Here is a 53,487-nt window from a genome sequence, read left to right as displayed (position 1 = left end):
GGATAAGATTGAACTTAAATGGAATGAGCCCGGTTGAATACCGGGCACAAGTCTTAAATAATTAATAAGTTTGTCCAACTTTTTGGGGGCAGTCCAGTGCTGCGGGCTCCCACTTCAATCGGGTTTAGAAATATCGGTCCGGTACCTTTAGCGTGGTGCAGGAAGCAGGCTGTTCATCTTAAATCTACCATTTGCAATGAACTATTGTACGTTTGTTTTCAATAAAAAAATACAAATATGATTAATTTGGTGTTACTAAAGCATAAGTGATGTTCCGAATACTTTTAAATCTTTAACTTAAAAATTAGCATTAATAATAGTAATTGAAATTCATAGAGATGGAAAAAGGAGAACGCAAGGACGTTTACAAGGTATACAATAAGATAGGCCATTGGTTTGCCAAAAACCGTTATGCTGATGCAGTCGAACAGGCCTATCTTCAGGATATCCTCCAATGCCTTCCAACAGATGCAAAGGTTTTAGACCTCGGCTGCGGTAACGGAAAACCCATATTGGAATACTTTATTAAACATAATATAGATGTTTTAGGAGTTGATGCCAGCGAACAAATGATCGAGCTGGCAAAAATCAATTTCCCATCTACCAGGTTTCTGTTAAAGGATATGCGTGAACTGGCCCTCGATGAAAAATTTGAGGTAATTATTGCCTGGCACAGTTTTTTTCATCTTCCGGCTGATGATCAACCTAATATGTTTGCTGTTTTTAAACGTCACATGAAACCCAATGGCATTTTACTATTTACCTCCGGAACAGAAAGGGGAGAAGTATGGGGTATGAATGGCGGCGAAAACCTTTTTCATGCTTCACTGGCTACTGCTGAATATCAGGCTTTGCTTCAGGCCAATCAATTTGAAGTACTCAGGCACAAAATAAATGATCCAGAATGTGGCGGAGCAAATGTTTGGATGGCTCAGTACAAACCCTGATCATTTTACCTTAACTTTGTTCCATGGCCGAACAGCAAAAAAACAATCCCTTACACGGTATCACCCTCGAAAAAATTGTAACCGATCTTCAAACGCATTATGGTTGGGAAAAGCTGGGGTCGTTAATCAGGATCGATTGTTTCAACAATAACCAAACCATAAAATCGAGCTTAAAGTTCTTAAGAAGAATGCCCTGGGCGCGTAAGAAAGTAGAAGAGTTATATCTCGGTACTTTTCATAAAAAATGACGGAAGAATAAAGGAATTGAATTATTAGGCTTTTGTATAAGTGACCAGGGCTACAGCCAAGTCCTTCATCCAGCCTTTCTCTGATTAATTTCTTGTCCTTGCAACCTTTGTGCGATAACGTTCGTCATCTTTATCTAAACCGAACAAAATGAAAAATATTCTCACTTGCTTTTTGCTGATTACTATTTTGAGCAGTTGCTCTTTAAGTATGAATTATTCAAAAAGAGGAAAAATTAATGTTCCTCAAAAGGAAAGTTACCAGGTAAACTATGAAGTTTTGTTGAATGAAAACACAACGGCAAAGATTTCTTATGTTGATGAAAATGGAAAGCGGCAAAAATTAAAAGGAATTAAAGGAAAATGGGAAAAAGCACTTACCTTAAAACCAGGAAGCAATGGGCATATAAAAGTTACCGCCAAAGGTGATAAGGCCAGGGGTGAATTTAAGGTTTTAGTTGATGGAAAGGTAATTAGTGAATACATTCTGACCAATAAAAAAGTACTGTACGGTCTAGATTTCTATCTGCCCTGATAGTTGGAATATTTTTTAATTTTAAGGCAGTATAAAGCCAAAATTATTCACTAAATCTTCATATTGATTTTTGAGATTTAATAAACAAAATAACAAGGTTTATTCATCATTAAATCAATGTAAAATGAAAGCAATTAAAGTTTTAGTAATCGCCCTAGTAGCAGCTTTTACCATTAATACCGTAAGCGCTCAAACCTCTACTCCAGCAAAAGCAGGAACAGAAAAAACCCAGACCAAAAAAGGCCATAAAAAACACCACCATAAAAAGCACGCTAAAAAAGTGGCTAAAGTTTAAAAAGAAAGTCTTTCAGGTAAACTGAAAGACTTTTTTGTTTTGCCTAACTTTCTGATTTTCAATTTTTATGTAAATAGGAAAACTTCAGATAGTTCCAACTGCTCCAGGAAAAAACGTTTTTCTGTCACACTTTCCAATTTTTGGTGTCTTATAGCTGAAACCTTCAAAAAACAGGTTAACCAAACAAATTAAAAAACAGAATTAGCTATGAGAACCTATTTATGCATGTTGTTGTGCGTATTATCTACGAAAGTCTTCGCACAGCAGGTGGGCAATATGCAAGGAAAAATTGTGGATGGGAAAACAAATCAGCCCATTGAATATGTGGGGATTATCTTGTCAGGTAAAACCGATTCTACCAAAAAAATTGGCGTGGTAAGCAATAAAGCCGGTGAATTTTCTTTTAATACCGTTGCTAATGGTGATTATAAAATCAGGATTTCGGCAATGGGCTATAACCCGATCACTAAGAACATCAGCATAAATGGTAAAAACATTAATTTGGGTACCCTAAAATTAGAAGAAGATGCCATTGCCCTGAAAGATGTTGCGGTAAGTGGCCGCTATGCTACCGCTACGGTGAAAAAAGATACCGTAGAATTTAATGCCGACGCTTATAAAACCAGGCCAAATGCCGCAGTAGAAGATTTATTGAAGAAACTACCTGGTGTAACCGTTGATAAAGATGGCAGTATTATGGTGCAGGGGCAAAAAGTTACGCGCTTAACGGTTGACGGTAAAGATTTTTTTGGTACTGACCCAAAAACAGCTACAAAAAACCTTCCTGCCGATGCTATTGCAAAAGTACAGTTGATCGATAGTAAAACACAAGAGGCAAAGGCAACAGGTATTGATGACGGCCAGCGCGAAAAAGTATTGAACCTAACCATTAAGGAAGACAAGAAAAAAGGCTGGTTCGGAAATGCCAACCTTGCAGGAGGAACTACAGATAAATACGGAAGTTATTTAAGTGCCAACCACTTCAATAAAAACCTGCAGTTTGCCATTTTGGGGATGAGCAACAATACTAACGATGCCAGTTTCGGTACAGATGATTTAAGCAGTTTCAGCGGTGGTAACATCGGGAATATTTTTGCACCGCCAGGTGGTGGAAGTTTTTCAATAAACAGCAATAACGGCAAAACTACCATTGGAGGCAGCGGTGTTTTTGATAACAATGCCATTGGCTTGTATACCACGCATAGCGGTGGGGTAAATTATAGCAACTCTTGGGGCAAAAACAACAAGCTGACCATAAGTGGAAGCTATTTTACCTATTTTTCTTCTGGTTTGGGCAATAAAATATCAAACATCCAGGATTTAAGCTCTGGCGATATATTGCGTACACTTGATAATACCAACCGCAATAGCAACAACCAGGCACACCGTTTTAATTTTAAGGCAGAATACCATCCCGATTCGTTAACCGATATGGTATTCCGTCCTAATGTAATCCTGAATAATACCACCAACATCAATAACCGAACGTTTAACGCTAATTTTGATGCTGCAGGAAAAGCCAACGACGGAACTCAATATTATAACCAGCATAATTTTACGCCTTCTCTATTTGGAGAGTTTACGGTGCTGAGGAGGTTGGGGAATAAAAAAGGTTCTGTTTCGCTACGCTTAAACGGTACGCAGAATACTTTTAATTCTGATTGGTTAAATCAATCTTTGCTCAACCAATATGCCAGCACTGGTACCGTTGTTGCGAATATTAATCAGCAGGCCAATCAGGAAAATGCTTCCAAAACCTATACCATCAACGGCAATTATGCCAGGCAGTTAAATCAAAAATGGAGTGCCAACCTTGCCTACAGTTATACAAGGAACATTGTTGATGCTCAGCAGATCACCTTTGATTATAATCCGACTACCGACCGCTACGAAACTATTGTTCCATCTTTAACCAACACCTTTAATAACCATAACAGTTTGCAAACCGCCGGGCTGGGCTTTATATACGCCGGAAAAGACTGGACCTATAACTTTGGGTTAAACGCGCAGGAGAGTTTGCTAAATGCCAATGTTTTTAATAATGTAGGCGCAAACATTGGGAATATTGAAAAATCATATTACAATTTATTGCCACGATTAATGGTTAATTTTAAAAATAAGACCAATCAAACCATTGCTATCAATTACCGGGCAAGTGTTAACCTGCCTTCGGTAACCGATCTGCAGCCTGTACAGAACAATACCAACCCATTGTATCAGCGGATCGGGAACCCTGACCTTGAAGCCAGGAAAAATCATCGCCTTTCGGTCAACTTCAATACTTTTAGCCCTGATAATAACCGCTATTGGAATGGCTATTTTCTTTACAACTTATCATTTGACGATACTGGGAACGATATTAACTATAACAATGGTATCCAAACCGTTAAACCTATAAATGTAGATGGAAATTATTACCTGCGTACCGGAACATTTTTTGGAATGCCGTCAAAACTTAAAGGTTTAAGAATGAATTATGGTGCAAGCTTTTTTACCGAGCACAGAACAAACTATATCAGCGGCACCAAAAACATTACAAACAGGTTCGAAATTGGTCCAAATATCAACTGGAGCTATGATATCGATGATAAATTTAATGCGGGTATTTATGCTTATATAGGTTATACAAAGGTAAATAACACTTCAGAATCGGCCATTAACAATAAATTTTTCAGCCTCGAAAATACCCTTAACCTCAGTTATGAGTTTATAAAAGATTTAAGGGTAGAGGCCGATATTAACCACATTGGCTCTGCAGGCCGTGCGGATGGTTTTAACAACAATTATTTCTTGTTTAACGCCGGAATCAACAAATACCTGATGAAACGGAGGGTAACATTAAGTTTGAAAGGTTTTGATATTCTGAACCAGAATACCAGTATCGATAGGATTGTAAACAGTAGCCGCATAGAGGATGTGCGGTACAACAACATTACCCGTTATTTTTACCTGTCGTTAAACTATAAGTTAACCCGGGCTGGGACAAGTAATGAAAGAAGTAACCCGCGCAGCACGGTTAATTAAGATCATTAAAAACAATATGTTTTAAGGGAAAATGTTGTCTTAAGTAAAAAAAATAGAATTCATTTTTATAATAACTACGATTATAACATTTTGGCAAGATGAACCTGTGGTGGGATTTTTGTGGACGGGCTGTAAATAACTCCTTAAGTCTCAACCAAAAACTGACAATGGCCAGCTGAAAACTTTTTGCGCTAACCCCTTGATTTTTAAAAAGAATTGTTCTACTTTTGCAGTCCGTTTTATGGGCTATCTGTAAAGAGGCCGGGGGAGCGGTAAATTTTTTAATAAAAAAACATAAAAAAGCACAATGCCAACCATTCAACAATTAGTTAGAAAAGGTAGAGTAGCACTGGAGTTCAAGAGTAAGTCTCCAGCGTTGGACAGCTGTCCACAGCGAAGAGGTGTATGTACACGTGTGTACACCACTACCCCTAAAAAACCAAACTCAGCAATGCGTAAAGTAGCCCGTGTTCGTTTAACGAACGGTAAAGAGGTGAATGCTTACATTCCTGGAGAGGGTCACAACTTACAGGAGCACTCAATCGTATTGATCCGTGGTGGTCGTGTTAAAGATTTACCAGGTGTACGTTACCACATTATCCGTGGTGCATTAGATACATCAGGTGTAGCTGGTCGTAACCAACGTCGTTCTAAATATGGTACTAAACGTCCTAAACCAGGACAAGTAGCTGCGGCGCCAACAAAAGGTAAAAAGAAATAATCGGGAGGAAATAAGAAATGAGAAAGTCAAAACCAAAAAAGAGAATTATTCTTCCTGATCCAAAATTCAATGATGTTCAGGTAACTCGTTTTGTAAACAACATGATGTACGATGGAAAAAAATCTATCGCTTACTCAATTTTTTACGATGCTGTTGAAATTGCTGAGAAAAAAGCAGGTGAAAACGGTTTAGAGGTATTCAAACGTGCATTAACTAACATTATGCCAGCTGTAGAGGTTAAATCTCGTCGTGTTGGTGGTGCTAACTTCCAGGTTCCAACTGAGGTTAGACCAGAGCGTAAAACAGCTTTAGGTATGAAATGGTTAATTTTATACGCTCGTCGTCGTGGTGAAAAAACCATGAAAGAGAAATTAGCTGGTGAAATCGTAGCTGCAGCAAAAGGTGAAGGTGCTGCTGTTAAGAAGAAAGAAGATACGCACAAAATGGCTGAGGCTAACAAAGCGTTCTCTCACTTCAGGTTCTAATTTTAGGATTAACAGACTAGTAAGATTACACAGATTTAATTAGAAGATTATACTGATTAGATAATTTGCACCGATTTGTTTTCACATAATCGGTGCAATCATTTAAAATCAGATAAATCAAAAACATAACATGGCAAGAGATTTAAAATTTACAAGAAATATTGGAATTGCAGCTCACATTGATGCTGGTAAAACTACCACTACTGAGCGTATCCTTTATTATGCTGGTGTAAGTCATAAAATTGGTGAAGTGCACGAAGGTGCTGCAACAATGGACTGGATGGCACAAGAGCAAGAGCGTGGTATTACCATTACTTCTGCTGCTACAACAGTAAACTGGAACTACCGTGGTAGCAAATACCACATTAACATTATCGATACACCTGGACACGTGGATTTTACCGTAGAGGTAAACCGTTCGTTACGTGTATTAGATGGTTTAGTGTTCTTGTTTTCTGCAGTTGATGGTGTTGAGCCTCAGTCAGAAACCAACTGGCGTTTAGCCAACAACTACAATGTTGCCCGTATCGGTTTCGTTAATAAAATGGACCGTTCTGGTGCCGACTTCTTAAAAGTTGTTAAACAGGTTAAAGATATGTTAGGTAGTAATGCAGTTCCATTGCAGTTACCTATCGGTTCTGAAGATAACTTTAAAGGTGTGGTTGATTTGATCAACAACCGTGGTATCGTTTGGAATGAGCACGATAAAGGTATGACCTTTACCGAAGTGCCAATTCCTGATGATATGTTAGATGAGGTTGCAGAGTGGAGAGAGAAATTATTAGAATCAGTTGCTGATTATGATGAGACTTTGATGGAGAAATTCTTCGAAGATCCGAACTCAATCACTGAGCGTGAAATTTTAGACGCTTTACGTGCGGCTGTATTAGACGCTAAAATTGTTCCTATGGTTTGTGGTTCATCTTTCAAAAACAAAGGTGTTCAAACCATGTTGGATTACGTAATGGAATTATTGCCTTCACCTCTTGATTCAGAAGGTGTTGTAGGTACTAATCCTGATACTAACGAAGAAGTTTTATTAAAGCCATCTGAAAAAGAGCCGTTTGCAGCATTAGCATTCAAAATTGCTACCGATCCGTTCGTGGGTCGTTTATGCTTCATCCGTGTTTATTCAGGTAACCTAGAAGCTGGTTCTTACGTATACAATACCCGTTCTGAAAGTAAAGAGCGTATTTCACGTATCTTCCAGATGCACGCTAACAAGCAAAATCCAATCCCTAACGTAAGTGCAGGTGATATTGCTGCGGTAGTAGGTTTCAAAGATATTAAAACTGGTGATACGCTTTGTGAAGAGAAAAACCCTGTTGTTCTTGAATCAATGGTATTCCCTGATCCGGTTATCGGTTTAGCTATTGAGCCTAAAACTCAGGCTGACGTTGATAAATTAGGTTTAGCTTTAGGTAAATTAGCTGAAGAAGATCCTACCTTTAAAGTAGAAACCGATCAGGAAACTGGTCAAACGGTTATCTCTGGTATGGGTGAGCTTCACTTAGATATCTTAATTGACCGTTTAAAACGCGAATTTAAAGTAGAAGTTAACCAGGGTGCGCCACAGGTAGCTTACAAAGAGGCTATTTTCGGTACTGCAGAACACCGCGAAGTTTACAAAAAACAATCAGGTGGTCGTGGTAAATTTGCCGATATTAAAGTGGTAATCTCTCCAATTGATGCTGATTTTGAAAAAGGTGGTTTGCAATTCGTTAACGAGATTGTGGGTGGTGCTATTCCTCGTGAGTTCATCCCTTCAGTTGAGAAAGGTTTTGCATCTGCAATGGCAAATGGTGTATTAGCTGGTTATCCGCTTCCTGATATGAAAGTACGTTTGATTGATGGTTCATTCCACGCAGTCGATTCAGATGCTTTATCATTCGAGCTTGCAGCCCGTATGGCATATCGTGAGGCTTTACCTAAATGTAAACCTGCTTTGATGGAGCCAATCATGAAAATCGAGATCTTAACCCCTGAAGAAAACATGGGTGATGTTATCGGTGACATGAACCGTCGTCGTGGTCAGTTACAAGGTATGGATACCCGTAACGGTGCCCAGGTAATCAAAGCATTGGTACCACTTTCAGAAATGTTCGGTTATGTAACGCAGTTACGTACCATCACTTCGGGCCGTGCAACTTCTACAATGGAATTCGACCACTACGAACCAGCGCCTAAAAACGTTCAGGACGAAGTAGTAGCGAAATCTAAAGGAAGAATTAAATCTGAAGAGTAATTAAGGTATGAGGTAAAAGGCGTAAGGTACAAGGGTTTAGCCCCTAAACCTTACACCTTAAACCATTCGCCTTCTTAAAGATAAATCCGGTTTCTGTTGTTAATAGCTCTAACAGGAAACCATAATTAAAAACAAGATGAGCCAAAGAATCAGAATTAAATTAAAATCTTACGATTACAACTTAGTAGATAAATCTGCTGAGAAAATCGTAAAAACTGTTAAACCTACGGGTGCAGTTGTAAGTGGTCCGATTCCACTTCCTACAGAGAAAAAAATCTTTACTGTATTACGTTCTCCACACGTAAACAAAAAAGCTAGAGAGCAATTCCAATTATGCGCTTACAAACGCTTATTAGATATTTATAGCTCTAACTCTAAAACAGTTGATGCTTTAATGAAACTTGAATTACCTAGTGGTGTTGAAGTTGAAATCAAAGTTTAATTGATTTTAAAAAAGAATAAAAGGCCGTAATGCAAATTGCGGCCTTTTTTATGCGATGGTATTTTCAAACAAAAGCAGATAAGTTCGGTTATAGCTAGTATGAACGAAGATGAAAATCAACAAGGAAAACTGCCTGTAAAAGGACATGATTTTGCCAGGCACGAAGAAGAGGGGCAAAAGAAAAAGTCAGCCTTAAAGAGCGAAGCAGCGAGTCAGAAAGACGGAGATTTTTCTGAACTGGAAAAAAGCCGGATGGAAAATCCGCCTGATCATCGGGAAGAAAATGGATCGGACAAGGATGATGTAAACAGCGATACCAGAATCAATCAGAGTAAGGGCATTAAATAATATTGAACGGCTAAACTTTTCATCCTATAAATTGTTGTTAAAGGTAGAAGCGCCTGAAAATAATAGCATTATGGAAATGAATGATGAGAATAAAAAGAAAGGGTCAGATCCGCAACTGGATATTGATCACGACGAAGAGATTGATTGGGATAATGGAGAAGCTACCTATGGGCACAAACGAACCGAATTTAAGCGCAAGGACCAGCCTGATGAAGCACATCTGGCAAGTACAGAAAGCCATTCGGAGCACGATGTGAATAAAAACCTGAAAAATGCCATCTTAAGTAAAGATGAAGATATTGCCAACAGAAATAAAGACCTGGATAAAGGTATTAGCGGGAAAGAACAATAGCCTGGAATTTAGAAGGGAATACCCATATAGAATAATCCCCTAATAAAATAAATGCATTTTCCGGTAGATGGAAATTAATTAGGATTCCACAACTGAAATGCGTTAATCTAGGAGCTATGCCCTCAAATCGTTTTAGTCTCTGATCTTTGGTTAATCTTTGTCGCGAATCCTACAGCTATACAAATTTCATCCATTTATTATAATTTCCAAAAGGCGTATAGATATACCTATTGATAAATGTCAATCTAAAAAGTCTTATCTGACTGTGGGAAAATTTCAATATAATTGGCAGGTCTGTAAATAATCCTGTTTAATTCTTTCTCCGTACTGTTTCACTTTATCAATATAGCCAGGTGCTTTTTCTTTTAAATCATCCAACAATGATTTTCCATCAGTGGCTCTTTTCTTCCCAATATATTTGAAGGCGTAAACTGTTGCAACACTTAAAATTGCATATTTTAATAGTCCCATAACCTGTTAAATTATATTCCCGTATTTAATGCATGGTCTTCATCTGTTTCATCAATACCAGTTTTGGTTTTAAAATCATCTGAAGAACTTCCGGTATGGCTCTCTGCACTTTTTATGCTGGGGTGCTTATCAGGACTGTTATAGGCATCATCGCTAAGTGAATCTTTACCTTGCGTACCCGTGTTATCGAAGCCATCTCTTGCTAAAGGATTGCCTTTAATCATTTCACTTGGCTCTTTGCCATAGGCAGTAACCTCATTCACATCATTACCGGCTTCGTACGCTTTTTGCACGTCAGATTTTTCTTCTTTTCTATCGTCTGGTCCAACATAACCTTCGGTGTGTTCTGCTTTGTTATAGATACTCGTTTTCATAAGACTGCTTTTGTTTATTAAACAGATTGAGTCATAAATAGTTTGGGGGATAACAAATGCACGCGAACAAAAAAGGCAGATATTTCTATCTGCCTTTGATTTAACTTTTGTAAGGAAAGTTTCGCGATATTTTCCTCATCATCCGCTCAACCATATCATCGGTAGAGCTTAGGATATTATCGTCCATCGTTTTGAAGAAACGCCATAGTAATTCTCCATCCGCTCCATTGTTAATAGTTAAGAACATGGTTCCGGTTCCTGATTTTCCACCGAAACCACCGAACAAAACTGCTGAAGCTATAGCACCTGCTTCTGATTTGGTCTGCTCGGTTTCGAAACGGCCACCAATTACAGCATCAACACCCAGAATTTTTGCCAATTCATCTTTAGTTGTTTCATCCAGTTTGCCCAACACACCTGCTTTCTTTAATAAGATGTTAGTTTTATCAACATCCTGAAAAGTTACTGTGTAATCAGAAGCTTTCCTTAGCAGGAAAGTATACATGCTAGCCTGAATAGATCTGGCCATTGATTCTTCCTGACTTTTGTTAGCTTCTGCACTGAAATTTTTGGGTTGTTTCCGGTAAGAGATTTTTACTTCGAAAGGTAAAATGGCAACGATTTTTTGGGTTTTGATTGCCTCCTTTAGTTTCGGACTTTCAAAAATTTGCTTCGAGCCCTCAAATTGCGCTTTTGTTAAAATTGTAAAGCAGCACAAGAGAGCGAGCGTTAAAAAGATCTTCTTCATTGTTTTGTTTGTTTGGTTATTTGCAGCTAATATAAATAATCTTCAAATAAATGTAATATAAATTTACCTTGAACTTTATGCTTTACCATTTTCTTGTTTTGTTTAACTTGCGCCAAATTTTAAAGGCTTAACGGTATTAAATGGAGTGGAAATACTTACTTTCGAATAAACGATATGGTCAGGAGAAATACGGTGCCAGTACCGATCGTGCACGTTCTGACTTTCAGCGCGATTATGACCGTTTGATTTTTTCATCCCCGTTTAGAAGGTTGCAGAACAAAACCCAGGTTTTCCCCCTACCAGGGAGTGTTTTTGTGCACAATCGTCTTACCCATAGTTTGGAAGTGGCCAGTGTGGCCCGCTCTATGGCCAATATTTTCCTCAATAGTGTTCATACGCATCATCCCGAACTGATTAAAGAAGTACCCTTAATCAATGAGGTGGGGAACATTGTTGCTGCCGCGGCGCTGGCGCACGATTTGGGTAACCCTGCTTTTGGTCATTCTGGCGAGGCAGCCATTTCAAGATACTTTACTGATGGCGACGGCCGTGTCTATGAAAAAGACATGAACGAATCGCAATGGCACGATCTGATCAACTTTGAAGGAAATGCAAATGCCATCAGGATTCTTACCCACCCGCTTAAAGGAAAAGGCAATGACGCCTATGCCTTAACTTATTCAACCCTGGCCTCGATTGCAAAGTACCCGTGTGCATCTATTGCAGGTAAACAAAAAGGCCTTTTGCACCGCAAAAAATATGGCTTCTTCCAATCAGAAGAAGAAACATTTAAAAAAATAGCAGCCGAACTCCATTTGGAGCAGGAAGAGAATAAGTACCTGGTTTATAAACGCCATCCATTGGTATACCTGGTAGAAGCAGCTGACGATATCTGTTACAGTATTATCGACCTAGAAGATGCTCACCGCTTAAAGATTCTATCTTATGGAGAGGTAAAAAATTATTTATTGCCATTTGCAAACTCAAGTACCATTGAAGACCGTTTAAAAAACGATTATGAAGATGATGATGCTAAAATCGGTTTATTAAGGGCAAAAGCCATCAATACCTTAACCAATGAATGCGCTGGGATTTTTTTCAGGGAACAGGAAAAACTGTTAAAAGGAGAGCTTAACCAAAGTTTGACCGACTTACTTCCTGAACCTTATATTTCGGCCTGGAAAGCGGTAGAAAAGATTTCGGTTGAACGCATTTATAATTTCTCGTCGGTAATACAAAAAGAAGTTGCCGGTTATAAGATCATGGCTGGTTTACTGGAAGAATTTGTGCCGGCATTAATTCATAATAATACACACTATTATAAAAAACTCGTTAAACTGATTCCTAAACAATATCACACAGACTTAACCGATATTTATTCTATCATTCAAAGTGTATTGGACTTTGTGTCGGGAATGACCGATCTGTATGCAGTTGACTTATACCGTAACATTAAGGGAATCTCTTTCCCTTCAGAAACGTAGCCGTTTTAACACATCTTTTTTAAAACTGTTATTTCTTTAAGTGGAATAAACAGCCAGTAGTGAAAATTCTTTTTGTTGCTCATTCGATAAAATACAGGAAAACAGGTGCAAAAAGATCGTGGTTAATGGCGGGGCTAATAGAACCGAAGCGCTACCAGCCCTGCTTTTCTAAAAAAATCAGAGTTGTCATTTTATGCCCATTCGAACCTTCTAAAAGGTGGTGCCAGAAACGAGAAAATTTCTGCGCGTTAACCTGTGGCTGAATCTCTTTTAACTTGATTTATCTTCCTCTGCCTTCGTCCCACTTATTCCTTTCGTCCTGCAGTTCGCGCGCAAGCTTCATTTCTTTATCTTTTGCCTTTACTTTGTGTGCCTGAAACTCATCTGCCACTTCCTGGTAAAGCTGGGTACGGTATTTTGCCTCATGTTTTAGTTTTCCTGATTGAAAAATAACAATTGCCAAACCTATTGCCAATACTATAATAATGGCCCAGACAATGGTATTGTAGGTTCCCTTGTCAAAAGCAATCCCTAAAAATTTAATTTCGTTTACAGCAGCATTTGCATTGGCCAGCGAACTTTCTTTTCCGCTAACTTCACCTTTTAAGCTCGAAATATTGCCGGCCTGTGCTTTAATTTCCTGCCTGGCCTGCTGCAATTGCTTGCGCTCCTTTCTTAGCGTATCGTTAACACTTTTCCATAAAGCCGACAACCGGCTTGGGTTGATCAGCCTTGCGCCATATAAACTCTTTGATTTTCTTAACATGAACTCATACTGACCATTTAATGATGGGTCGGTGTTTTTTAAGGTGTCTTGCTGAGCCTGGCCAAAGGCAACATTGAAAAACAGGATGGCTACTAAAAACAATAGGATGTGTTTAATTTTCTGCATAGTTTAATATAGGTATTAGATTGTAAAGCTACATTTTCATCCGCTTCTATCAGAATCTATTCTTAATTGGGCAAATGAAAAATAGATAAAAATGTTTTCGTTTTTACCTCTAAATAACAATTTTATCTAAGTTTTATTATAAAATAATTTACGATAGGTTACATTTGTTGCATGCAAATAGGAATTATTGGTTTAGGCGATATGGGCAAATTATATGCTGTATCGTTTGTAAACGCTGGTTATAAAGTATGTGGAGCAGATATGCCCTTACGTTTTACAGATTTAAAAAACGAGCTGGAACCTAAAGGGATCGAAGTTTTGATTGATGGACATGAGGTAGCCCGCAAATCTGATTTTATAATTTATTGCGTTGAAGCCGAAAAAATTGATGAAGTGGTGGCTACTTTTGCACGCTCTACCAAGTATGGTGCAATTGTATCGGGCCAAACATCGGTTAAACATCCCGAAATTGCTGCTTTTGAAAAGCACCTTCCAAACGATACCCAGATTGTAACCTGCCACTCTTTGCATGGCCCTGCTTTTAGTCCGGAGGGACAAACACTGGTAGTGGTGCGTTACCGTGCTACCGACGAGGTTTACGCGAAAGCACTGGAAATTTATAAATCTTTAAAATCGAATATTATTGAAATGGACGATTACCGGGAGCACGATCGCATTGTGGCCGATACCCAGGCGGTAACGCATATGGGTTTCGAAAGCATGGGCTCTGCCTGGAAAAATGCAGGTTTTTTCCCCTGGGATAACCCTGCTTATGCGGGCGGGATTGATAATGTAAAGATTTTAACCACCCTCCGGATTTTTAGTTACAAATCGCACATTTATGCCGGTTTGGCTATTTTAAATCCTTATGCGCAAAAACAGGTAAAATATTATGCCCAGGCAGAATCTGAGCTGTTTAAGCTGATGATCTGTGAAAATGAAGCTGAGTTTAGGGAAAAGATCTATGCGGCCCGCGATTTCGTTTTTCATGAAAGCCGTTCGCTGCTGCTTTTGGATGATAACATCATGAAAGAATTCAGCTTATCTGATGCAGATCATAAACAAAAACCCAATTCGCATTTAAGTTTATTAAGCATGGTTTATGCCTGGTATAAAATGGGTGTAAATCCTTACGATAACCTGATCTGCCAAACGCCGCCATTTAAATTGAGGCTGGGCATTGCCGAATATCTTTTCAAAAATGAAGCAATGCTGGAAGAATCGATTAACACTGCTTTGTATGATAAATCGATACGCGGGGATGATTTGGAGTTTCATACCGCTGTACATGAATGGGCTTCTATTATCGGATATGGTGATTTAAAAGGTTATAAAGAACATTTCGAAGCAGCGAAATCATTTTTTGCCAACCGGCTGAACGATGGCAGGGATCTGAGTGCGGAGATGATTAAGAGACTGGGAAAGTAATGTAAAATGGTAAAAGGTAAGATGGATGATGTTTTTACCTCTTCCATAACTCATTTTTCTTCCTCCATTTTACATATTCCATATAACATATAGACTTTATTTTATTCCCCAAATTCTTCGTTTAGGCAAAAACAGTACATTATATTTGCCCGCATGTCGGTATTGTTGTTTACCATTATCGTTTTAACAGGGGCTTTTTTAGCTGGTTTATTGGGTTCGCTAACCGGTTTAGGCGGAGGTGTAATTATTATTCCTTTACTTACGCTGGCTTTGGGTGTAGATATCCACTATGCCATTGGAGCATCTATTGTTTCGGTTATTGCAACCTCTTCAGGCTCAGCGGCGGCTTATGTAAAAGAGGGGATAACCAATATCCGAATTGGGATGTTTTTAGAAATCGCAACCACAATAGGGGCGGTATGTGGTGCCATAGTAGCAGTTTATTTAAATGCCAACTATATTGCCATTCTGTTTGGCTGTATCCTTATATTTTCGGCCATCATGACTTTAAAGAAAAAGGTAGACCATACCACTTTGGATGATACTGATAAATGGGCTAAATTTTTTAAACTCAACGGATCTTATCCCGACAGGGGCGTAACTCATTCCTATGCGGTAAAGCATATTCCAGGTGGTTTCTTTATGATGCTTTTTGCCGGAACCTTATCCGGTTTGCTGGGCATTGGTAGCGGGGCTTTAAAAGTAATTGCCATGGATAATATTATGCGCCTGCCATTCAAGGTATCAACTACCACCAGTAATTTTATGATGGGGGTTACAGCTGCCGCAAGTGCTGTGGTTTACCTGCACCGTGGGCAGATTGATCCGGGTATTGCCATGCCGGTGTGCATTGGTGTGTTAACGGGGGCATCTTTGGGCTCAAAGGTTTTACTGAAAACGAAAACCGATAAGCTTAAAGCTGTATTTGCTGTTGTAGTGGTGTTTTTGGCCCTGCAGATGATTTATAAAGGAATTAGCGGATTATAATGGACAGCGCAAAGAAAGAAAACCTGAACGATAAAGATATTCAGTTAATTTTAGGTACACTGTTGCGTGCAGGTGTAATCATCTCGATGGGCATAGTGCTAATCGGAGGGGCAATCTTTTTGGTGCACCATAACGGCTCAATTACCGATTATAAAGTTTTTAAACCCGAGCTTAACAAATTTTCTTCAATAGAAGGGATATTCAGGGGGGTATTAACCCTTCAAGGCGATGCTATTATCCAATTTGGCATCCTGATGCTCATTTTTACACCTATCGCGCGGATTGTTTTTGCTATTTTCAGCTTTTTAATAGAACGCGATTACCTTTACGTGCTGATCGGGTTTATCATTTTGGCTATCATAACCATCAGTTTAAATGGTGGTTTAGCACATTAGCATTACATTTAAGGTTAAATCGCATCATATCAGCAATTTATTTGAAAAAATATTTTGCTAACTATTTGAAAATTAATAATTCTTGTCTATCTTTGCCGTCCCTTTCGGGGGATGTACAACCACCTTGAACGAAGCCCTACTGCTTCGATGGGTGTTAAAAAGAAAAGATAAAATGTCAGGAATTATTGGAAAAAAAGTAGGAATGACCAGTATTTTCGATGCAGAAGGAAGAAACATTCCTTGTACTGTAATCGAAGCTGGGCCTTGTGTAGTTACACAAGTTAAGACCGAAGAAAAAGACGGGTATTCAGCTGTTCAGCTAGGATACGATGAGAAAAAAGAGAAAAACACAACTCAACCGTTAAAAGGCCATTTCGCGAAAGCAAACACAACTCCAAAACGCAAGCTGGTAGAATTCAACTCATTTACAACTGAACTTAATTTAGGTGATGTGGTAACTGTAGATGCATTTGCAGAAGGCGATTTTGTTGATGTTGTAGGTACCTCAAAAGGTAAAGGTTTTCAAGGTGTTGTAAAACGCCACGGATTTGGCGGTGTTGGTATGCAGACTCACGGTCAGCATAACCGTTTACGTGCCCCAGGTTCATTGGGAGCATCATCATTCCCATCACGTGTATTCAAAGGAATGCGCATGGCAGGAAGAACAGGTGGAGACAGGGTAAAAATTCAGAACTTACAGGTTTTGAAAGTTTATGCTGAGCAAAACTTATTAGTAGTTAGTGGTTCCATTCCAGGAGCTAAAGGTTCTTACGTAATCTTAGACAAATAATCAGATGGAAGTTAAAGTATTAAACATTTCAGGTAAAGAAACAGGTGCCAAGGTGCAACTTCCTGAATCGGTATTTGGTATCGAGCCTAACGACCACGCGATTTATTTAGATGTAAAACAGTATTTGGCTAACCAACGTCAGGGTACTCACAAATCTAAACAACGTAACGAGATTGCTGGTTCGACCCGTAAACTATACAAACAAAAAGGTACAGGTGGTGCCCGTGCTGGTAGCATTAAATCTCCGTTATTTAACGGTGGTGGTCGTGTTTTCGGTCCTCAGCCACGTGATTACAGTTTTAAATTGAACAAGAAATTGAAATCATTAGCACGTAAATCGGCTTTAGCATATAAAGCAAAAGATAACAACGTGGTGGTTTTAGAAGATTTCAGCTTCGATACCATTAAAACTAAAAACTTTACAAGTTTATTGGCTGCTTTAAAAGTAGATACCCAAAAAACTTTAGTGGTTTTACCTGCACAAAATAATAATATCTATTTATCAAGCAGAAATATTCAGAAAACTAAAGTGATTGCTGCTTCAGATTTGAATACTTATGATGTATTAAACGCTGGAGTACTTGTGTTAACTGCTGATTCTGTTAAAACTTTGGAGGAGGCATTTGCCAAGTAATATGGAAATTTTAAAAAAACCAATACTAACCGAAAAAGCTTCAGCTTTATCTGAGAAATCTAACCGTTTCACTTTTAGCGTTAACCACAAGGCTAACAAAATCCAGATCAAGGCAGCTATTGAGAAATTGTACGGTGTAACCATCGTTGCAGTTAACACCATGGTTGTTGATGGAAAAGCTAAATCTCGTTACACAAAAGCAGGTTTTGTATCAGGCCGTAGCCCTAAATACAAAAAAGCAATCGTAACGTTAAAAGACGGCGAAACAATAGATTATTACGCAACTCTTTAATTTAATAATTCATTATAACTATGGGCTTAAGAAAATTTAAACCAGTTACTCCAGGTACCCGCTTCAGAGTAGGTGCTAGTTTTACGGAGATTACAGCAACCAAGCCCGAAAAATCATTGGTTGTATCATCAAAAAAGTCTGGTGGACGTAACAATACAGGTAAGATGACTATGCGCTATATTGGTGGTGGTCACAAAAAATCGTATCGTATTATCGACTTCAAACGCGATAAATTCGATATTCCTGCAACAGTAGCTACTGTTGAATACGATCCAAACCGTACTGCCCGCATCGCATTGTTACACTATGCAGATGGCGAGAAGCGTTATATCATTGCTCCAGAAGGATTGCAAGTTGGTTCGGTATTATTATCGGGCGATAAAGCAGCACCTGAAGTAGGTAACACTTTAACTTTATCGAAGATTCCATTAGGTTCTATTATCCACAACGTGGAGATTCACCCTGGAAAAGGAGCACAATTAGCTCGTAGCGCAGGTGCTTATGCACAATTAGCTGCCCGCGATGGTAAATATGCTACTTTAAAAATGCCTTCAGGCGAAACCCGTTTAATCTTGACTACTTGTCTTGCTACTATCGGTGCAGTATCTAACTCAGATCATGCAAACGAAGTATTAGGTAAAGCTGGTCGTAAACGTTGGTTGGGCCGTCGTCCGAGAACTAGACCGGTAGCGATGAACCCAGTAGATCACCCAATGGGTGGTGGTGAAGGTAGATCATCAGGTGGTCACCCACGTTCAAGAAAAGGTGTTTTAGCTAAAGGCTACAAAACCAGAGAACTTAAAAAATATTCTAATCGTTACATCATAGAGAGAAGGAAGAAATAATGGCTCGTTCGATAAAAAAAGGACCTTATATTGACCATAACGTAGAGAAAAAAGTAAACTCTATGAATGATTCAGGCAAAAAGTCTGTAATCAAAACTTGGTCTCGCAGATCAATGATTTCACCAGATTTTGTGAATCATACATTTGCAGTACACAACGGAAATAAATTTATCCCTGTGTACGTAACAGAAAACATGGTTGGTCACAAGTTGGGAGAATTTGCTCCAACCAGAACATTCAGAGGACACGCTGAAAAGAAAAAATAATTAGACAATGGAAGCAGTAGCAAAATTAAACAATTGTCCAACCTCACCGCGTAAGATGCGTTTGGTTGTAGATCTTATCAGAGGTGAACGTGTAGAGAAAGCATTAAGCATTTTAAAGTTTACCAATAAAGAAGCAGCAATAAAAGTTGAGAAATTATTATTATCTGCTATCAAAAACTGGGAAGCAAAAAATGAAGGTGCTCGCCCTGAAGAAAGTCAACTTTTTGTTAAAACAATTATGGTTGATGGTGGCCGTCAGTTAAAACGCTTACGTCCGGCTCCTCAAGGCCGTGGATATAGAATTCGTAAACGTTCTAACCACGTAACGCTGATTGTAGATAGTAAAAACACAGAAACAACTCAAAACTAATTAGGAAATGGGACAAAAAGCAAATCCAATAGGTGCCAGATTAGGAATTATCAAAGGATGGGATTCTAACTGGTTCGGTGGCAACAACTACTCCGATAAATTAGTTGAAGATGAGAAAATAAGAAAATACCTTTCTGCCCGTATTGCTAAAGGTGGTGTTGCGAAAGTGGTTATTGAGCGTACGTTAAAACGTATCACTGTAACTATCCATACAGCGCGTCCAGGTATTGTAATCGGTAAAGCAGGTGCTGAGGTTGATAAAATCAAAGAAGAGTTAAAGAAATTGACTAAAAAGGAAATTCAGATTAACATCTTTGAAATTAAACGCCCGGAACTTGATGCACAATTAGTTGCTGAAGGTGTTGCAAAACAATTAGAAGCAAGGATCTCATTCCGTAGAGCAATGAAATCTTCTATCGCATCAACCATGCGTATGGGTGCTGAAGGTATCAAAATCATGACTTCTGGCCGTTTAGGTGGTGCTGAGATGGCACGTACCGAGCAGTACAAAGAAGGAAGAGTGCCTTTGCATACATTCCGTGCTGATATCGACTATGCTTTAGCTGAAGCCTTAACTACTTATGGTAAAATAGGTGTTAAAGTGTGGATCTGTAAAGGTGAGGTTTATGGAAAACGTGATTTGTCTCCAAACATTGGTGCGGCAAACAACGGTCCTAAAGGCCAATCAGAGAAACCAGCTTTCGGTGGAAGAGATAACAGAGGTGGTGGAAGAGAGAACCGTGGCGGCGGTAACGACAGACGTGGTGGAAACCAAGGCGGTCGTGGTCCGGGCCAAGGTGGTGCGAACAGAGGTGGTGGCGCAGGCGCTAACAGAGGTCCTCGTAAATAATTGATTTATTAACATCGTTTAACGATTAGAACAAAATAAAATGTTACAGCCAAAAAGAACGAAGTTCAGGAAGATGCAAAAAGGCAGAATGAAGGGTTTAGCTTCTCGTGGAGCTGAATTGGCATTCGGATCTTTCGGTATCAAATCTCTAGAAGCTACTTGGATCACAAGTCGTCAGATAGAGGCTGCCCGTATCGCCGTAACACGTTTCATGAAACGTGAGGGGCAAGTATGGATCAGGATTTTCCCGGACAAACCAGTAACTAAAAAACCTGCTGAGGTACGTATGGGTAAAGGTAAAGGTGCTCCTGAGTATTGGGTAGCAGTTGTAAGACCTGGACGTGTAATTTTCGAAGCTGAAGGTGTGCCTTTAGAAATTGCTAAAGAAGCATTGCGTTTAGCTGCCCAGAAATTACCAATCCAAACCAAATTCGTAGTACGTAGAGATTACGTAGAAGCATAGTAAAGTGTTGAGATGAATGTTGTAAATACTTGTTTATTATAACCGCTACACTCAACGTAAAAGAAAAAGAAAAATGAAAAATTCAGAAATCACAGGGCTTTCAAAAGAAGAATTAGTAGCTAAGATTGCGGAAGAGAAAGAGAACTTATCAAAATTGAAGTTCGCTCACACTATTTCAGCTATCGAAAATCCTTCACGTATTGCAAAAGTAAGGAAAGATATAGCCCGTTTAAACACGCAGTTAACTAAAGTGAAAAACACTGAGGCAGCTACTGAAACTAAATAATTTGAGAGTCATGGAAAGACAATTAAGAAAAACAAGAACGGGGTTAGTGGTAAGCAACAAGATGGATAAATCTGTTGTAGTGAGCGTTGAGCGTAAAGTAAAACACCCGATTTATGGTAAGTTCGTTAAGAAAACTACCAAATTTATGGCTCACGACGAGAAAAACGAATGCGGTATCGGCGATACAGTATTAATTATGGAAACTCGTCCTTTGAGTAAAAACAAGAACTGGAGATTGGTACAAATTTTAGAAAGGGCGAAATAAGATGGTACAACAGGAATCAAGATTAAACGTTGCTGACAACAGCGGCGCAAAAGAAGTATTGGTAATTCGTGTGCTAGGTGGAACCGGCAAGCGTTATGCTTCAATTGGTGATAAAATAGTTGTTACCGTAAAAAGCGCTTTACCTTCAGGTAACATTAAAAAAGGTACAGTTTCTAAAGCAGTTGTTGTAAGAACTAAAAAAGAAATCCGTCGTAAAGATGGTTCTTATATCCGTTTTGACGATAATGCAGCTGTATTATTGAACGCACAGGATGAGCCAAGAGGTACACGTATCTTTGGCCCGGTTGCGAGAGAACTACGTGAAAAACAATTCATGAAAATTGTATCATTAGCACCGGAGGTATTATAAAATGGGAAACAAAGTAAATACACCATCAAAACTTAAAATCCGCACTGGAGATTTAGTTAAAGTAATTGCTGGCGATTCAAAAGGTCAACAAGGAAAAGTACTTTCAGTACAAAAAGATAAAAACAGAGCCATTGTAGAAGGCATTAACTTAGTAGCTAAACATACTAAACCGAATGCTGCAAATCCTAACGGTGGTATTATTAAAAAAGAAGCTGCTCTTCACATTTCTAACCTGATGTTGGTTGATCCAAAATCTGGTAAAGCTACCCGTGTAGGTCGTAAACTAAACGCTGACGGCAAATTGGTTAGAGTTGCAAAAATTTCAGGGGAGGAGATTAAATAATGGCTACACCTAGATTAAAAAGCAAATACAAAGAAGAAGTTGTAAATGCATTAAAAGAGAAATTTCAGTACAAAACTGTTATGCAGGTTCCTAAATTGGAGAAAATCTGTATCAATCAGGGTGTAGGTCGTTTTTCTGTTACTGATAAAAAAGTTATGGATACTACAATTGTTGAGTTGACTACCATTACTGGTCAGCAAGCAGTTGCAGCACAATCTAAAAAAGATATCTCTAACTTTAAGTTACGTAAAGGTATGCCTGTTGGTGTACGCGTTACATTACGCGATAACAACATGTACGAGTTCCTTGATCGTTTGATCTCTGTAGCTTTACCACGTATCCGTGATTTCAAAGGTATTAGCGATAAAGGTTTCGATGGAAAAGGTAACTACACTTTAGGTGTTACTGAGCAAATCATCTTTCCTGAGATTAATATAGATAAAATCAATAAAATTTTAGGGATGGATATAACTTTCGTAACTTCGGCAAAATCTGACGTAGAAGCGCTTGAGTTATTGAAACAATTCGGATTACCATTTAAAAATCAAAAAACAGCAGAATAATGGCAAAAGAAGGTGTAAAAGCACGCGAAGTTAAGCGCCAAAAATTGGTAGCTAGATACGCTGAAAAACGTGCAGCATTAAAAGCTGCAGGAGATTATGAGGGTTTGGATAAATTACCAAAAAACTCTTCTCCGGTACGTTTACACAACCGTTGTAAATTAACTGGTCGTCCTCGTGGATATATGCGTACCTTTGGTATTTCAAGGGTAACATTCCGCGAAATGGCACTAGACGGTAAAATACCAGGTGTTAAAAAAGCATCTTGGTAATATAGCTTAGAGCTGAAAGCTTAAAGTCTAAAGCGAATAAAACCGCTTTAGGCTTTAGTCTTTTTGCTTTTCGCTTGAAAAAAGAATTTTAACCGATAGCAGGTCCCACAGCTGGGTAGCAGAAGGAAACCACTATCAAAAACAATAAAAAATGAATACAGATCCAATAGCAGATTATTTAACAAGAGTAAGGAATGCCATTAAGGCCAACCACAGAGTTGTAGAAATTCCTGCATCAAACCTTAAAAAGGAAATTACGAAAGTACTTTTTGACAAAGGTTACATCGCGAATTATAAATTTGAGGATACTACTGTACAAGGCACCATCAAAATTGCTTTAAAGTACAATCCGATCACTAAAATTCCTGCTATTCGTACGTTAGTGCGAGTAAGTAAACCAGGTTTGAGACAGTATGCAGGCGTTGAAAATATGCCAAGAGTATTAAACGGTTTAGGTATCGCAATCTTATCTACTTCTAAAGGTGTAATGACCGATAAAGAAGCAGCCAAATTAAACATTGGTGGTGAGGTATTGTGTCACGTTTATTAATATTTAGGAGAACAACACAATGTCAAGAATAGGAAAAGCCCCAATTACAATCCCTGCAGGTGTAACCATTACAGTATCTAACGATAACGTGGTAACTGTAAAAGGCCCTAAAGGTGAATTATCACAAGCAGTTGATAAAGATATCACTGTAAGTCAGGAAGATGGAATTTTAACAGTTCAACGTCCATCAGATCAAAAGAAACACAAGGCATTACACGGTTTATACCGCTCGTTGCTTAACAACATGGTTGTTGGTGTTACAGAAGGTTATACATTAACTCAAGAATTAGTGGGTGTTGGTTACCGTGCTACAAACCAGGGTAACACACTGGATTTAGTTTTAGGTTATTCTCACCACTATGTATTCCAGTTACCGGCAGAGATTAAAGTAACTACGCAATCAGAAAAAGGTCAGACTCCTAAAATCATTTTAGAGAGTATCGACAAACAATTGATTGGCCAGGTAGCAGCGAAAATCCGCTCGTTACGTGCACCAGAACCATATAAAGGTAAAGGTATCAAGTTTGTAGGTGAAGTGTTAAGAAGAAAAGCAGGTAAATCAGCATCTAAAAAATAGTAATCATGGCAGGTAAAAAATTATCAAGAAGAGATCGTATTAAAAAAGGGATCAGAAAAAGACTTACCGGTTCGGAAGAGCGTCCAAGGTTATCTGTATATAGAAGCAATAAAGGGATTTATGCGCAGGTAATTAACGATGTAACCGGTACAACAATAGCATCAGCATCATCATTATCGAAAGATTTTACTGGTACTGGAAGCAAGAGCGACCAATCGGTTGCTGTAGGTAAATTAGTTGCCGAAAAAGCAATCGCTGCAGGTGTTAAAGAAGTTGTTTTCGATAGAAACGGCTATTTATACCACGGTCGTGTGAAATCGTTGGCAGAGGGTGCCCGCGAAGCTGGTTTAGTATTTTAATCTGAAGAAAAAGTAAGATGTCAACTATTAATATAAAAAGAGTAAAAACCACCGATATCGAATTAAAGGATCGTTTGGTTAGTATACAACGTGTTGCCAAAGTAACCAAAGGTGGCCGTACTTTCAGCTTCTCAGCAATTGTTGTTGTAGGTGATGAAAACGGTGTTGTTGGTTTCGGTTTAGGTAAAGCGAAAGAGGTAACTGAAGCAATTGCAAAAGGTGTGGATGATGCTAAAAAGAACTTGGTAAAAGTTCCAATTTTAAATGGTACTGTTCCTCATGAGCAAATCGGTAAATTCTCTGGTGGTTTTGTATTGATCAAACCAGCTGCAGTAGGTACCGGAGTAATTGCTGGTGGTGCAATGCGTGCCGTATTAGAGAGTGCCGGTGTACACAACGTATTGGCAAAATCTAAAGGATCGTCTAACCCACACAACGTGGTAAAAGCAACTGTTGATGCATTAACGAAAATGCGCGATGCTTACACAGTGGCTCAAACCCGTGGTATTGATTTAAACAAAGTATTTAACGGATAATATCATGGCTAAGATCAAAATAACACAAGTAAAAAGCGTTATCGACAGAAGCGAGCGCCAAAAAAGAACCGTTCAGGCTTTGGGTTTATCTAAATTGAACCAAAGTGTTGAGGTTGAAGCTACACCACAGATTATCGGTATGGTTCGCAAAGTGAACCACTTGGTAGCAATCGAAGCAATTTAATAAAAGTTTTAAAAGGTAATACCGGATAAAAGCGGTATTACCTTTATATATGTTTAATCGTTGTACCTGTTTAGTGAAAGCGAAGGGCAACACAAATTCAAAAAAATGAATTTAAGTAATTTAAAACCTGCAGTAGGTTCTACAAAAAACAGCAAAAGAATTGGTCGTGGTACAGGTTCAGGCCGTGGCGGTACCTCTACCCGTGGTCACAAAGGCGCGGGTTCCCGTTCAGGTCACAAAACCAAAATCGGATTCGAAGGTGGTCAGATGCCTTTACAACGTCGTGTACCTAAAGTTGGTTTCAAACCAATCAACCGTACTGAATATGTAGGTGTAAACTTAGATGTTTTACAGTCTTTAGCTGAAAAACACAACTTAACAACTATCGATTTTGCTGCTTTACAAGCACATGGTTTAGCTTCTAAAAACGACTTAGTTAAAATCTTAGGTCGTGGTGAAATTAAAGCAAAGCTGGAAATTACAGCACATGCGTTCTCTGCAACCGCACAAAAAGCTATTGAAGCTGCAGGTGGTTCTATTGTAAAATTGTAATTATTAAATGAAGAAGCTATTTACTACTTTAAGTAATATCTGGAAAATTCAGGAATTAAAAGAGCGTATATTGTTTACGCTCTTAATTCTTTTGGTATACCGTTTTGTATCTCACGTGGTTTTACCAGGTGTGGATCCAACTGCTTTGGGTAATAACGAAAAATCAGGACTTTTAGGCTTACTAGATATGTTTGCCGGAGGGTCTTTCTCTCGTGTTTCTATCCTGGCATTGGGGGTAATGCCTTATATCTCCGCGTCAATCGTGGTGCAACTATTGGGTATTGCTGTTCCTTCTTTTCAAAAAATGCAGAAAGAAGGCGAAAGTGGTAGAAAGAAAATGAACCAGATTACCCGTTACCTAACGGTAGCGATAACAATCGTTCAATCTGTTGGTTACGTTAAAACGCAAGTTCCTGCAGAAGCTATTTTATTACCGAACACTTTATTTTTAGTCTTATCTACATTCGTATTAACTGCAGGTACATTATTTGTAATGTGGTTAGGTGAAAAAATTACGGATAAAGGTATAGGTAACGGTACATCACTGATCATAATGGTTGGTATCATTGCCCGCTTACCAGTTGCAATTTCTCAGGAATTCAGTGCCCGTGTAGGTTCTGCCAGTGAAGGTGGAGGCCCGGTTGCATTGGTTTTAGAGATTGTTGCATTATTTGCGGTGGTTATGTTTACCATTTTAATTGTTCAAGGTGTACGTAAGGTGCCTGTACAATACGCTAAGAAAATTGTTGGTAACCGTCAGTTTGGTGGTGTGCGTCAGTACATCCCTTTAAAAGTTAATGCTGCCGGTGTTATGCCAATCATTTTCGCCCAGGCGTTGATGTTCATTCCAGGTGCTTTAATGCAGTTTGTTCCTTCTTTGCAAGGTTCGTGGTTAATCCAGTTCAGCAACACCACTTCGTTGGCTTATAGCCTAACTTTCGCTATTTTAATTATTGCATTTACTTTCTTCTATACGGCCATTACGGTTAATCCAACTCAAATGAGTGATGATATGAAGAAAAATGGTGGTTTTATCCCAGGTATTAAACCTGGTTTTGCAACATCAACTTTTATTGATGATGTAATTTCCAAAATCACTTTCCCTGGTGCTGTATTCTTAGCGATCATTGCTATCCTTCCATCGTTGGCGGTTAAGTTTGGTATTAAACAAGAATTTGCTCACTTCTTTGGTGGTACTTCTTTATTGATTTTGGTTGGTGTTGTATTGGATACTTTACAACAGATCGAAAGTTATTTATTGATGCGTCACTATGATGGTTTGATGAAAACGGGTAGAGTTACCGGCAGAACAGGTGTTCCTGCTGCTAGTAGCAACGCAGCGTTGTAGTGTAGAGAATGTCTAAAATCTATTACAAATCTCTTGAAGAGATCGAGTTAATAAGAGAAAGTTCCATGCTTGTTTCTAAGACTTTGGCTGAAGTTGCCAAAGTAATAAAAGCAGGCATGACTACTATCCAATTAGATAAACTGGCTTACGAGTTTATTAGTGACAATGGAGCAATCCCGGCATTTTTAAACTATAATGGTTTCCCTTATTCTTTATGTATTTCACCTAATGAACAGGTTGTTCATGGTTTTCCAAGCGAGTATGTGATTAAAGAAGGAGATCTTATTTCAGTTGATTGTGGCGTAATCAAAAACAACTATTTTGGCGATTCGGCTTATACTTTCTCTATAGGAGAGGTGGATGCTGAAAAACAAAAACTGGTAGAGGTTACCAAACGTTGCCTGGAATTAGGGATAGAGAAAGCAGTTGCCGGTATGCGTATCGGTGATATTGGTTTCGCGGTTCAGCACCATGCTGAAACCAATGGATTTGGAGTAGTAAGAGAACTTGTTGGACACGGTGTTGGCGTAAAGCTTCATGAAAAACCAGAAGTCCCGAATTATGGAAAACGTGGTGCAGGACCAAAACTTGAAGAAGGAATGGTAATTGCCATAGAACCAATGATTAATGCTGGTGTTGCCGGTGTTAAATTTCATAAAGACGGGTGGACAGTAACGAGTAAAGACAACAAGCCATCGGCACATTTTGAACATACAGTGGCCATAAAAAAGGGCAAGGCAGAGGTTTTATCAACATTTTCTATTATAGAAGAAGTTTTACAACAAAAAAAATAAATAATTAAAAATTTTTATTTAATTTTGCAACCCTGTTTAGAAGCAGCTAATTAAGTAACAATCAATAAAATATGGCTAAACAAGCCTCAATTGAACAAGACGGAGTAATAAGAGAAGCATTGTCTAATGCGATGTTTAGGGTTGAACTCGAAAACGGACATGAAATTATTGCACACATTTCAGGAAAGATGAGGATGCACTACATCAAAATTCTTCCTGGGGATAAAGTTAAATTGGAAATGTCTCCTTATGATTTAACAAAAGGACGCATTACTTATAGATATAGATAAAATGAAAGTTAGATCATCAATTAAAAAACGTAGCGCTGATTGTAAGATTATTCGCCGTAAAGGTAAACTTTACGTAATCAACAAGAAAAATCCTAAATACAAGCAACGTCAAGGGTAATTAAGAATATTGTAATCAACCGTACAACGGTGGCCCGCCGTTCGGAATTACTTAAAAACATCAATAAATATGGCAAGGATTTCAGGTATTGATTTACCAAGAAACAAAAGAGGCGAGATCGGTTTAACCTATATTTACGGAATTGGCAGAACAACTGCACAACGTATTTTAACAACAGCTGGTATCGATCTTAACAAAAAAGTACAAGACTGGTCTGATGATGAGTTATCAGCAATCCGTACAATGATCAATGATGAGATTAAAGTAGAAGGTGCTTTACGCTCAGAGGTTCAGTTAAACATCAAACGTTTAATGGATATTGGTTGTTACCGTGGTTTACGTCACAGAAAAGGTTTACCTTCTCGTGGTCAGCGTACTAAAAACAACTCACGTACTCGTAAGGGTAAGAGAAAAACAGTTGCTAACAAGAAAAAAGCTACTAAATAGAAATTGATAGATATGAGATGTGAGATTTTAGATGTGAGCACCATGTCTTTAAAATCTGCTCAAATCTGGAATAAAAGAGAAAATTAGGGTACTGAGTATCGGGGTAGAGAAAGTCTCATATCTCAAGTCTCATATCTAGAATCTAAAAGATAAAATGGCTAAAAGTAAAAAAGTAACAAAAAAACGTATCGTTGTAATTGAGCCTGTTGGTCAGGCGCATATCAATGCTACCTTCAACAACATCATCGTTACCTTAACAAACAACAACGGACAGACTATTTCATGGTCTTCTGCTGGTAAAATGGGCTTTAAAGGTTCTAAAAAGAACACCCCTTATGCAGCTGGTCAAGCAGCTTCAGATTGCGGTAAAGTTGCGTTTGATTTAGGCTTACGTAAAGTTGAAGTATTTGTAAAAGGTCCGGGTTCAGGTCGTGAATCTGCAATCAGAACCTTGCAAGTAGCAGGTCTTGAAGTAACATCTATTAAAGATATTACTCCACTTCCTCACAACGGATGTCGTCCTCCTAAAAAGAGAAGAGTTTAATTAATTTTAAAGCTAAGAATCTCCAGCTATAGGTTGGATGATACTTTAAAAACAGAAAAAAATGGCAAGATATACAGGCCCAAAATCAAAAATCGCACGTAAATTCAGAGAGCCAATCTTCGGTCCTGATAAAGTGTTAGACAGAAAAAATTATCCTCCTGGACAACACGGTGTGTCAAAAAGAAGAGGAAAACAATCTGAATATGCTATCCAGTTAATGGAGAAACAAAAAGTAAAATATACTTATGGTGTATTAGAAAAGCAATTCAGTAACTTGTTTAAAAAAGCATCTTCTCGTGCTGGTATTACCGGTGATAACTTACTTCAGTTATTAGAAGCACGTTTAGATAACACAGTTTACCGTTTAGGTATTGCAACAACCCGTTCTGGTGCACGCCAGTTAGTTAGCCATAAACACGTAACCGTGAATGGTGAAGTTGTAAATATCCCTTCATATCAGTTAAAAGCTGGTGACGTGGTTGCTGTTCGTGAAAAATCTAAATCTTTAGAATCAATTACTAACTCGGTTGCAGGCAGAACAATTAACAAGTTCGGATGGTTAGAGTGGAACGCCAGTGAATTAACTGGTAAATTCTTAACTTACCCTCAACGTGATGAGATTCCTGAAAACATCAAGGAAAACTTAATTATCGAGTTATACTCAAAGTAATAAATAAGCTAGTTAATTACCTCAAAAGGGTAATTAACTTTTTTCTTATTACTATATATTCAATAACGAATTTAAAAAAATATAAATGGCAATTTTAGCATTTCAGAAACCAGACAAAGTGATCATGCAGAAATCAACTGATTTCGATGGCACATTTGAATTTCGTCCTTTAGAGCCCGGTTTCGGTGTAACAATTGGTAATGCCTTAAGAAGAATTTTACTTTCTTCATTAGAAGGTTATGCTATTACTACTATTCGTTTTTCAGGTGTTTCTCACGAGTTTTCTACCATGAAAGGCGTTGTAGAAGATCTAACTGATATTATCTTAAACTTAAAACAAGTTCGTTTTAAGAAAACAGGTGATTCAGGTGATTCTGAAAAAGTTTTCATCATCGTTAATGGTCAAGATCAGTTTAAAGCTGGTGATATCACTAAATTCTCTAACAACTTTACAGTTTTAAACCCTGAGCATGTAATCTGCAACATGGATAAATCTGTTACTTTGGAAGTGGAATTAACCATCAATAAAGGACGTGGTTATGTACCTGCTGAAGAAAATAAAGTTGCTGATGCTGTTGTTGGCGTAATCGCGATCGATTCGATTTATACTCCGATGAAAAATGTGAAATACACGATCGAAAACTTTCGTGTTGAGCAAAAAACGGATTATGAAAAATTGGTTTTAGATATCTCTACTGACGGTTCAATTCATCCTGAAGAAGCATTAAAAGAAGCGGCTAAGATCCTTATCCAACACTTTATGTTATTCTCTGATGAGAATTTAGTATTAGAATCTCAAGCTAAAGAAGAAACTAAAGAAGTTGATGAAGAAATTTTACACATGCGTAAAATCCTTAAAACTGAGTTAGTAGATATGGATCTTTCAGTTAGGGCATTAAACTGCTTAAAAGCTGCTGATATCCGTACTTTAGCTGATTTGGTTTCTTACGATGTTGCTGATATGTTAAAATTCAGAAATTTCGGTAAAAAATCTTTAACTGAGATCCAGGAGTTAGTAAAATCAAAAGGTTTATCATTTGGTATGAACCTGTCTAAATTTAAATTAGACGAAGAATAATTCAGTTTTCAGTAGACAGTTTTCAGTTTGGAATTGGATATTGAAATTTGAAAAATTAAATAATTTATAACAGTGTATAATTCCCTCTGAGACAGAGACGGTATACACTTAATCAAAGAACAATGAGACACGGTAAAAAAGTTAATCACTTAGGCAGAACCGACAGCCACAGAAAAGCGATGCTAGCTAACATGGCTACTTCACTTATTAAAGCAAAAAGAATTACTACAACTTTAGCTAAAGCTAAAGCTTTACGTACTTATGTTGAGCCATTAATCACTAAAGCGAAAAATGACACAACTCACTCACGTCGTACAGTTTTCTCTTACCTACAGGATAAAGACGTAATCACTATTTTGTTCCGCGAAGTGGCTGAGAAAGTTGCTAACCGTCCAGGTGGTTACACTCGTATCATTAAATTAAACAACCGTCAGGGTGATAACGCTGAGATGGCTTTAATTGAATTGGTAGATTATAACGAAGTTTACGGTAAAGAAGTAGAAGCTAAAGAAGAGAAGAAAACAACTCGTCGTGGTAGAAGTAAATCTGCTGCTCCTAAAAAAGCTGCTGAAGCGAAAGCTGAAGTTGCTGAAGAGGCTGCACCAGAAGCTGCTCCTGCTGAAGAAGCTCCAGCTACTGAAGAACCAAAAGGAGAATAATTTTATTCACCTGAAACATATAGAAGTCCTGTTCGAAAGAGCAGGACTTTTTTTGTTTCTCGTCATTCTGAACGCAGTGAAGAATCTTTTGCGGTGCCGTTTGATGATCCCGCCTGATTGTTGTTAGAACTTTCAATGATTATCTATACCATAATATTTGGACCAGTGATTCATCAGCGTAAGTTGGAATAACTTACACCACCAGGAAAAAGATTCTTCGCTGCGCTCAGAATGACAAGGCTCTGACCTATAAACTAATGACTATTGAACCAATGAACGAACTAACCAAATCAAGCAAACGTTTGTCTCATTTTTTCATTACATAACACTTTTTCAGTTTGGTATCTATAAATTAGCTTTAAACAAATATGAAATGAAATTTAGGCTTTTTCTATTACTCTGTCTTTTCTGGCAGGTTTCTCTTAACGCACAAATATTAAAATATAGCAACGGCAACCATGCTTGGAATTCCAATTCTTTGGGTAACCACAGGGTTGTATTGCAGTTTGCTGGTACAAGCAAAATTGCGCATGCCAAAATAGACTGGCGCAGAAGAGATGAACATCCAGAAACAAAAGGAATCATTGTTCAGGATGCAAACGGCAAAAATGTAGCTGTTTTTGGCGCCGATAAATTAAACCGCGAAAGTGCTGATATTTATTTTGAACCAAATGGAGCAGGAAAATATTATGTGTATTACCTGGCTTATAAAAACGAAGGAAGAAGCAACTATCCAAAAGGTGTTTATTTAAAACCAAAACCGGTAGATCAGAATTGGTTAAATGAAGCTAAGCGTACTGCGGTAAATACTTCCGTATTAGAGGTACAATCTGTTGATGCATTTAATAGCTTTTATCCGATGGAAGTAATTGCGACAGCTAAAGAAACAGCGGCAATAAAAAACAAATACGCAACTGAAGCTTTTGTGGTGTTTCCGGAAGACAGGATGTTCCCGATCAAAATGCAAGGTGATTTACCATACCGCTGGATCCAGAAAGGGGCTGCCAGTACTTTTGTCGGTGCGGCAAGTAAAGGCGAAAATTATGCCTTTCAGCTTGGTGTGTTTGCATTAAAAGACTTAAACAATGTAACCGTAAGCTTTGACGATTTAAAAACAGCCAATGGAAAGGTAATTTCTTCGAAATTTATCAACTGTTTAAATACAAAAGGAACAAGCTACGACAATAAACCTCTGGTAGAGGTAGTAAATGTAGCTTCGGGTAAGGTTCAGCCCATGTGGATTACCATTGATATTCCTAAAACCACCACAGCCGGGGTATATACCGGTAATTTTGTAGTTAAAGCCAATGGGAAATCGAAGATAATTGTTGCTAAAATTACGGTGGTTAACCAGGTTTTGGCCGATGCTGGTGTAGGCACACCTGATAAACAAACCCGTTTAACCTGGCTAAATTCTACTTTGGCACAAGCCAATACGGTAGTGGCTCCTTATACGCCTCTAACCGTACAAGGGAATATAATTTCACTTTTGGGACGTAAATTTGAGATCAATCCGGATGGTTTCCCTAAGCAAATCCAGACTTTCTTTAATGCTGAGATGACGGCTTATACCGATAAGCCTAACAATATTTTAGCTGAGCCCATTCACTTTCACTTTTTTAATACACCAAAAACACAAGAGAAATTTGTTGCAACCAATTTTCAGATGACCAGCAAAGAGGCTGGTACAGTAAAGTGGACGGTTACCAATACTTCCGAAAATCTGAAAATGGACCTGGAAGGTGCATTGGAATTTGATGGTTATGTGCATTATGTGGTTAAGGTTACGGCTTTAAAAGATGTAGATTTCAGTAATGTCGATTTTCATATTCCGTTTGATAAAGGCTCAACCAAATATTTAATGGGATTGGGTGAAAAAGGTGGTCTTAGGCCCGATACAGTAAAATGGAAATGGGATGTAGCCAATAAAAACCAGGATGCCGTTTGGATTGGGAATGTAAATGCAGGGTTGTACTATAACTTAAGAGATGAACGCTATGTTCGTCCATTGAATACCAATTTCTACCTCCAAAAGCCTCTATTGTTACCTAAATCGTGGGGTAATGAAGATAAAGGAGGGATCCAGATCAATGTAAAAGGCAGTTCAATGCTGGCTGATAACTTTACCGGCGCAAGAAGCATGAAAAAAGGAGATGTGTTATACTATAATTTCAACTTACTGATTACGCCTTTTCATTTACTTAATACCGATTTTCAGTGGGATAACCGCTTTTATCACAAGTATGGCGATTTAGATGCCATTAAAGCTACAGGTGCCAGTGTGGTAAATATTCATCATGCTACGCCGATCAATCCATGGATAAACTATCCGTTTATCGAATGGAAAAAAATGAAAGATTATATCGATAATGCCCATTCGAAAGGATTAAAAGTAAAAATTTATAACACCGTACGAGAATTATCCAACCATGCCTATGAGTGGCCTGCTTTACGAAGTTTAGGCACTGAAGTATATTCTCCAGGTAAAGGTGGTGGTTTCAGCTGGTTACAGGAACATTTAGATTCTAATTATATTGCAGCCTGGTTTGTACCCGAAATTAAGGATGCTGCTGTAATTAACAGTGGAATGAACCGCTGGCACAATTACTATGTTGAGGGCATGAATTGGTTGGTAAACAATGTTGGCATTGATGGTGTGTATTTAGATGATGTAGCTTTTGATCGCGTAACCATGAAACGCATAAAACGTGTGCTGACCCAGAATAACCATCCGGGCATTATCGATCTGCACTCGGCCAACCAGTATAATAAGAGCGATGGATTTAACAATAGCGCCATTCTGTACATGGAGCATTTCCCTTACCTGAACCGTTTATGGTTTGGTGAATATTTTGACTATCAAAAAAACAATCCCGATTTCTTCCTGACCGAAGTGAGTGGCATTCCATTTGGTTTAATGGGCGAAATGTTACAGGATGACGGCAATCCTTGGCGAGGCATGATTTATGGAATGACGAGTCGTTTAGGTTGGTCGGAAAAAAGCGACCCAAGACCTTTGTGGAAAGCATGGGATAATTTTGGCATAAAAGGATCTGAAATGATAGGTTACTGGAGCGAAAACTGCCCTGCTAAAACGGATAATCCAAAAGTTTTAGCCACAGTTTATAAGAAGCAGGGAAAAACCATGGTGGCCTTAGCCAGTTGGGCTGAAGGCGATACAAAAGTTAATTTAGCTATTGATTGGGCTAAACTGGGCCTGGATGCTGCTAAGGTTAAAATAACGGCTCCTGCGATTGATAAATTCCAGACAGCTGGGAGTTATACTGATGGAAAATCGATTCCGGTTGAAAAGGGTAAAGGTTTAATTTTGATAGTGGAGTAATCACCGAGCAGTGGTTCATGTCTTCACGAACCACATAATTTCACATTGTCGTCATTGCGAGGAGGAACGACGAAGCAATCTTCAAACAATCGCTTTAAGATTGCTTCGTTGGCTGAAAAAGCCTTCTCGCAATGACGACTTTTTAGTATACAATTATATTTTCACATTTTCCATGCCGTACTGTTTCAGTACATCGGCCGGTACGCCGGCCCATTGATTTGGCGCATTTCCTACATAGCCAATGTCTTTTACGCCCATTTCTGTAGTGTAAAAACCTGATGCCGTTAAATTTCTCATCCTGTTAAAAAAGGTTACACCTGGCTGCATTTCTGGCCGTGCTTTTTTAGGATAGGCAATCTCGTCTACGATCGAAATCTGCTGATCTGCCGAAGCTTCAATAAAGGGTTTTTGGAATTTGTTAAAACTATACAGATCCAGCCATTTCAGGCCGCCACGCATAGGTATTTTATGTTCAGGGATATCTTTTACGATAAATTCAATGAACTCTGGTACTTTGGCATCAGATGCGCTGCCCGAAACCTCATCCTTAGGGATAATAATATCTGCCAAAACCGTAATCGTAGCCATTTCATGTTTGGTAAAGAAGGTTTCTGATTTCAGGTTTTTATCGCGGTCTAATTCCCATTGCTCCCTACCTGCTTCCTTTGTCGTTTCTTCAGGTTTGGCGGTTTCGGTTTTTGTTTCAGGTTGTTTACATGCATCCAGCAGCACGGTTGTACTTATCGCTGTTAAACCCAATGCTTTTAGTGAATCACGTCTGTTCATGATGGTAATTCTTAAATATTCTGTTTTTTCTTTTGAGCTAAAATATATTCGGCAGTACGCATCGAAAGGGCTAAAATCGTCCAGGTGGCATTTTTGTCACCCTGTTGTACAAACGGTCCTGCATCTACCACAAATAGATTTTTACAGTCGTGTGCCTGGCAGTATTTATTTAACGCCGATTTTTTAGGGTCATCGCCCATGCGGATTGTACCTACTTCGTGGATGATTTTCCCTGGATTAAGCAGACCATAATTAGTATCTGCACCCTGAATTTCGGAGGTAACCACGGCACCCATTTCTTTCATGATCGAAAGAAAGGTATCCTGCATATGTTTAGCCTGTAGAATTTCATCCTTGTCCCACTTATAGTTAAATCTTAAAACCGGTATACCATATTTATCTACCGTATTCGGGTCGATTTCGCAATAGTTACTTTCTCTGGCAATTGCGGTACCGCGGCCGGCCATACCAACACCGGTTCCGTAAAACCGGCGGTAATCATCTTTTAACGATTTTCCATAACCTCCGGCTTCTTTCATTTTACCGTCCCTGCCAGGTACCATTCCGTTCATTTGAGCCACACCGCTACCAAAACCATAAGCAGGCATACCCATTCCGCCCCAATATTCGATGTGGTAACCACGAGGAAAATTCAATTTCCTGTTATCTAACCACCAGGGCGAATAAATGTGTACGCTGCCTACACCATCTTCATTATAACGTTTCCTGTCCATCAATTGCGGCAGAAAGCCCGAAACACTCGCACCTGTAGAATCGTGCAAGTACTTACCCACTACACCACTGCTGTTTGCCAGGCCATTTGGATGTGAACTTGATTTTGAATTCAATAAAATACGTGCAGATTCGCAGGCACTGGCACCTAAAATGACCAGTTTGCCATTTACCTGGTATTCTTGTAAATTTTTACGGTTTACATAAGAAACACCTTTTGCCGTACCATCTTTATCCGTGATGACTTCGCGTACCATTGCATCTGTAATCACCGTCAGGTTTCCTGTTTTTACAGCAGGATTTACCAGGCAAGATGATGATGAAAAGTCGCCATAAACTTTACAGCTTCTGCCGCATTGGCCGCAGTAAAAACAGGGTGCACGGTCATTGTTGTTCGGCAGGGCTTCTGTTAATACAGATCCGCGGCCCGTAATTACCTTTACTCCAGCTTTTTCTGCCCCCTTTTTGATGAAAAGTTCATTTAACCTTGGTTTAGGTGGTTTCATAAAAATTCCATCGGGTTCATTTTCTAAACCTTCAGCTGTTCCATAAATGCCGATCATGCGGTCAACTTTATCATAAAATGGTTTTACATCGGCATAGGTTATTGGCCAGGCATCAGTTAAATCATCCTTAGGTTTAAAATCATCCGGACCCATCCGCAGAGAAATTCTTCCCCAGTGATTGGTACGGCCACCGAGCATGCGCGAACGGAACCATTCGAATTCACTTTTGTTTTTCTGGGTATAAGGTTCGCCTTCTAATTCCCATCCACCGTATGAAGCATCAAAATCACCAAATGGACGAACAGTGCCTGCCCCGCGGCGCGGCGACTCCCATGGCCATTTTAACTGATGTGAATCTAATCGCGGATCGAAATTTTGACCCGCTTCGAGCATTAAAACCTTTTGGCCGGCATGTGCCAGAACATAGGCTGCCATCCCGCCACCAGCACCTGAGCCAACAATGATGGCATCGTATACGGTAGGCGATTTTTTTATCTGAAAGTCACTCATGTATTGTGGTTAACTATTTAAATACCCTAAATCTAAAGTTTAATTTTTTGAAAAAAAAGTGTTCCGCTACTTTGGAATGAATATAGATAATGATGCCATTTCGTATTTCTAAATCGTATTACCTCATTTATTTGTTTAATGTAATGCCAGTGGTTCTTCCGGTTGAAAATTATAATCGTTATTACATTTTACCTCATCCATCAATTTAATAAGTCGCTCTATTGTTACATTATCTGTTGGATGTTCTGCTCCGGATAAACTTGATTATCTTTGCATTTCAAATCAATACTTGTGTCAGAATATATCAACCAATTTATCACAGCTTTAAGAGAAAGTTTAAAAGCCGGAACTTTTGCAAAAATTTCTTTAGGAAATTACAAAGGAGAGGAAGTAGGCCTAAAGCAATTGCTGATCCGTAAGGTGTTTATCAAACGAGAAGATAAACTTGCGTTTACCTATCGTTATAAAACACGCGATGTAGTAAAAAACTATGCTATTGATGAGGCAATGGGTTTAACTGTGGATTATCTGGAAAATGGATTTAAAATAGCTACGCTTTTTACCACAGAAAACGACCTGATATTGGAAGAGCTGAACAATGGTAAAATTGTGTTGAGGAAAGGTAAAGCATCGAGTATGGCAGCTCCATCTGCCAATCATGACAAGGAAAAGACCAGGCTGATCAAACCTGATTCAAAATCATATTTAACCGAGTTAAAAATCACCGATGCAGAAGGAAAGGTTTTTAAGAATGCCCAGGATAAATTCAGGCAGATTAACCATTACATTGAAATTTTAAGCTCCCTGATTAAGGAATTACCTGAAGGAACCATTAAAAAGGTGGCTGATATGGGCTCGGGTAAAGGTTATCTAACTTTTGCACTGTACGATTACCTGCATTCGGTTTTAAAATTGGAAAGCGAGGTGACAGGAGTAGAGTACCGTGAGGATATGGTTGACTTGTGTAATCAGGTTGCTGTTAAATCTGCTTTTGATAAATTAAATTTTGTTCAGGGGACCATTGAGGATTACAATGCCGAAGATGTTAATTTATTAATTGCGTTACATGCCTGCGATACAGCAACCGATGATGCCATTTTTAAAGGAATTAAAGCAAATGCTGAACTGATTGTGGTTGCACCCTGTTGCCATAAACAGATCCGCAGGGAAATTGAGCAACACAAGGTGAAGAATGATGTTTCTTTTTTAACCAAATATGGCATTTTTTTGGAACGGCAGGCAGAGATGGTTACCGATGGCATCAGGGCTTTGATTTTAGAATATTTCGGTTATAAAACCAAGGTGTTCGAATTTATTTCTGATGCACATACACCTAAAAATGTGCTTGTAGTGGGGGTTAAAAAAAGTCCGAAGTCTTTAGTCGGAAGTCCGATGAGTGAAGAGCAGAAAGTAATTTTGGAGAAGATTAAAGCGAGTAAAGAATATTTTGGCATTGATTATCACCATTTGGAGCGGTTGTTGGAATTGTAAGTTTGATTCTTTGTTCAGATAGCTGAGAAAGATCGTCATTTCGACCGTAGCGGAGAAATCTTTTATAGTTCATTTCAATAACTTACTTCAAAGATCTCTCCATTTCGTTGCACTCCAGTCGAGATGACGATGCATTTATTGATCAAGAATTTTTTCAGAAATATTTTAGTGAGAAACGTAAGGTTTAGTTTAATTGGGATCTGTATTTCTCTCTAAAAAATGTAGAAAGGATTTACAAGTGCAATAAAATCAAGGCTACCAGGGCTGGTATCGATTGCACATATAAAATTTTCTTACTTGCTGTTGCGGCGCCATAAATACCGGCAATAATTACGCAGGTTAAAAAGAATATGGCTACATACAAGCGCCAATGATGATCGCTAATGCATAAAGACCAGATTAGACCTGCTGCTAAAAAGCCATTGTATAAGCCCTGGTTGGCGGCCAAAGTTTTAGTTGGACCAAATAAATCTTTTGGGATGGTTTTAAATACCTTGGGTGCTTTGGTTGTCCAGGCAAACATTTCTAACCAAAGGATATAAATGTGGATAAAGGCTACTAACCCGATTACGATTTGTGCTGCTGTCTGCATTATAAATTGGATTACACAGATTTAAATGATTTTGTAGATTGATTGTACCTTTAAAGGTATAAAAAATTGAGGATTATTATTGCGTGATCACACTGATTATGTTTTAACCATTGTTTTTTTGCACTAACTGTTGTTCCATAAACCCGATAATAGCGAACACGAGTGAAACGAAGTAAAGCGGTTAGCGGGGCTGATGCTCCCGAAGAATTACTGGCTTTCATTTTCTAATGGCTTTAAGAATTTAGCTTTAACGCTGATCTCTAGTCCTATGCCTTTTCTGCATTGGTCTTTTTTGCTTTTAGCTTTGGTATTTCTCCTTTTTCTGTCATGCTGTCAGTATCAAATCTGGTTATTTTTTACATTTTATCAGTCTTTCGCCTATATTATCTGCCAAAAACCAATTGGCACAAGCATTGTTTAATAGCAGTAGAAATTATAATACTTTAAAAAGAGAAATTAAAAATACAATGGGAAAAATTATTGGAATAGACTTAGGAACAACAAACTCTTGCGTGAGCGTAATGGAGGGCAATGAGCCTGTAGTTATCGCAAACAGTGAGGGTAAACGTACTACACCGTCTATTGTTGCTTTTGCAGAAAACGGTGAGCGTAAAGTTGGCGAGCCTGCTAAACGTCAGGCTATAACCAACCCAACCAAAACGATATATTCGATTAAACGCTTTATGGGTAATAGCTACGACGAAAGTGCGAAAGAAGCTAGCCGCGTACCTTATAAAGTAGTAAAAGGCGATAACAATACACCACGTGTTGAAATCGACGATAGAAAATACACTCCACAGGAGATTTCTGCAATGATTTTGCAGAAAATGAAAAAAACTGCCGAAGATTTCTTAGGCCAGGAAGTTACAGAAGCAGTAATTACTGTGCCTGCTTATTTTAATGATGCACAACGTCAGGCTACTAAAGAAGCTGGTGAAATTGCAGGTTTATCTGTAAAACGTATCATTAACGAGCCAACTGCAGCTGCTTTAGCTTATGGTTTAGATAAAGCACACAAAGACATGAAAATTGTGGTGTTCGACTGTGGTGGTGGTACACACGACGTTTCTGTATTGGAATTGGGCGATGGTGTTTTCGAAGTAAAATCTACCGATGGTGATACACACTTAGGTGGTGATGACTTTGACCACGTGATTATCGACTGGTTAACCCAGGAGTTTAAAGCAGAAAACAATATGGACCTTTCTAAAGATCCAATGGCGTTACAGCGTTTAAAAGAAGCTGCTGAGAAAGCTAAAATCGAGTTATCGAGCACAACTTCAACTGAAATTAACTTACCATACATTACTGCTGATGCTAGTGGCCCTAAACACTTGGTACGTACATTATCCCGTGCTAAATTTGAGCAATTGGCTGATAGCTTAATTAAACGTACTATTGAGCCTTGTAAATCTGCATTGAAAAATGCTGGTTTAAGCACAGGTGATATTGACGAAATTATCTTAGTAGGTGGTTCTACACGTATCCCTGCCATTCAAGAGGCTGTTAAAGCTTTCTTCGGTAAAGAACCAAGCAAAGGTGTTAACCCTGATGAGGTAGTAGCTATTGGTGCTGCCATTCAAGGTGGTGTGTTAACCGGCGATGTGAAAGATGTATTGTTATTAGACGTTACTCCTTTATCATTAGGTATTGAAACTATGGGTGGTGTAATGACTAAATTAATCGAGTCTAACACAACTATCCCGACTAAAAAATCTGAAACTTTCTCAACTGCAGCTGATAACCAGCCTTCAGTAGAGATCCACATTTTACAGGGTGAGCGTCCTATGGCTGCTCAAAACCGTACAATCGGACGTTTCATTTTAGATGGTATTCCACCAGCACCTCGTGGTGTGCCTCAGGTAGAAGTATCATTCGATATTGATGCCAATGGTATCTTACATGTAAGTGCTAAAGATAAAGCTACTGGTAAAGAGCAAAAAATCCGTATTGAAGCATCTTCAGGTTTAACTGATGCCGAGATCAAAAAAATGAAGGAAGAAGCCGAAGCTAATGCTGCAGACGACGCAAAAGCTAAAGAAGAAGCCGATAAAATCAATGGTGCTGATGCATTGATTTTCTCAACCGAAAAACAGTTGAAAGAATTTGGTGATAAATTATCTGCTGATAAGAAAGCACCGATCGAAGCTGGTTTAGAGAAATTAAAAGCAGCGCACAGTTCACGTAACTTTGCAGATATCGATGCAGCTTCGGCTGAATTGCAAGCTGCTTGGAACGTAGCGTCAGAAGAAATGTACAAAGCAGGTGAGCAGCCTCAGGGGGGTGAACAACCACAGGCTGACGGACAAGCTCAAGGTGGCGATAATGTTACTGACGTTGATTTTGAAGAAGTAAAAGAAGAGAAATAAGTCTTCAGTCCTGAGTCGAAAGTCTTGGGAGAATAAAAATAGAAAGCGTTTCTGATTAGTCAGGAACGCTTTTTTTGTGGGCTAAACCTCGTAGATTTTAATGGAGGCCGTCATTTCGAGCGGAGTGCAATGCAGTCGAGAAATCTATCGGGATAGATCGCTCTCCCGAATATTCGGTACGTTCCAGTCGGGATGACGACTTTTTTATTAAAACCAACATGGTTATAAATAGAATTTTTTGCTTTTTGAAAACGAATGGTTCCGTACTTTTGGGAAACAGCAGCCTGCCATTCGCTACTTCCGATGAAGGATCGGAATCGATGCTGTCGGCTTTATCGAGGTGGAACTGTGCTTTTGGTCAGGTTTAATGCGATCGTCATGCTGAATTTATTTCAGCATCTTTGCAGCAATTAAGATCCTGAATTAAATTCAGGGCGACGAACGAGAATTAAATCAAATTCTCTTCAATAATATCCTGTAATTCTTTTTCATTTACTGATAATTCATGCAGTAATTTAAACTGGTTTTTACACCGGTCGAGGTTTTGTGCAGGATAATCGGTAGGATAGTACTGATTGCCACTTAAAAAATCAGTTAGAAAGCGTAAAGCCTGCATGTAAATGATGTATTTACCTGAGAATAAGACAAGTTCTTTCTCCGTTGGGGTTAAAATACTTTTCATTTCGGCTAAATAGCCTTTTATCATCGCTTCAAAATAGGGAAGCCGTATGTTTACTTTATCCAGATCAGTTTCATTCTCTGAGAAGGCACAGAGATAAGTACGCATCATATCGCCCAGGTCAGAAATAAATTTTCCGGGCATGATGGTATCCAGGTCAATTACACAAATTCCCTCATTCGTTTTTTCGTCTAGTAAAACATTACTTATTTTGGTATCATGGTGCATTACCCGGTCGGGGAAATCAGCACGATTTAAATAGGAAAGGTAATAATCGAGGATGTATTTGTGTGATAAAGCATTTTCTACCTGTGCGTTTGCAGTTTCTTTAAGCTTCTCGTTTGCCTGGTTTAATGCCAATGTAAACTGTTCATACCTCAACTTTAGGTCATGAAAACCAGGTATAGTAGGTTCGAGTGTTTTCGCATCAAATTTATCCAGCAACCGGCTAAGTTTTCCAAATTGTTTGGCAGCCTCGTACGCCTGTTTAGGGTCGGCCAGAACGTTTAAAGAAATGGTATTGGACACAAAGGGTAGCACCCGCCAGTATTCCTGCTTAATATGTGCTATTTCTTCACCTTTTTTTGTATAAACAGGCTTTATAAAAAGATATTCGGGAGAAGTCAGGCTAAGGTAATCGGCAATTGCCCTAAGGTTGTTGGCGATGGCCTGTGGCGATTTAAAAACCGAAGTATTGATGTTTTGAAGGATGTATTTCTTTTCTTCAGTTAAAGGGGAGAGCAAATAAGTACGGTTAATTAAACCCGTACCTATCTGCGTAATTTTTGTATTTTCTTTAGTATATCCGTACGCTGCTAAAACTTCGGAATCTAAATTTAATTCCATAGTTTTTCAGGGTATGTTCCGTTTTTAACCAATTGGTCAATACTGTCCTGAACATAAGGTTTGTCTTCTTTATAGGTTACACCAAACCATTTGTTAGCGGTAGGTACTACTTTAAAGGTTGCAATATTGCTTTTTACTAGGTTTTCACCAATTAATGGAATGAAGAACTCAGCTTTGGGCTTATCTTTATTTGCTTCTGCAAATTCCCTGAATAACTCTTCGGTAATTTTGAAAACAGCAGGTGTAAAGCCCCAGAAATTCATCGAAACCGGAGTTTCATAGCTTAAAGGAAATTCTTCCCCGTCTTCTTCATAAAAAATGTTGCCATCTTTAGGATAAACCTTGGTACGCTCTACAATTTCTTCGAGGTTACCAGCCGCATCTACCTTGCAAACACCACGCGAAACGGCACCAAATTCTGATAAAGTTTTACCAATCTGGTAGCCAATGATAGCGTAATTGCTATCAGTTACTTCTGTAGTTAAGAAATCAACCATTTTTTTGAAGGCATCAAAACCATAATAATCATCAGCGTTGATTACGCAGAATGGTTCTTTAATTACCTTTCTGCCCGATAGGATTGCATGTGCAGTACCCCAGGGTTTTTCTCTATAAATTTCTTCCTCTATTCCGAATTGTTTTAAATCGAAATTTTGGAATACGTAATCTGTTTCTATCCTTCCGGCAAGTTTAGGTTCGAAAATAGCTTTAAAATTATCTACAAACTCTTCTTTAATGATAAATACAACTTTACCGAAACCGGCATTTATTGCATCATATATAGAATAATCGATAATGGTTTCTCCATTGGGACCAAAACCATCAATCTGTTTCATACTTCCGTAACGGCTCGCCATACCTGCGGCCAATATTAATAAGGTGGGTTTCATCTATTGTTTATTATTTTTTTGGTGAGTAGACCTCAGTGATGTAACAATGAATTTGCTATCTTGGTTTCATTTTGCGAAAATCACAGTAGCCGTTTAAATTTTATTTAAGTATTCAAATAGTTTCTTTAAATCATCATCATTTTTTAGGTCAATTTTTTCTTTTTTCAGGTAATCATTCAATTGTTGTTCTTTTGAAGGAAATAAAATTGAGATGGTTTTTTTGTTAGGTGTAATTTTTGAAAATTTATCATCAGAAAGCACAAAATAATTACTTGTTGTATTAAAAGATTTATTTGTTATGGCAGAACCATACTCTTTGCTTTCTGTAATAACTTTACCGATCTTTTTAAACAATGAAACCTGGCCTGAAAATATAACTTCATAGTATGACGAGGCATTATAATGATCAGTTCCGGGTAATCCGTTCACAAACTTAGCCGAGGTGCCTGAAATAATATTGTTAAGTTCAAATGCAGTTACAGGTTCCACAAAATACATCGGGTTGCCATTGTCATGCTTAAAGATCAGCTTATCGTCCATTACATTATACTTTAACGGTACATCTGCATAATGCTTGCCTGATTTTGTTGTTACTTTTCCAAGTGTCCAGTTATCTGACAGATAGGGGGAGCCTTTTACATCTTCATATTTGATTTCTCTGAGCAATGTACCCTGTACATCGGCAAATGGGCTAAGGGCATACTGACTGTATGATTTTAGCGAAATAAATGTGAGCAGTAAAAATAGAAATTTCATAAGCTGATTTTTAAAATCCAAAAAGCCCTCCTCCGGTTTTCGACCGTGGTTTTTTCCCCGTAAGCATACCAAAAATACCACGTACAATTTCTTTGCCTATCTGGCGTGTTATGGTTGCACCCATTACTTTCTCAACGAGGCTCTTTTCTCCGGGTTTTGGCTTATTTTCTTCTTCTGCCTGTTTTTGGGCTTCAATTTCTTGTTTTTGTTGTTCTGCAGCAGCAGTTTGGTCATTAATGCGCTTGGTTAGTATCTCATAAGCGCTTTCCGGATCAACCGTTTCCTTGTACTTCGAGTACATCGGGCTGGCATGAACCAATTGATCAAAATCCGCAGTGGTTAAAGGCCCCATAACGGCTCTGGGTGGGGTCAGCATTGTTGCCGAAACTTCTGTCGGGATACCTTTCTCATTGAGTACGGTAACCAAAGCCTGTCCGGTTCCTAAAGAAGTTAATATTTTATCAATTTCGTAAAAGTCTGATTTAGGATAAGTATTAACCGTCTTTTTTAAAGCATCTACATCATTGGGGGTAAAAGCGCGTAATGCATGTTGAACACGGTTACCCAATTGCCCTAAAACACTTTCAGGAACATCGCTTGGCGCCTGCGTACAAAAGAAAACACCGATCCCTTTTGACCGGATTAACCTGATGATGGTTTCTATCTGTTCCAAAAATGCTTTTGACGAATTTTTGAACAACAAATGTGCTTCATCAAAAAAGAATACAAGTTTTGGCTTATCTAAATCGCCAACCTCTGGCATGGTATTAAATAACTCGGCCAATAGGCTGAGTAAAAAAGTTGAATAGAGTACAGGCTGATTTTGAACATCGGCAATGTTTAATAAGCTGATGGTTCCTTTGCCATCAACCCGTTCGAAAAGATCTTCAATATCAAAAGATTTTTCTCCAAACATGCCGCTTAATCCCTGTTGCTCCAGAGCAACGATTTTTCTAAGCATGGTACCTGATGTAGCTGCTGAAATACTGCCGTAACTGCTTTTAATTTCGGCAGCACCCGGATCTTCTGAAAGGTAGGATATCAGTTTTTTTAGATCGTTTAAATCGATTATAGGTAGTTTATTATCATCGGCATATTTAAAGATAACAGCCAAAACACCTGATTGTGTATCATTTAAATCTAAAATCTTTGATAATAACGTAGGGCCGAATTCCAGTACGGTAGCACGCATCTGTGCACCCATTTTGCCGGAAAGTGAATAAATCTCAACAGGGAAACCCGTAGGAGAAAAAGCTTTGTTAAGTTGCTGTGCCCTTTCTTCGATTTTGGGATTCACTGCTCCAGGCTGGTTCAAGCCTGATAAATCGCCTTTAACATCTAACATAAAAACAGGAACCCCGGCGTCTGATAGCTGTTCAGCGAGCAATTGTAATGTGCGCGTTTTACCCGTTCCCGTTGCTCCGGCAACCAGACCATGTCTATTCATCATTTTTAACGATAAATTAACTTCAGCTTCGCTGTAAACCTGTCCGTCTAAAATTCCGGCGCCTAAATAAATGTACGAGCCTGTTGGGGCATATGATGATTTTATTTTTTCGATGAATTTTGAAGAAAGATCGCTCATTTTTTAAAATTAGACTGCCAATTTAAGAAAGATATCTTAAAAAGGTAGTGTTTTTATTGGCACTTTTAATCCAAAATACTGCACAAACGGTTGTTTAGTATGGCTGATTAAGTTGCTTATAATAATTTAGTTCGTTTTGAAGTGCGGTTATTTCCTGTTGCAAATTCTGCAGTTGATCTAGCAGATGCGAAACGGCATGGATCCCTTCCAGATTAATCTGCAAGTCGTTTGCCAAACGCAGATACTGCTCCAGTTTGGATAATTCATCAACAGGCAAAAACAAGGATTGTTTTTTAATGGTGGTGTGGATGAGCCCAAAATCTTCAAGGGATTGGATAAAATTGATTTCCACATGATGATAGGCACAGATATCTTCTACGGGTATTAGATAGGTTTCCATAATGGTCAGAATTTGGAAAGTTTTTCGAATAGTTCTTTTTGTTCAGCGTTTAGGTTGGTTGGTATCTTAACCTGCCATTTAATATACAGATCGCCAAACTGATTGTCTTTTTTGTAAACCGGAAATCCCTTGCCTTTTAAACGGAGGGTAGTATCGGGCTGCGTGCTTTCAGGTATTTTAAGTTTTACCTTACCATTCAGCGTTTCCACAATTTTTTCACCCCCCAAAACTGCAGTATAGAGATCTACTTCTTCCTGGATATAAATATCGTTTCCTTTCCTTTTGAATTTAGGATCATCGCTGATGTTGAATTTAATAAACAGATCGCCCGGAGGGCCATTATTAACACCCGGCGCACCATAACCCGGAAGTTTGATCTTTTGCCCGTTTTCTACTCCTGCCGGGATGGTAATACGGACCTGTTTGCCATTAACTGTCAGGGTTTGTTTGTGGGTGGTATAGGCATCAAGCAGGTTTAGCTGCAAATCGGCATTATAGTCCTGACCTTTGAAAGGCGAATTCCGGCTGCTTCTACCACCACCGCCGCCAAACATGGAAGAAAAGAAATCAGAAAAATCATCACTGCCAAAACCTCCTGAATAGCTGTTGCCCCCTCCATAACTTCCACTATTTGATTGGTACTGCCTGCGCTGTTGCTCCTGGGCATCCAATTGGTCGGCATGCTGCCAATCCTTACCATACTTGTCATATTTCTTCCTTTTCTCCGGATCGCTCAATACTTCGTTCGCCTCGTTGATCTCTTGAAACTTTTTATTGGCCTCCTCATTGTTGGGGTTAAGATCGGGATGGTGTTTCCGGGCTAGTTTTCGATAAGCTTTTTTAATATCCTCCGTACTTGCATCTTTTTTTAAATCGAGGATTTTATAATAGTCTATGTAATCCATGTTGGCTTAACAAATAAATAAAGGGAATGTTCAATTTTATGATATAAATGTAAGATTTATTGTGAAGTATTTTAATTAAGCTTTTATACTCATTAAGGAATTAAGAATATTAAGGTTTATGGCTTTTTTTCTTAACTGCCTTAAATTCTTAATCGTAACTATAGTCGACTTGAGTCAGATAAAAATATCTGATACCATGCAAATAAACACTATTAAACAAAAAAAGTGCTTCAATTTGAAGCACTTTAATCGATAAAGGTAGAGAGAAATTTATTTTTTGTTCTTTACGTATTTTTCCAACCACTGGTCTTGCTCCCAAAGCATGTGTAACAGGTTTTCTTTGCCACGATAACTGTGTGCCTCGTACGGTAAAAATACAAAACGGGTAGTACCGCCAGCGCCTTTTATCGCATTGAACAAACGTTCACTGTTAATGGGGAAAGTACCTGGGTTATCATCAGAATCACCGTGGATCAATAAGATCGGTGTTTTGATCTTATCTGCATAACTAAACGGACTCATTTCATAATAGAGTTGAGGAGCCTGCCAGTAAGTGCGTTCTTCGTTCTGGAAACCAAATGGGGTCAATGTACGGTTATAAGCACCACTGCGTGCAATACCTGCAGCAAAAAGATTGGTATGTGCCAATAGGTTTGCCGTCATAAATGCACCATAACTGTGACCGCCAACAGCCATACGTTTTTTATCGCCAACGCCTAACTCGGCCAGTTTATTAATGGCAGCTTCGGCGTTTAATTGTAACTGGTCTACAAAAGTATCGTTGGGTTTCTTGCCATCTTTGGCAACAATTGGCATTTCTGCGTTATCCAATACAGCATAACCCCGGGTTACCCAAAAAATAGGGGAGGCCCAGCTGATGGTGGTGAACTTGTCTTTCGAACCACGGATCTGGGCGGCATCGGCAGCAGAATTAAATTCGCGTGGGTAAGCCCAAATTAATGTAGGCAATGGTCCGTCTTTATCTTTGTTGTACCCTTTTGGTAAATATAAATCGCCGGTTAAATCAACCCCATCACTGCGTTTATAAGAAATTTTCTCTTTGGTAATACCTTCAAGTGATGGATAGGGGTTGGTGAAATTGGTAATCGGCTGATCAGCAATTCGCAGCATCAGGTTTTTGATAAAGTAATTCGGAACCAGTTTCTGACTTTCTTTACGGGTAAGTAAGATCAGTTTATCAGGATTGATCACGTCACTTACATATTCGAAAGTACCTTCGGCACTGCGCCAGATAATTTCGTTCTTTTTAGTGTTTAAATCGAATTTAGCCAAGAAGGGCAAGTCTCCTTTTTCTGATGAACCAACAGTATTGTTCATCAAAAGTTTGGTGCCATTATCAACCATTTTAATCACCTGACGGCCATATTTATTTTTAACGGTTACCGGCGAGCCTGGATTACCGTAAGCATCGGTTTGGTTCCGGCTGTATAATTCTTCAACTGCTCCGGTTGAAGGGTTGTAACGGCTTACTTTACTGGTTTGTTTGCTGCGCAAGCCTTCAGTAATAAGGGCCAGATTGGCATCACCCCATTGTATGCCGCGATAACGGGTTTGTGTTTTGAACAGTTCTTTTTCGGTTCCGGTAAAGGGGGCACTTAGTGCATAAACCGCATCGTGGTATGGAACATTTTTTTTGATCAATCCGCTATCCAAAGGTTTGCTCCAAATCAATGTAGCAGGTTCGTCATCACGCCAATCGAAACCACGGGCTACATTTTGTAAATTATCATAACCTGATGGGGTACCTTCTGATGATGGCAGTTCGGCAATCACTTTAACAGTTTTACCGGTTAAATCGGTAATGCTTACGGTTGATGGAAAGCCATAAGCAGAAACAAGGTAAGAAAAAGGCTTATGTAGTGTTTCTACCATCATATAGCTTTTATCTGGCGATAAACTGGTTGAACGATAGATGGCTGGTTTACCGAAAGGGGTTTCTACCCCAGCCGTATTTTTAACCAGCTGCGAGATGGCAAAAAATTCGAACAGCTGCTCGTCAAATGGCGATTTAATTAAATCCTGGTAAGTAACACTCGGTGCTGCTTTTCCTAAATTTTGTTGGATGGTTGGTCCTTTTGGCATCAGAGGTTTAGTAGGTGCAGCACTGGCGGGTTTGGTTATGGTACGGTAAATAATGGTATTATCGTTTAACCAGGTAAGTCCATTGCCTAAAACCAGGTTTAAGAAGGTTTTGTTCACCTTTGTTGCTTTTTTGGTAGCCAGATCGATAATATAAAGATCTACGCCTTTTTGTGTGGTATTGGTAAAAGCAATTTTGTTTTCTGAAGGGTTCCAGCTAATGTTACCTGCATAAAGCGGCGAGGGCAGACCTGCAACCTGAAAAACCTGGTTGGATTTTATATTTTTAAGACTGAAATTATTGATAAAGGTTTGCCTGCTGGGCGAATAGTTATTAGGGTTTAATCTTAAACCGGCAATCCGGTATTCGGGCATTGCCAGCTCTTCTACTGAAGGATAAGAGTTGCGTTCGCTGAATAAGATCCACTCGGCCTTACCATCAATACTTACACCAGGTATTGGCTTTGCAAGTAACAGGTCGGCGATTTCTTTTGGAGGAGTTTGATAGCTTATGGCATCCTGGGCTGTAGCGCTCAACGATATACATGTGCCAGCTATTAATAAATAGAGGTGTAATTTTTTAATCATTTCCGGTTTTTTTGAAATAAGGAATGATCAAATATTGGAAAATTTAATGTATTGGAGCGTAACTTCTTATTTACATGTTTAGCAGGCTTTTTGTGATTTTGATAGCGAATTTGACCACCTAGACAGGAAGGTATATCCATTCCATCTCCCATTTTCAAACATCCATCTTTTACGGGTATAAACTGCTTATCCAGGCTACCGAATTTGTAACCATCTGTTTTAATACCTCTACATCGATATCGCTCATTTTTTTTACGTATACGCAGGCTTTAGCGGTTTTGTGTTTCCCGAATTTAGCCAGCAGTTCCTCACGGTTATTAAACCTAGATGAGAAGTATAAGGCTATAGCATCTTTTCGCGGCGAAAAGCCAAATAAGGGTGCATCGCCTTCTCTGCCACTTTCGTATTTATAGTGGTAACTGCCAAAGCCAACAATGGCTGTTCCCCACATTTTCGCTTTAAAACCCGTGGTTTTAGTAATTATATCTGAGAGGTTAAAACAATCAGCTTTTTTATTTTCGTCGGGAATGGTATTTAAAAAGTCTGTAACACTCAAGTCGTTTTCAGTAGTTTTGTTCTGTGCCATATCTTTTTTATCATGAATATAGGAGTTTAACCCAATAATTTCCTGCATTGAATTTAAAAAAAGTAAAGAACTGGCTTGTGCAGATAAAAGGTATTTTTAATGCACTTGATATATAACAAAATAGCCATCTTTAATGATGGCTATCGGTAAAAGATTTTCGTCTTTTTTATGGTGTGCCTGCCCTCCGCGGATTTCCCGCTCACAGGACTTTTTGTCTTTCCTTTATGCTTAACAATTTAGGTAATAGTTGGTTTTTTCCTGCAGAAAAATTTTAAACATCGTGTGGAAAATGTTAATATCTGTCTTGTTATTAGGCTATGGGACCTGAGAAAGTCAGATTTTGATGTAATTCTGTTTAAACATTTAAAGAAAAAACTTTTTTAGGATAATTTGTGTTTGAGATTTGGCTGTTTACCAGGGATAGGTAGCCCTCCATAGCTAAGATTATCAAATATAAAATCATGGTCGAGTTAAATAAAGAGCTTTTTTGCGCATTAGGCAATTTGTCTGTTGATGGATATTTTATTTTTGACGCCCAACAGCAAAAATTTTTATACCTCAATAAGTCTTTTGTCAATATTTGGGAACTGGAAACTGATCAAATTTTTGATCATCCCGAAATTCTTTTAAAACAGTTACACCCCGAAGATTTAGGGCACGCGATATCCTGCTACGAAGAATGCCTGGCAGGAGCCAAAGAAAAAAAGTATGAATTGCGCCTGTTGTTTGCGGGTAGAGAGAAATATTTACGCATTATTGTTTTTGCAATTCAGTCTAAAGCCGGTAAGTATTTAATCGGTACAGTAGAAGATACTACTGTGGCACGGCATAACAAAATCCATATTGAACAGATCAATTCCCGTAAAAACATCACCTTAGAAGTACTGGCCCACGATTTAAAAGAACCTTTGGGCATGATGAAACTTGCGGCTTCATCAATGGAAGATAGTATTGCACAAACAGGTAACAAGCAGATGATGGATTCGCTCGCTTTTATAAAAGACATGTGCGAACGTAATTTGCTTTTGGTGAGAAGCATGATAAACCGCGAGTTTTTAAAATCATCCAACATAGAAATCGATAAAGAGCGGGTCGATCTTGTTTGGGAACTTCGCGATGTGGTGCGTTTTTACAAACGCTCTAAACTGGGCAAAACCAAAAACATCAGGTTTACCAGCTGTACAGAACAGATCTACCTGCATTTAGATACCATGAAATTTCTTCAGGTGATTAATAACTTAATTTCGAATGCGCTGAAGTTTACTGACGACAATGGTTTTATTGGCCTGCATGCAGAAGAATTGGAAAACACCGTGCTGATTACGGTAACTGATAACGGCATCGGGATTCCGGAAGAATTGCAGCCGGGGCTTTTTGACCATTTGCCAGAAACATTGAGACCCGGTTTGAAGGGAGAAGAATCTGGTGGTTTCGGAATGGGCATTATCAAGGCAATTGTAGATTTACACCGGGGAAAAATCTGGTTTACGAGCAAAACCGGTGTCGGAACTACCTTCTATATCGAGTTGCCAAAGTAGCCGTTTTTAATTTTAAAGTACCGTAAGTTATATTTGGATTATGATTAACATTATTCTTGCGGAGGATCACAACATCATCCGGACCTCTCTAAAAGTACTGATAGAAAAACACCAAGAGATTAAAGTGGTAGCAGAAGTATCGGATGGTTTAGGTGTTTTAGAACTTCTTGAAAAAGGAATAAAGGCCGATATTGTTTTATCGGATATTGTAATGCCCAACCTTGATGGGATCGGTTTGATCAATAAAATTAAGGCAGGTGGATACGATACAAAAGTGGTAATACTCTCTATTTTAGACGACGAAAAATATGCTTCAAATGCCTTTATTTCAGGAGCTTTTGCTTATCTCTCAAAAGATATTGAAGAAGATGAACTGTTGTTTTGCCTACAGCATGTAATGAAGGGGAAACGTTATATTTCTTCCAATTTGTGTATTGCGATATTAAAACGTTTTAACACCGAGCTTAATATGTTGTCGCAAAAAACAAGTACAGAAATCAACTTTTCGGAGCGCGAAATCAATGTACTAAAACTCATTGCCGATGGTTTTACCAA

At 38.7% G+C, this 53,487-nt stretch carries 64 protein-coding genes (1 of these 64 running past the window's edge); 49 read left to right on the top strand and 15 right to left on the bottom strand.

Going from position 1 to position 53,487, the window contains the following annotated elements; all coding sequences use genetic code 11:
• Positions 1 to 338: 338 nt before the first annotated feature.
• The 11 genes from ACFSR6_RS14455 to ACFSR6_RS14405 all read left to right on the top strand — a co-directional run bounded on the left by ACFSR6_RS14455 (position 339) and on the right by ACFSR6_RS14405 (position 9,639).
• Positions 339 to 947: a class I SAM-dependent methyltransferase gene (locus ACFSR6_RS14455; protein WP_379080051.1), complete on the top strand. Its 609-nt coding sequence runs from the start codon at positions 339 to 341 to the stop codon at positions 945 to 947.
• A 23-nt stretch (positions 948 to 970) separates the two neighbouring features.
• Entirely contained in the window at positions 971 to 1,195 is a 225-nt protein-coding gene (locus ACFSR6_RS14450; protein ID WP_379080049.1) for a VF530 family protein, read from the top strand.
• A gap of 148 nt (positions 1,196 to 1,343) precedes the next feature.
• A complete protein-coding gene (locus tag ACFSR6_RS14445) occupies positions 1,344 to 1,727 on the top strand; it encodes an MmpS family transport accessory protein (protein WP_379080047.1) in 384 nt (127 codons plus the stop codon).
• A 124-nt stretch (positions 1,728 to 1,851) separates the two neighbouring features.
• A complete protein-coding gene (locus tag ACFSR6_RS14440) occupies positions 1,852 to 2,022 on the top strand; it encodes a hypothetical protein (RefSeq protein ID WP_379080045.1) in 171 nt (56 codons plus the stop codon).
• A gap of 207 nt (positions 2,023 to 2,229) precedes the next feature.
• The gene (locus tag ACFSR6_RS14435; RefSeq protein WP_379080043.1) at positions 2,230 to 5,046 is read left to right on the top strand and encodes a TonB-dependent receptor; all 2,817 of its coding nucleotides are present in this window, start codon (positions 2,230 to 2,232) and stop codon (positions 5,044 to 5,046) included.
• Positions 5,047 to 5,353: 307 nt separating this feature from the next.
• Entirely contained in the window at positions 5,354 to 5,767 is a 414-nt protein-coding gene (gene rpsL / locus ACFSR6_RS14430) for a 30S ribosomal protein S12 (protein WP_008244597.1), read from the top strand.
• Between the two features lie 17 nt (positions 5,768 to 5,784).
• Positions 5,785 to 6,252 carry a 30S ribosomal protein S7 gene (gene rpsG / locus ACFSR6_RS14425; RefSeq protein WP_025145241.1) on the top strand — a complete coding sequence of 156 codons (468 nt, stop codon included), beginning with the start codon at positions 5,785 to 5,787 and terminating at the stop codon, positions 6,250 to 6,252.
• A gap of 130 nt (positions 6,253 to 6,382) precedes the next feature.
• On the top strand, positions 6,383 to 8,497 hold the full coding sequence (fusA, locus tag ACFSR6_RS14420; RefSeq protein WP_379080041.1) for an elongation factor G: 2,115 nt from the start codon (positions 6,383 to 6,385) through the stop codon (positions 8,495 to 8,497).
• 136 nt (positions 8,498 to 8,633) lie between these two features.
• Positions 8,634 to 8,939: a 30S ribosomal protein S10 gene (rpsJ, locus tag ACFSR6_RS14415; protein WP_008244591.1), complete on the top strand. Its 306-nt coding sequence runs from the start codon at positions 8,634 to 8,636 to the stop codon at positions 8,937 to 8,939.
• 99 nt (positions 8,940 to 9,038) lie between these two features.
• A complete protein-coding gene (locus ACFSR6_RS14410; RefSeq protein ID WP_379080039.1) occupies positions 9,039 to 9,287 on the top strand; it encodes a hypothetical protein in 249 nt (82 codons plus the stop codon).
• A 34-nt stretch (positions 9,288 to 9,321) separates the two neighbouring features.
• Complete coding sequence (locus ACFSR6_RS14405) at positions 9,322 to 9,639, top strand: hypothetical protein (RefSeq protein ID WP_379080038.1); 318 nt, start codon at positions 9,322 to 9,324, stop codon at positions 9,637 to 9,639.
• 276 nt (positions 9,640 to 9,915) lie between these two features.
• Here the strand turns inward: ACFSR6_RS14405 and ACFSR6_RS14400 are convergent, their stop codons facing one another.
• From ACFSR6_RS14400 to ACFSR6_RS14390, 3 genes are all read right to left on the bottom strand, one after another.
• Positions 9,916 to 10,110, bottom strand: coding sequence for a YtxH domain-containing protein (locus ACFSR6_RS14400; RefSeq protein WP_379080036.1), 195 nt, complete (start codon positions 10,108 to 10,110; stop codon positions 9,916 to 9,918).
• 11 nt (positions 10,111 to 10,121) lie between these two features.
• Complete coding sequence (locus tag ACFSR6_RS14395) at positions 10,122 to 10,484, bottom strand: hypothetical protein (protein ID WP_379080034.1); 363 nt, start codon at positions 10,482 to 10,484, stop codon at positions 10,122 to 10,124.
• A gap of 100 nt (positions 10,485 to 10,584) precedes the next feature.
• Positions 10,585 to 11,232: a hypothetical protein gene (locus tag ACFSR6_RS14390; protein ID WP_379080032.1), complete on the bottom strand. Its 648-nt coding sequence runs from the start codon at positions 11,230 to 11,232 to the stop codon at positions 10,585 to 10,587.
• A 140-nt stretch (positions 11,233 to 11,372) separates the two neighbouring features.
• Here ACFSR6_RS14390 and dgt point away from each other — a divergent pair, with 140 nt between their 5' ends.
• Positions 11,373 to 12,716: a dGTP triphosphohydrolase gene (gene dgt, locus ACFSR6_RS14385; protein ID WP_379080030.1), complete on the top strand. Its 1,344-nt coding sequence runs from the start codon at positions 11,373 to 11,375 to the stop codon at positions 12,714 to 12,716.
• A 280-nt stretch (positions 12,717 to 12,996) separates the two neighbouring features.
• On the opposite strand, the gene ACFSR6_RS14380 is transcribed toward dgt, so the two are convergent.
• Entirely contained in the window at positions 12,997 to 13,608 is a 612-nt protein-coding gene (locus ACFSR6_RS14380) for a hypothetical protein (RefSeq protein ID WP_379080028.1), read from the bottom strand.
• Between the two features lie 171 nt (positions 13,609 to 13,779).
• On the opposite strand from ACFSR6_RS14380, the gene ACFSR6_RS14375 reads away from it, so the two are divergent.
• The 33 genes from ACFSR6_RS14375 to ACFSR6_RS14215 all read left to right on the top strand — a co-directional run bounded on the left by ACFSR6_RS14375 (position 13,780) and on the right by ACFSR6_RS14215 (position 35,073).
• The gene (locus ACFSR6_RS14375; protein ID WP_379080026.1) at positions 13,780 to 15,036 is read left to right on the top strand and encodes an NAD(P)-binding domain-containing protein; all 1,257 of its coding nucleotides are present in this window, start codon (positions 13,780 to 13,782) and stop codon (positions 15,034 to 15,036) included.
• Between the two features lie 153 nt (positions 15,037 to 15,189).
• Positions 15,190 to 16,023: a sulfite exporter TauE/SafE family protein gene (locus ACFSR6_RS14370; RefSeq protein WP_379080025.1), complete on the top strand. Its 834-nt coding sequence runs from the start codon at positions 15,190 to 15,192 to the stop codon at positions 16,021 to 16,023.
• Positions 16,023 to 16,418, top strand: coding sequence for a DUF1634 domain-containing protein (locus ACFSR6_RS14365; RefSeq protein WP_379080023.1), 396 nt, complete (start codon positions 16,023 to 16,025; stop codon positions 16,416 to 16,418). Before ACFSR6_RS14370 ends, ACFSR6_RS14365 begins: the two co-directional genes overlap by 1 nt.
• 172 nt (positions 16,419 to 16,590) lie before the next feature.
• The gene (gene rplC / locus ACFSR6_RS14360) at positions 16,591 to 17,208 is read left to right on the top strand and encodes a 50S ribosomal protein L3 (protein ID WP_379080022.1); all 618 of its coding nucleotides are present in this window, start codon (positions 16,591 to 16,593) and stop codon (positions 17,206 to 17,208) included.
• Positions 17,209 to 17,212: 4 nt separating this feature from the next.
• Positions 17,213 to 17,842, top strand: a complete 630-nt coding sequence (gene rplD, locus ACFSR6_RS14355; RefSeq protein WP_379080020.1) for a 50S ribosomal protein L4 — start codon at positions 17,213 to 17,215, stop codon at positions 17,840 to 17,842.
• Position 17,843: 1 nt separating this feature from the next.
• Positions 17,844 to 18,134, top strand: coding sequence for a 50S ribosomal protein L23 (rplW, locus tag ACFSR6_RS14350; protein WP_090501098.1), 291 nt, complete (start codon positions 17,844 to 17,846; stop codon positions 18,132 to 18,134).
• 20 nt (positions 18,135 to 18,154) lie between these two features.
• Positions 18,155 to 18,979, top strand: a complete 825-nt coding sequence (gene rplB, locus ACFSR6_RS14345; protein WP_183768011.1) for a 50S ribosomal protein L2 — start codon at positions 18,155 to 18,157, stop codon at positions 18,977 to 18,979.
• Positions 18,979 to 19,245: a 30S ribosomal protein S19 gene (gene rpsS / locus ACFSR6_RS14340; protein ID WP_010599906.1), complete on the top strand. Its 267-nt coding sequence runs from the start codon at positions 18,979 to 18,981 to the stop codon at positions 19,243 to 19,245. Before rplB ends, rpsS begins: the two co-directional genes overlap by 1 nt.
• A 7-nt stretch (positions 19,246 to 19,252) precedes the next feature.
• Positions 19,253 to 19,615 (top strand): 50S ribosomal protein L22, encoded by a 363-nt coding sequence (gene rplV / locus ACFSR6_RS14335; protein WP_379080018.1) that lies wholly within the window; start codon positions 19,253 to 19,255, stop codon positions 19,613 to 19,615.
• Between the two features lie 7 nt (positions 19,616 to 19,622).
• Entirely contained in the window at positions 19,623 to 20,465 is an 843-nt protein-coding gene (gene rpsC, locus ACFSR6_RS14330) for a 30S ribosomal protein S3 (protein ID WP_183768015.1), read from the top strand.
• Positions 20,466 to 20,505: 40 nt separating this feature from the next.
• On the top strand, positions 20,506 to 20,928 hold the full coding sequence (gene rplP / locus ACFSR6_RS14325) for a 50S ribosomal protein L16 (protein ID WP_113951798.1): 423 nt from the start codon (positions 20,506 to 20,508) through the stop codon (positions 20,926 to 20,928).
• A gap of 73 nt (positions 20,929 to 21,001) precedes the next feature.
• Complete coding sequence (rpmC, locus tag ACFSR6_RS14320) at positions 21,002 to 21,214, top strand: 50S ribosomal protein L29 (RefSeq protein WP_183768017.1); 213 nt, start codon at positions 21,002 to 21,004, stop codon at positions 21,212 to 21,214.
• A 10-nt stretch (positions 21,215 to 21,224) separates the two neighbouring features.
• On the top strand, positions 21,225 to 21,479 hold the full coding sequence (rpsQ, locus tag ACFSR6_RS14315) for a 30S ribosomal protein S17 (protein WP_010599901.1): 255 nt from the start codon (positions 21,225 to 21,227) through the stop codon (positions 21,477 to 21,479).
• Between the two features lies 1 nt (position 21,480).
• Positions 21,481 to 21,849: a 50S ribosomal protein L14 gene (gene rplN / locus ACFSR6_RS14310; RefSeq protein ID WP_008244575.1), complete on the top strand. Its 369-nt coding sequence runs from the start codon at positions 21,481 to 21,483 to the stop codon at positions 21,847 to 21,849.
• 1 nt (position 21,850) lies between these two features.
• Positions 21,851 to 22,192, top strand: coding sequence for a 50S ribosomal protein L24 (rplX, locus tag ACFSR6_RS14305; protein WP_183768019.1), 342 nt, complete (start codon positions 21,851 to 21,853; stop codon positions 22,190 to 22,192).
• Positions 22,189 to 22,755, top strand: a complete 567-nt coding sequence (gene rplE, locus ACFSR6_RS14300; RefSeq protein WP_308421200.1) for a 50S ribosomal protein L5 — start codon at positions 22,189 to 22,191, stop codon at positions 22,753 to 22,755. The genes rplX and rplE overlap by 4 nt, the downstream gene beginning before the upstream one ends.
• A complete protein-coding gene (gene rpsN / locus ACFSR6_RS14295; protein WP_183768023.1) occupies positions 22,755 to 23,024 on the top strand; it encodes a 30S ribosomal protein S14 in 270 nt (89 codons plus the stop codon). The genes rplE and rpsN overlap by 1 nt, the downstream gene beginning before the upstream one ends.
• A gap of 151 nt (positions 23,025 to 23,175) precedes the next feature.
• Complete coding sequence (rpsH, locus tag ACFSR6_RS14290) at positions 23,176 to 23,574, top strand: 30S ribosomal protein S8 (protein ID WP_115402665.1); 399 nt, start codon at positions 23,176 to 23,178, stop codon at positions 23,572 to 23,574.
• 19 nt (positions 23,575 to 23,593) lie between these two features.
• Complete coding sequence (gene rplF / locus ACFSR6_RS14285; protein ID WP_343523320.1) at positions 23,594 to 24,151, top strand: 50S ribosomal protein L6; 558 nt, start codon at positions 23,594 to 23,596, stop codon at positions 24,149 to 24,151.
• A 5-nt stretch (positions 24,152 to 24,156) separates the two neighbouring features.
• Positions 24,157 to 24,510, top strand: a complete 354-nt coding sequence (gene rplR, locus ACFSR6_RS14280; protein WP_183768028.1) for a 50S ribosomal protein L18 — start codon at positions 24,157 to 24,159, stop codon at positions 24,508 to 24,510.
• Positions 24,511 to 24,527: 17 nt separating this feature from the next.
• Positions 24,528 to 25,046 (top strand): 30S ribosomal protein S5, encoded by a 519-nt coding sequence (gene rpsE / locus ACFSR6_RS14275; protein ID WP_010599893.1) that lies wholly within the window; start codon positions 24,528 to 24,530, stop codon positions 25,044 to 25,046.
• Positions 25,047 to 25,050: 4 nt separating this feature from the next.
• Positions 25,051 to 25,230, top strand: coding sequence for a 50S ribosomal protein L30 (gene rpmD / locus ACFSR6_RS14270; RefSeq protein ID WP_090984037.1), 180 nt, complete (start codon positions 25,051 to 25,053; stop codon positions 25,228 to 25,230).
• Between the two features lie 105 nt (positions 25,231 to 25,335).
• Positions 25,336 to 25,782 carry a 50S ribosomal protein L15 gene (gene rplO, locus ACFSR6_RS14265; protein WP_379080013.1) on the top strand — a complete coding sequence of 149 codons (447 nt, stop codon included), beginning with the start codon at positions 25,336 to 25,338 and terminating at the stop codon, positions 25,780 to 25,782.
• Positions 25,783 to 25,789: 7 nt separating this feature from the next.
• A complete protein-coding gene (gene secY, locus ACFSR6_RS14260) occupies positions 25,790 to 27,130 on the top strand; it encodes a preprotein translocase subunit SecY (RefSeq protein ID WP_183768032.1) in 1,341 nt (446 codons plus the stop codon).
• A gap of 8 nt (positions 27,131 to 27,138) precedes the next feature.
• On the top strand, positions 27,139 to 27,924 hold the full coding sequence (map, locus tag ACFSR6_RS14255; protein ID WP_379080011.1) for a type I methionyl aminopeptidase: 786 nt from the start codon (positions 27,139 to 27,141) through the stop codon (positions 27,922 to 27,924).
• A gap of 71 nt (positions 27,925 to 27,995) precedes the next feature.
• The gene (gene infA / locus ACFSR6_RS14250) at positions 27,996 to 28,214 is read left to right on the top strand and encodes a translation initiation factor IF-1 (RefSeq protein WP_183768036.1); all 219 of its coding nucleotides are present in this window, start codon (positions 27,996 to 27,998) and stop codon (positions 28,212 to 28,214) included.
• A gap of 1 nt (position 28,215) precedes the next feature.
• On the top strand, positions 28,216 to 28,332 hold the full coding sequence (gene rpmJ, locus ACFSR6_RS14245) for a 50S ribosomal protein L36 (RefSeq protein ID WP_010599887.1): 117 nt from the start codon (positions 28,216 to 28,218) through the stop codon (positions 28,330 to 28,332).
• 69 nt (positions 28,333 to 28,401) lie between these two features.
• A complete protein-coding gene (gene rpsM, locus ACFSR6_RS14240; protein WP_010599886.1) occupies positions 28,402 to 28,779 on the top strand; it encodes a 30S ribosomal protein S13 in 378 nt (125 codons plus the stop codon).
• A 154-nt stretch (positions 28,780 to 28,933) separates the two neighbouring features.
• Complete coding sequence (rpsK, locus tag ACFSR6_RS14235; protein ID WP_039475175.1) at positions 28,934 to 29,323, top strand: 30S ribosomal protein S11; 390 nt, start codon at positions 28,934 to 28,936, stop codon at positions 29,321 to 29,323.
• A 61-nt stretch (positions 29,324 to 29,384) separates the two neighbouring features.
• The gene (gene rpsD / locus ACFSR6_RS14230) at positions 29,385 to 29,993 is read left to right on the top strand and encodes a 30S ribosomal protein S4 (RefSeq protein WP_183768038.1); all 609 of its coding nucleotides are present in this window, start codon (positions 29,385 to 29,387) and stop codon (positions 29,991 to 29,993) included.
• A gap of 85 nt (positions 29,994 to 30,078) precedes the next feature.
• Positions 30,079 to 31,071 (top strand): DNA-directed RNA polymerase subunit alpha, encoded by a 993-nt coding sequence (locus tag ACFSR6_RS14225; RefSeq protein ID WP_025145205.1) that lies wholly within the window; start codon positions 30,079 to 30,081, stop codon positions 31,069 to 31,071.
• A 122-nt stretch (positions 31,072 to 31,193) separates the two neighbouring features.
• Complete coding sequence (gene rplQ, locus ACFSR6_RS14220; RefSeq protein ID WP_379080008.1) at positions 31,194 to 31,730, top strand: 50S ribosomal protein L17; 537 nt, start codon at positions 31,194 to 31,196, stop codon at positions 31,728 to 31,730.
• A gap of 373 nt (positions 31,731 to 32,103) precedes the next feature.
• Entirely contained in the window at positions 32,104 to 35,073 is a 2,970-nt protein-coding gene (locus tag ACFSR6_RS14215; RefSeq protein ID WP_379080006.1) for a glycoside hydrolase domain-containing protein, read from the top strand.
• A gap of 153 nt (positions 35,074 to 35,226) precedes the next feature.
• Here ACFSR6_RS14215 and ACFSR6_RS14210 read toward each other — a convergent pair whose 3' ends face one another.
• Positions 35,227 to 35,859: a gluconate 2-dehydrogenase subunit 3 family protein gene (locus ACFSR6_RS14210; RefSeq protein ID WP_379080004.1), complete on the bottom strand. Its 633-nt coding sequence runs from the start codon at positions 35,857 to 35,859 to the stop codon at positions 35,227 to 35,229.
• Between the two features lie 11 nt (positions 35,860 to 35,870).
• On the bottom strand, positions 35,871 to 37,607 hold the full coding sequence (locus ACFSR6_RS14205) for a GMC family oxidoreductase (RefSeq protein ID WP_379080002.1): 1,737 nt from the start codon (positions 37,605 to 37,607) through the stop codon (positions 35,871 to 35,873).
• Between the two features lie 291 nt (positions 37,608 to 37,898).
• On the opposite strand from ACFSR6_RS14205, the gene ACFSR6_RS14200 reads away from it, so the two are divergent.
• On the top strand, positions 37,899 to 39,098 hold the full coding sequence (locus tag ACFSR6_RS14200; RefSeq protein WP_379080000.1) for a class I SAM-dependent methyltransferase: 1,200 nt from the start codon (positions 37,899 to 37,901) through the stop codon (positions 39,096 to 39,098).
• A 232-nt stretch (positions 39,099 to 39,330) separates the two neighbouring features.
• Here ACFSR6_RS14200 and ACFSR6_RS14195 read toward each other — a convergent pair whose 3' ends face one another.
• Entirely contained in the window at positions 39,331 to 39,690 is a 360-nt protein-coding gene (locus tag ACFSR6_RS14195) for a DUF1304 domain-containing protein (protein WP_379079999.1), read from the bottom strand.
• Positions 39,691 to 40,157: 467 nt separating this feature from the next.
• On the opposite strand from ACFSR6_RS14195, the gene dnaK reads away from it, so the two are divergent.
• Positions 40,158 to 42,059, top strand: a complete 1,902-nt coding sequence (dnaK, locus tag ACFSR6_RS14190) for a molecular chaperone DnaK (RefSeq protein WP_379079997.1) — start codon at positions 40,158 to 40,160, stop codon at positions 42,057 to 42,059.
• 448 nt (positions 42,060 to 42,507) lie between these two features.
• Here the strand turns inward: dnaK and ACFSR6_RS14185 are convergent, their stop codons facing one another.
• From ACFSR6_RS14185 to ACFSR6_RS14150, 8 genes are all read right to left on the bottom strand, one after another.
• Positions 42,508 to 43,584 (bottom strand): phosphotransferase enzyme family protein, encoded by a 1,077-nt coding sequence (locus tag ACFSR6_RS14185; RefSeq protein WP_379079996.1) that lies wholly within the window; start codon positions 43,582 to 43,584, stop codon positions 42,508 to 42,510.
• Positions 43,575 to 44,474, bottom strand: coding sequence for a nucleotidyltransferase family protein (locus tag ACFSR6_RS14180; protein WP_379079994.1), 900 nt, complete (start codon positions 44,472 to 44,474; stop codon positions 43,575 to 43,577). Before ACFSR6_RS14180 ends, ACFSR6_RS14185 begins: the two co-directional genes overlap by 10 nt.
• A gap of 93 nt (positions 44,475 to 44,567) precedes the next feature.
• Positions 44,568 to 45,230, bottom strand: a complete 663-nt coding sequence (locus tag ACFSR6_RS14175; RefSeq protein ID WP_379079993.1) for a hypothetical protein — start codon at positions 45,228 to 45,230, stop codon at positions 44,568 to 44,570.
• 10 nt (positions 45,231 to 45,240) lie between these two features.
• A complete protein-coding gene (locus ACFSR6_RS14170) occupies positions 45,241 to 46,815 on the bottom strand; it encodes a helicase HerA-like domain-containing protein (RefSeq protein ID WP_379079991.1) in 1,575 nt (524 codons plus the stop codon).
• A 94-nt stretch (positions 46,816 to 46,909) separates the two neighbouring features.
• Positions 46,910 to 47,215, bottom strand: a complete 306-nt coding sequence (locus ACFSR6_RS14165) for a chaperone modulator CbpM (protein WP_379079989.1) — start codon at positions 47,213 to 47,215, stop codon at positions 46,910 to 46,912.
• Between the two features lie 5 nt (positions 47,216 to 47,220).
• Complete coding sequence (locus tag ACFSR6_RS14160; protein ID WP_379079987.1) at positions 47,221 to 48,120, bottom strand: DnaJ C-terminal domain-containing protein; 900 nt, start codon at positions 48,118 to 48,120, stop codon at positions 47,221 to 47,223.
• Between the two features lie 270 nt (positions 48,121 to 48,390).
• Positions 48,391 to 50,808: an alpha/beta hydrolase family protein gene (locus ACFSR6_RS14155; protein ID WP_379079985.1), complete on the bottom strand. Its 2,418-nt coding sequence runs from the start codon at positions 50,806 to 50,808 to the stop codon at positions 48,391 to 48,393.
• A gap of 169 nt (positions 50,809 to 50,977) precedes the next feature.
• Entirely contained in the window at positions 50,978 to 51,442 is a 465-nt protein-coding gene (locus ACFSR6_RS14150; protein WP_379079983.1) for a DUF1801 domain-containing protein, read from the bottom strand.
• Positions 51,443 to 51,855: 413 nt separating this feature from the next.
• Here ACFSR6_RS14150 and ACFSR6_RS14145 point away from each other — a divergent pair, with 413 nt between their 5' ends.
• Together ACFSR6_RS14145 and ACFSR6_RS14140 are read left to right on the top strand one after the other, a co-directional pair.
• Positions 51,856 to 52,932: a PAS domain-containing sensor histidine kinase gene (locus tag ACFSR6_RS14145; RefSeq protein WP_379079982.1), complete on the top strand. Its 1,077-nt coding sequence runs from the start codon at positions 51,856 to 51,858 to the stop codon at positions 52,930 to 52,932.
• A gap of 40 nt (positions 52,933 to 52,972) precedes the next feature.
• Positions 52,973 to 53,487, top strand: the 5' portion of a protein-coding gene (locus tag ACFSR6_RS14140; RefSeq protein ID WP_379079980.1) for a response regulator. It continues 136 nt past the right edge of the window; the window shows 515 of its 651 coding nt (coding positions 1–515); it begins with the start codon at positions 52,973 to 52,975; its stop codon lies beyond the right edge, outside the window.

It is taken from the genome of Pedobacter vanadiisoli, from assembly GCF_042684385.1.
Classification (GTDB): domain Bacteria; phylum Bacteroidota; class Bacteroidia; order Sphingobacteriales; family Sphingobacteriaceae; genus Pedobacter; species Pedobacter vanadiisoli.
This window is presented reverse-complemented; position numbering and strand designations above follow the sequence as displayed.

What these genes read in the sequence shown, in the direction of transcription:
- ACFSR6_RS14455 (WP_379080051.1), top strand. Translation starts at nt 339, where the DNA reads ATGGAAAAAGGAGAACGCAAGGACGTTTACAAGGTATACAATAAGATA.
- ACFSR6_RS14450 (WP_379080049.1), top strand. Translation starts at nt 971, where the DNA reads ATGGCCGAACAGCAAAAAAACAATCCCTTACACGGTATCACCCTCGAA.
- ACFSR6_RS14445 (WP_379080047.1), top strand. Translation starts at nt 1,344, where the DNA reads ATGAAAAATATTCTCACTTGCTTTTTGCTGATTACTATTTTGAGCAGT.
- ACFSR6_RS14440 (WP_379080045.1), top strand. Translation starts at nt 1,852, where the DNA reads ATGAAAGCAATTAAAGTTTTAGTAATCGCCCTAGTAGCAGCTTTTACC.
- ACFSR6_RS14435 (WP_379080043.1), top strand. Translation starts at nt 2,230, where the DNA reads ATGAGAACCTATTTATGCATGTTGTTGTGCGTATTATCTACGAAAGTC.
- rpsL (WP_008244597.1), top strand. Translation starts at nt 5,354, where the DNA reads ATGCCAACCATTCAACAATTAGTTAGAAAAGGTAGAGTAGCACTGGAG.
- rpsG (WP_025145241.1), top strand. Translation starts at nt 5,785, where the DNA reads ATGAGAAAGTCAAAACCAAAAAAGAGAATTATTCTTCCTGATCCAAAA.
- fusA (WP_379080041.1), top strand. Translation starts at nt 6,383, where the DNA reads ATGGCAAGAGATTTAAAATTTACAAGAAATATTGGAATTGCAGCTCAC.
- rpsJ (WP_008244591.1), top strand. Translation starts at nt 8,634, where the DNA reads ATGAGCCAAAGAATCAGAATTAAATTAAAATCTTACGATTACAACTTA.
- ACFSR6_RS14410 (WP_379080039.1), top strand. Translation starts at nt 9,039, where the DNA reads ATGAACGAAGATGAAAATCAACAAGGAAAACTGCCTGTAAAAGGACAT.
- ACFSR6_RS14400 (WP_379080036.1), bottom strand. Translation starts at nt 10,110, where the DNA reads ATGGGACTATTAAAATATGCAATTTTAAGTGTTGCAACAGTTTACGCC.
- ACFSR6_RS14395 (WP_379080034.1), bottom strand. Translation starts at nt 10,484, where the DNA reads ATGAAAACGAGTATCTATAACAAAGCAGAACACACCGAAGGTTATGTT.
- ACFSR6_RS14390 (WP_379080032.1), bottom strand. Translation starts at nt 11,232, where the DNA reads ATGAAGAAGATCTTTTTAACGCTCGCTCTCTTGTGCTGCTTTACAATT.
- dgt (WP_379080030.1), top strand. Translation starts at nt 11,373, where the DNA reads ATGGAGTGGAAATACTTACTTTCGAATAAACGATATGGTCAGGAGAAA.
- ACFSR6_RS14380 (WP_379080028.1), bottom strand. Translation starts at nt 13,608, where the DNA reads ATGCAGAAAATTAAACACATCCTATTGTTTTTAGTAGCCATCCTGTTT.
- ACFSR6_RS14375 (WP_379080026.1), top strand. Translation starts at nt 13,780, where the DNA reads ATGCAAATAGGAATTATTGGTTTAGGCGATATGGGCAAATTATATGCT.
- ACFSR6_RS14370 (WP_379080025.1), top strand. Translation starts at nt 15,190, where the DNA reads ATGTCGGTATTGTTGTTTACCATTATCGTTTTAACAGGGGCTTTTTTA.
- ACFSR6_RS14365 (WP_379080023.1), top strand. Translation starts at nt 16,023, where the DNA reads ATGGACAGCGCAAAGAAAGAAAACCTGAACGATAAAGATATTCAGTTA.
- rplC (WP_379080022.1), top strand. Translation starts at nt 16,591, where the DNA reads ATGTCAGGAATTATTGGAAAAAAAGTAGGAATGACCAGTATTTTCGAT.
- rplD (WP_379080020.1), top strand. Translation starts at nt 17,213, where the DNA reads ATGGAAGTTAAAGTATTAAACATTTCAGGTAAAGAAACAGGTGCCAAG.
- rplW (WP_090501098.1), top strand. Translation starts at nt 17,844, where the DNA reads ATGGAAATTTTAAAAAAACCAATACTAACCGAAAAAGCTTCAGCTTTA.
- rplB (WP_183768011.1), top strand. Translation starts at nt 18,155, where the DNA reads ATGGGCTTAAGAAAATTTAAACCAGTTACTCCAGGTACCCGCTTCAGA.
- rpsS (WP_010599906.1), top strand. Translation starts at nt 18,979, where the DNA reads ATGGCTCGTTCGATAAAAAAAGGACCTTATATTGACCATAACGTAGAG.
- rplV (WP_379080018.1), top strand. Translation starts at nt 19,253, where the DNA reads ATGGAAGCAGTAGCAAAATTAAACAATTGTCCAACCTCACCGCGTAAG.
- rpsC (WP_183768015.1), top strand. Translation starts at nt 19,623, where the DNA reads ATGGGACAAAAAGCAAATCCAATAGGTGCCAGATTAGGAATTATCAAA.
- rplP (WP_113951798.1), top strand. Translation starts at nt 20,506, where the DNA reads ATGTTACAGCCAAAAAGAACGAAGTTCAGGAAGATGCAAAAAGGCAGA.
- rpmC (WP_183768017.1), top strand. Translation starts at nt 21,002, where the DNA reads ATGAAAAATTCAGAAATCACAGGGCTTTCAAAAGAAGAATTAGTAGCT.
- rpsQ (WP_010599901.1), top strand. Translation starts at nt 21,225, where the DNA reads ATGGAAAGACAATTAAGAAAAACAAGAACGGGGTTAGTGGTAAGCAAC.
- rplN (WP_008244575.1), top strand. Translation starts at nt 21,481, where the DNA reads ATGGTACAACAGGAATCAAGATTAAACGTTGCTGACAACAGCGGCGCA.
- rplX (WP_183768019.1), top strand. Translation starts at nt 21,851, where the DNA reads ATGGGAAACAAAGTAAATACACCATCAAAACTTAAAATCCGCACTGGA.
- rpsN (WP_183768023.1), top strand. Translation starts at nt 22,755, where the DNA reads ATGGCAAAAGAAGGTGTAAAAGCACGCGAAGTTAAGCGCCAAAAATTG.
- rpsH (WP_115402665.1), top strand. Translation starts at nt 23,176, where the DNA reads ATGAATACAGATCCAATAGCAGATTATTTAACAAGAGTAAGGAATGCC.
- rplF (WP_343523320.1), top strand. Translation starts at nt 23,594, where the DNA reads ATGTCAAGAATAGGAAAAGCCCCAATTACAATCCCTGCAGGTGTAACC.
- rplR (WP_183768028.1), top strand. Translation starts at nt 24,157, where the DNA reads ATGGCAGGTAAAAAATTATCAAGAAGAGATCGTATTAAAAAAGGGATC.
- rpsE (WP_010599893.1), top strand. Translation starts at nt 24,528, where the DNA reads ATGTCAACTATTAATATAAAAAGAGTAAAAACCACCGATATCGAATTA.
- rpmD (WP_090984037.1), top strand. Translation starts at nt 25,051, where the DNA reads ATGGCTAAGATCAAAATAACACAAGTAAAAAGCGTTATCGACAGAAGC.
- rplO (WP_379080013.1), top strand. Translation starts at nt 25,336, where the DNA reads ATGAATTTAAGTAATTTAAAACCTGCAGTAGGTTCTACAAAAAACAGC.
- secY (WP_183768032.1), top strand. Translation starts at nt 25,790, where the DNA reads ATGAAGAAGCTATTTACTACTTTAAGTAATATCTGGAAAATTCAGGAA.
- map (WP_379080011.1), top strand. Translation starts at nt 27,139, where the DNA reads ATGTCTAAAATCTATTACAAATCTCTTGAAGAGATCGAGTTAATAAGA.
- infA (WP_183768036.1), top strand. Translation starts at nt 27,996, where the DNA reads ATGGCTAAACAAGCCTCAATTGAACAAGACGGAGTAATAAGAGAAGCA.
- rpmJ (WP_010599887.1), top strand. Translation starts at nt 28,216, where the DNA reads ATGAAAGTTAGATCATCAATTAAAAAACGTAGCGCTGATTGTAAGATT.
- rpsM (WP_010599886.1), top strand. Translation starts at nt 28,402, where the DNA reads ATGGCAAGGATTTCAGGTATTGATTTACCAAGAAACAAAAGAGGCGAG.
- rpsK (WP_039475175.1), top strand. Translation starts at nt 28,934, where the DNA reads ATGGCTAAAAGTAAAAAAGTAACAAAAAAACGTATCGTTGTAATTGAG.
- rpsD (WP_183768038.1), top strand. Translation starts at nt 29,385, where the DNA reads ATGGCAAGATATACAGGCCCAAAATCAAAAATCGCACGTAAATTCAGA.
- ACFSR6_RS14225 (WP_025145205.1), top strand. Translation starts at nt 30,079, where the DNA reads ATGGCAATTTTAGCATTTCAGAAACCAGACAAAGTGATCATGCAGAAA.
- rplQ (WP_379080008.1), top strand. Translation starts at nt 31,194, where the DNA reads ATGAGACACGGTAAAAAAGTTAATCACTTAGGCAGAACCGACAGCCAC.
- ACFSR6_RS14215 (WP_379080006.1), top strand. Translation starts at nt 32,104, where the DNA reads ATGAAATTTAGGCTTTTTCTATTACTCTGTCTTTTCTGGCAGGTTTCT.
- ACFSR6_RS14210 (WP_379080004.1), bottom strand. Translation starts at nt 35,859, where the DNA reads ATGAACAGACGTGATTCACTAAAAGCATTGGGTTTAACAGCGATAAGT.
- ACFSR6_RS14205 (WP_379080002.1), bottom strand. Translation starts at nt 37,607, where the DNA reads ATGAGTGACTTTCAGATAAAAAAATCGCCTACCGTATACGATGCCATC.
- ACFSR6_RS14195 (WP_379079999.1), bottom strand. Translation starts at nt 39,690, where the DNA reads ATGCAGACAGCAGCACAAATCGTAATCGGGTTAGTAGCCTTTATCCAC.
- dnaK (WP_379079997.1), top strand. Translation starts at nt 40,158, where the DNA reads ATGGGAAAAATTATTGGAATAGACTTAGGAACAACAAACTCTTGCGTG.
- ACFSR6_RS14185 (WP_379079996.1), bottom strand. Translation starts at nt 43,584, where the DNA reads ATGGAATTAAATTTAGATTCCGAAGTTTTAGCAGCGTACGGATATACT.
- ACFSR6_RS14180 (WP_379079994.1), bottom strand. Translation starts at nt 44,474, where the DNA reads ATGAAACCCACCTTATTAATATTGGCCGCAGGTATGGCGAGCCGTTAC.
- ACFSR6_RS14175 (WP_379079993.1), bottom strand. Translation starts at nt 45,230, where the DNA reads ATGAAATTTCTATTTTTACTGCTCACATTTATTTCGCTAAAATCATAC.
- ACFSR6_RS14170 (WP_379079991.1), bottom strand. Translation starts at nt 46,815, where the DNA reads ATGAGCGATCTTTCTTCAAAATTCATCGAAAAAATAAAATCATCATAT.
- ACFSR6_RS14165 (WP_379079989.1), bottom strand. Translation starts at nt 47,215, where the DNA reads ATGGAAACCTATCTAATACCCGTAGAAGATATCTGTGCCTATCATCAT.
- ACFSR6_RS14160 (WP_379079987.1), bottom strand. Translation starts at nt 48,120, where the DNA reads ATGGATTACATAGACTATTATAAAATCCTCGATTTAAAAAAAGATGCA.
- ACFSR6_RS14155 (WP_379079985.1), bottom strand. Translation starts at nt 50,808, where the DNA reads ATGATTAAAAAATTACACCTCTATTTATTAATAGCTGGCACATGTATA.
- ACFSR6_RS14150 (WP_379079983.1), bottom strand. Translation starts at nt 51,442, where the DNA reads ATGCAGGAAATTATTGGGTTAAACTCCTATATTCATGATAAAAAAGAT.
- ACFSR6_RS14145 (WP_379079982.1), top strand. Translation starts at nt 51,856, where the DNA reads ATGGTCGAGTTAAATAAAGAGCTTTTTTGCGCATTAGGCAATTTGTCT.